We start from the raw sequence: 56810 nt of genomic DNA, 5'->3' as shown, positions 1-56810 counted from the left end.
AGCAGGACCGTCATCAGCACGATCAGCAGCACATCGAAAGGCGGGTAGGCATTCACGAAACTCAACTGTCCCGTTGCCGAGAGCAGCATGACGCCGATGGCATAGGCCAGCGATACAGACAGCACGGCGTAAGCGCTGCGCGGCGGCGATCTGCGGAACGCCGCCAGCATCACGCAGGCCACGAGCCCGGGGACGACGAAATAGGTATACGCGGCGATCTGTCGCCACAGCAGCGGCGTGAACGCGACCAGCTGGCTCAGTTCGTTCTCGGCGAACATCATCAAGGCCAGATCGAATGACAGCAGCGCCGTTGCCCACGCCATCAGGCGGTCGCGCTTGGCGAGGCCGAGGCACAGGCAGATGAGTCCGACGACGAACACGAACGCCGTGAACACGATACCCATGAAGCCGCGACCGTAGACCCATTGCTGCAGCAGGTCGGCGCGCTCGCCGAGCATGATCGTGCCGGCGAGTCCGATGTCTTCGTAATCGGAGAAGACGCGGAAATAGAGCGGCTGCCCCAGACTCTCGTGCGGCACGCGGATGAGATGCCAGGGCCAGCCGGCAAAGCGGCCGCGACCGGAAGCGTCGATGTCGCCGTATTGATAAAGGAGTCGTCCGCTGCCGTCGAACACCTGGGCATTGATGTCGATGCTGCTGACGAACAGGTGCGGATCGCGCCACTCGCCCTGCGGCAGCTCGAGCTTCAGCCAGAGGATTTCGTGACCCTGGTGGTCTCCCGGATCACCGGGCGAGGGTATTGCCTGCCAGTTCGCATCGTCGGGTTGCCAGACGCCGGAACCGGCGGCGCGCGGCGGATCGTCCCAGTGATAGGACCAGCGACCGTCGAGGGCGGTAGGTTCCTCGGCATGCGCTGCAGGAACGATCCATTCAAACAGCAGGAATAAGAAGAGAAGCGGCAGGGGCCGGAGCAATTTCGACGTGACCGTGTGTGCGCGGGGTGCGCCCGATTATTAGGGAGTCGCGCCACCGTGTCGAACTGTGAATCGCATCCCATTCCCGGCCCGGTTTCCGCCGCGGGTCCGATTTAAGGCCGCTGTCGCGGCCGTCGCCTTGTGTTGTCGAGGGCGCGAAATATCCAGACGGTGTCGCTCCCGCCATCAACCACAGGAGTTTCTTGAAATGCTCAGTCTTCACACCAATGCCGCGGCACTGTCCTCGCAGAACGCCGTCGGCAGCACGCAGAAAGCCCTCACGACCTCGCTGACCCGCCTGGGCACCGGCTATCGCGTCAACTCGGCGATGGACGATGCCGCCGGTCTGCAGATCGCGGTTCGCCTGAATGCGCAGACGCGCGGCATGGCCGTGGCGCAGAAGAACACCCAGAACGGCATCTCCATGATGCAGACGGCCGAAGGCGCGTTCACGGAACTGACCAACGTGCTGCTGCGCATGAAGGATCTCGCCACCGAAGCCTTCAACGCCTCCACCACGGCCGACGACAAGACGGCGCTGCAGGCGGAATTCGACGCGCTGGGCCAGGAACTCAACAACATCATGCGCACGACGTCGTTCGGCGGCCAGAACCTGTTCAGCGACGGCACGGAGACCGACGGCACCGGCGGTCTGCTGTCCACCGCGCTCACGTTCCAGATCGGCGCCAGCGCCGCCGAGACGATGGAAATCGACACGGAGACCAGCCTCGGCGATCTGGCAACGGCCCTGGATGCGGTCGGTGCGCAGTACGGCACGCCGGACAACGCGACCCCGGGCGACGAACTGACGGCGGCTGCGGCCACGAACGCCGTCATCACGGACATCAACGACGCCATTACCGCCGTCGGCACGGTGCGCGCGCAGCTCGGTGCGGCCTCCAACCGTCTCGAACACGTGTACAACAACCTCGGCAACATGATCACGAACACGACCGCTTCGCGCGGCCGCATCCTGGACGTGGACTACGCTGCCGAAACGTCGAACTCGACTGCCAAGCAGTTGCTGATGCAGGCCGGCACCTCGGCCCTGAAGCAGAGCAGCAGCCTGTCGCAGCTCGTGATCTCGCTGATGCAGTAAGGCCCGCTGTGGAGTCGCCGTGGCATGACGGGCGACGATTCTGCAACGACTTCCGGAGCCGGCCGCGTCGAGCGGCTGGCTCTTTTCATTTGTGCGCCGTGAGTTCATGAAGCTCGAACGCATCTCCGCCCTCGTGCAGGCGCGGCCGCTCCAGGGCCGACATGACCGGTTGCCGGCGCCGGGCGAGTCGCTGCTGCTGACGTACGGCGAGGCGGCGGGCGACGGTCATCTGGCGACGCTCAGCAACGGCATGACGCTGCGGGTTCCCGTGCCGGCGCAGTGGCAGCGCAGCCTGCAAGCCGGCGATGCGTTGCGCGTGCGTGTGCTGGCGAACGAACCGGTACTGGAACTCGAAGTGGAAGCGGGCCCGATCCGCAGCGGCGCGTCCGCGGCCCGCGTTCAGGAGGAGGGCGCCGCCGCCGTGACGCGACAGGCGGCCATGCGTCTGGACCAGGCGGCGCTGCGCCAGATGGCGTGGCAGGCGCCGGATGCGGCCGCGCTGGCGCAGTCGTGGCGCGACCTCGCGCTGGCTCGCTGGGGCGCACGCCTGTCGGTGCAGTCGGCGGTCACGATGATGGGCCCGGCGCCGTTTCGCGAGCCGGCCGCCGTAGCGCCGCCGGCGTCGCCGCTCAACTACTGGCTGTTTCCCGTCTATGCCTGGGGCGGCGTGCAGGTGCTGCTCGGACTGGTGCGGACCGAAGAGCATGCGCGCCGGCAGCGCCAGCGCGGATTGCGCGGACCGGTGTTGTGCGTGGAGTTCGCGCCGCAGGCGCTCGGGCCGGTGGTGGTGCGGGTGCAATGGCTGCCCGGCGGCATCGATCTGGAGATCGCGCTGGCGCGTTCGCACGCCGCGCAGCCGGTGCGCAACGCCTTGTCGCGCATCGTGCAGGCGCTGGAGCGCGCCGGCGTGCGGCTCACGCAGTTGCGGCTCGTGTGCGGTGAAACGCAGATCGCGCGGCTCGGCGATCCGCTCGACCAGGGGCCGCAGTCGCACCGCACGGCGCCGCGTTCGTCGCGCGCGCTGTTCCGGACGCTGTCGGAGGCGACCGTGGTGCTGCTGCAGGTGGTGCCGGCGATCGGGCAGTGATGCGCGCGTCAGCCCAGCGAGCCGATGATGCTGACCTCGCGCTGTTCCGGGATCTCGTTGTACGACAGCACGGCCAGGCCCGGCGCGAACAGGCGCGCATAGCGCGACAGCAGCGGCCGGATTTGCGGCATCACGAGCAGCAGCGGCGCGGCGCCCTGCTGCTTCATCTGTTCGCGCGCCACCGGCATGTTGGTCTGCAGCTGCGACAGCAGGTTCGGATCGACGGGATAGTTGTCGAGCGCGATCCTGTTCCCCTGCTGGCCGGCCTGGTTGAGCGAACCGAGCAGCATGTTCTCCAGTTCGCCGCTCAGGTTGAACGCCTTCATCTGGTTCGACGCCCCGATGAGCGAGGCCACGATCTGCCGGCGCAACGCGCAGCGCACTTCGGCGGCCAGCAGGATCGGATCCTTGGTGGTCTCGGCGCTTTCCAGCAGCGTCGTGGCGATCGGCACGATGTCCTTCAGCGAGACGTGTTCCGTGAGCAGCAGGCGGAACACCTTCAGCAGCTGGCTATGCGTGAGCGCCTTCTCCAGCGCCGCCGCGAGTTTCGGCGACAGCGCAGTGAGCCGTTCGATCAGCGCCGACACGTCTTCGTGGCGCAGCAGTTCCGGAAGATGGTCGCGCACCAGTTTCGCGACGTGGGTCGCGATCACGCTGGCGGCGTCGACGACCTGGTAGCCCAGCCCCAGCGCATTGGCGCGATCTTCCGTGGCGATCCACCACACCGGCATGCCATAGGCGGGCTCGGTGCCGGGAATGCCGTCGAGTTCGCCGTAGACCTGCGCCGAGGCGATGGCCATGAGCCGATCGGGGAACACCTCGGCCTGGGCGATGCTCGTGCCGTGCAGCAGCACGCTGTAGTGCGAGGGCTTCAGCGCAAGATCGTCGCGCGCCGCGATCGGCGGCAACAGGATGCCCATGGATTCGCTGAGGGTCTGGCGCACGCCGCGCAGGCGTTTGCCGAGCGCCGCGCCCTGCGACGGGTCCAGCAGCGCGGCGAGCTTGTAGCCCACCGCAACCGACATCGGTTCCACGAACGGCAGGCTGCGCCAGTCGAGTTCCGGCGCCGGCTGTGTCAGCAGGGCCGCTTCCGCGGCCACTTCGGCCGCAGGTTGCGCGGGTTTGCGATCCATGCGCCATGCCGCGAAGGCGAGCACGGCGGCAAAGGCCAGGAAGGTCAGCCACGGCATGCCGGGAATCAGCCCCAGCACCAGCATCATGCCGGCCGCGCCGTACAGCACGCCGGGCGATGCCAGCATCTGCGCGCTGACCTGCTGCTCGAAATCGCCCGAATCGCTGACGCGCGTGACGACGATGGCGGCGGCGGCGGCCAGCAGCAGCGCCGGGATCTGCGCCACCAGGCCGTCGCCGATCGTCAGCAGCGCGTACAGGCGGAAGGCGTCGCCGAACGACAGATCGTGCATCACCGCGCCGATCGCCACGCCGCCGATCAAATTGATCACCAGGACCAGGATGCCGGCGATGGCGTCGCCGCGCACGAACTTGGAGGCGCCGTCCATCGCGCCGTAGAAGTCGGCTTCCGAGGCCACTTCGCGCCGTCGCGCCTGCGCCTTCTCCTGATTGATCAAGCCGGCGTTGAGATCGGCGTCGATTGCCATCTGCTTGCCGGGCAGTGCATCGAGCGTGAAGCGCGCGGACACTTCGGAGATGCGCTCGGCGCCTTTCGTCACCACCACGAAGTTGATGATCATCAGGATGACGAACACCACCAGGCCGACGACGAAGTTGCCGCCGATCACGACATTGCCGAACGCCTCGATGACGTCGCCCGCGGCATGCGTGCCTTCATGACCGTGCAGCAGCACCACGCGCGTCGAGGCCACGTTCAGCGTCAGGCGCATCAGCGTGGCGGCCAGGATCACCGTCGGGAACACGGCGAAGTCCAGCGGCCGGCGGCTGGTCACGGCGACCAGCACGACGATCAGCGCCAGCACGATGTTGAACGTGAACAGCACGTCCAGCACCAGCGGCGGCAGCGGCAGGATGATCATGCCGACGAGGGCGAGCAGGAACAGCGGCGCCGCTGCGCGGTGACGGCGCAGTTCGGTGATCGCGCGGGTGAATGCGTTCATGGTGAGGTCACGTCAGGTGATCGGGAACGGCCAGGTCCGACGGCAGGTCCGGCTGCGAGCGGCGGCGTCCGTTGCGGAACGCCTTGATCTGCAGCACGTAGCCGAGCACGCGCGCCACTGCCTGATAGAGCGCGGCCGGAATCTGCTGGTTGACCTGGCTGGTGTTGTAGATGGCGCGCGCCAGCGGCGGCAGCGGCACGATCTCGACGCCGTGGCCCGTCGCGATCTGGCGGATGTAGAGCGCCATCTCGTCGATGCCCTTGGCGATGACGAATGGCGCGGCGGCGCGCTTCTCGTCGTACTTGAGCGCCACGGCGTAGTGTTCCGGATTGACGATGACGACGTCCGCGGTGGGGATCGTCTTGCGCATGCCGCGCCGGGCCATCTGCGTCTGCAACTGGCGGATGCGCTGACGCACCTCGGGGCGGCCTTCGTTGCTCTTGTGCTCTTCCTTCACTTCGCGCTTGCTCATGCGCTGGTCGCGCAGGAAGACGAACGACTGCACCGGCAGATCGATGAGGGCGAAACCGATGAACACCGCGCACAACGCCATCACGCCATCGAGCATGAGCTGCGCCGCGGCGTACAGCGCCTGGTCCAGCGGCAGCGACTGCAGCCGCAGGTAGTCATCGACGCTGCCGCGGGCCATGTAGTAGAGCACCGCCAGCAGCGCCGCCGCCTTGAGCGCGGCGGTGACTGTCTCCACGACGTGCTTCATCTTGAAGATGCGCTTGAAGTACGACATCGGACTGACGCGCTCCAGTTTCGGCGCGAGCGGCGCTGCGCTCATGATCCAGCCGCCCGGATACATCGAGGCGATGCCGACGATCACCGGCACCGCAAACAGCGGCAGCACCATTTTCACGATGAGCATCATGGTGGTGGCGAACAATGCCGAGTTGGCCGTCTCCAGATCGCCCGGGGCGCCGAGCAGCGGCGCGAAGCTGCGGGCGAACAGCAGGCGCAGATCCTCCAGATAGCCGGGTGTCAGCATCACGATCAACTGCAGGCACACGAAGATGCCGACCGCGGTGGCCCAGTCGCGCGAGCGGGCGACCTGGCCCTTCTCGCGGCCCTTGCGCAGTTTCTGCGCCGAGGCTTTTTCGCTCTTGTCGTCGTTCGACTGTTCCGACATGAGGCGCCGCCTAGTGCATTCCCTGCCGCAGCATTTCCAGCACCTGCCGGGTCATGCGGACGTAGTGTTCCGGCACCGAGCGCACGATGTGGCCGAGCATGTACAGCCCGAACACGGTCACGGCGGAGAAGCCGAGCGCATACAGATTGAGCGCCGGCGCGACGCGGTTGAGGAAGCCGAAGCCCAGCTGCACCACCAGCGCGGAGAAGATCACCGGAATGGCCAGCAGCAGCGCGGCGGAGAATACCCAGGCGACGTTGTAGGCGACGCTCTGCAGCGTGACGAAGTCCACGCCGCCGCCGACCGGCCAGGCGCGGAAGCTCGCGCCGACGACGCCGGCCAGCACCAGGTGGCCGTCGATGGAAAAGAACACGAAGATGCACAGGACGTACAGCAGCGCCGACACCACGTCCGAGGAAGTGCCGCTCATCGGATCGTTCATCACGGCCATCGACAGTCCCATCTGCGAGGAGACCATGAAGCCCAGCACCATGATGATGGCCACGGTCAGATGGAACGCCAGCCCGATGCCGAAGCCGATCAGCGCCTGTTCCGCCGTGAGCAGCAGCGCATGCATGGACAACGGCTCGACCGCGACGGGCGCCACCGTCGGCATCAGCACGACGGCCAGCGCCAGCGACAGCAGCACGCGCACGCTGACCGGCACCATGTTCTCGCCGATGATCGGCGCCGCGCTGAACATGCCCAGCACGCGGCAGAACGGCCACCACAGCATCGTGAGCAGGGAAGGCAGCTGCTGTAGCGCAAGTTCCATGTCGTGCATCCGTCCCGCCGGTCAGCCGACCAGGGTGGGCGCCTGCCGGAAGACCTGCACGCAGAAGTCCATCAGCAGGCCGGCGAGCCAGTGGCCCGCCAGCGCAATCGCCAGCAGCGTCATCATCAGGCGCGGCAGGAAGCTCAGCGTCTGTTCGTTGATCTGCGTCGCGGCCTGGAACAGGCCGACCAGCAGGCCGACGATCATGCCCGGCACGACCAGCACGGCCACCATCACCATGACCAGGCGCATGCAGTGACTGATGAGATCGACGGCGATGTCCGACGTGAGCATGAGTGGATTTCCGCGCGCGCGTGCGTCGCTAATAGACCTGGATGCTGGTGACCAGCGTATGCACCGTGAGCGTCCAGCCATCCACCAGCACGAACAGCAGCAGCTTCAGCGGCAGCGAGATGACCAGCGGCGAGAGCATCATCATGCCCATCGCCATCAGCACCGATGACACCACCAGGTCGATGACCAGGAAGGGAATGAACAGCATGCAGCCGATCTGGAAGGCGGTCTTCAGTTCGCTCAGCACGAAGGCCGCGAGCTTGACCAGGAAGGCGTGATCGGCGGGATCGGCGACCGGGCCTTCGCCGGCCAGTTGTGAAATCTGCGCCAGCGCGCCCTTGTGCGTCTGGGCGAGCATGAAGCGCGACAGCGGCGCTTCGGCCAGCTTCAGCGCCTCCTGCAAGCCGATCTGTTCCTGATCGTAGGGCACCAGCGCCTGCGTCCAGATCTGCTCGCCGACCGGGCGCATGACCAGCAGCGTCAGGATCAGCGCCACGCCGGTGACGATGCGGTTCGGCAGGCCCTGCTGCAGGCCGAGCGCCTGGCGCAGCAGCGCCAGGATGATCACGAAACGCGTGAAGCTGGTCATCATCAGCATCATCATGGGCAGCAGCCCGAGCAGCGTCATGATGACCAGCACCTGCATCTTGACGGTGAACTCGGTGGTCGTGCCGTCGCTGGTGGCGCCGACGATGCTGATCGGCGCCGCGATGCCGGCCTCCGGCCACAGCAGCACGCCGAGCGCGGCCGCCACCGCGACCAGGCAGGTCACGATGCGGCAGCTGCGGACGTTGCGCAGGCCGCAGATCGTCACGTGAGCGAACCCAAGTCCAGATCGCTCAGTTCAAGCACCTTGAGGCCGTAGTTCTCGCCGCTCACCACCACCTCGGCGCGGCCGATGGGCGTGCCGTTCACCTTGATGATCAGCGGCTGGCCGGCGAGCGTGTCGAGTTCGATCACGCTGTTGGGTTCGATGGCGGCGAGTTCCTGCAGCGAGAGGCGTGTGGAACCGACCTCGAGCGTCAGCGTCACCGGAATCCTGCGCATCATCTGCGCGAAATCGCGGCGCGGCGGCGCGACGGGCGGTGCCGGCGGCGCGACGACCGCTTCGTCCAGCGGGTCCGGCAGATCGGTCAGCAGATTGTCGGGCAGGTTGTCCGGCCGGTTGTCGGGCAGGGGGGCATCGGTCAGGTTCACGGGCTTACTCCACGTCTTCGAAACAGGTGAGACACAGCTTCCCCTTGTTCTCGGCGACGCTCGCCGTGAACAGGCGCGAGTCGCCGATCAGCACGTCGCTCGTGCCGAGCGTGATGGGGATGACGTCGCCGATGCGCAGATCCAGCAACGTCCCGAGCGGCATCTGCTTCTCGAGCACCCGTGCATCGAGCGTCAGCTGCAGTCGTGCGGGCAGGGGTTGTGCCGGCGTGCCGGCGGCGGTGCGCGACTTGCCGCGTTCGCGGTCGGGCGCGAGTCCGCGCAGCAGGCGGGCGATCCAGTGTTCGTCGAGCCGGAACCAGAGCGTGCCGTCGATGCGATGCACGCGCTCGCTCACGCGGACGCGCAGGGTCCAGGCGTCGTCCGGCAACGCCGCGGCGCTCGGCGAGAATTCGTGTCGCGGCGCGTTCGCGCCGGCAGCGGCGTCCGGCTGCAGCGCTTCGATCGCGGCGGCAGCGGCGCTGGTCAACTGATGACCCAGGCGCGATGCCAGGCGTTCTTCGGTCGCCGTTTCCGGTTCGTTCGCATCGTCGCTCGCATCGCTGCCGGCGGGCAGCGCCGTCGGTTGCACGCCGTAGCGATACGCGAGGATGCACAGCAGCACGCTGCGATCGGCGGCGAACGACATGCGGCCGGCGTGGGCGCCGAAGCTCAGCCAGCGCGGCGTCGCGGGTGCCTTCGTGGTCTCGACCGTGACTTCGCCGATCTCGAACTGCGAGCGATAGCGGCGGTTGAACCACTGCTGGAACAGCCCGCTCAGGTCCTTGCGGAAACGATCGGTGTATCTGCCGAGCAGATGCACCGGCCGGCCCATGGTGCGCGGATCGAGCACCTGGTAGGGCCGCGCAGCCGTGCGTGTGATCGTGTCCATGGTGATGAAGCGGCTCGCGTGAATGTGTCGACGTTCCCGTGTATCGGGGGCGACGCGAAAATCTTTATCGCCGGAGAAAAATTTGTAGCGCGAATTTTTTTTCGCTGCGGCGACGTCGATGAAATTTCTTAGGCGGCTCTGCGTGAAGCTACGTAGTGGCGCGCGTGAAAGATGAGGAAGATGCGCGCAGCAGTTTCAGGGGGAACCCTGCATCGTCGTTTGCGCAAGCCGGGTGATGCAGGCAATCGTCGTGAAGGGATTGCATTAAAAACCGGCGTGCGGGAGCACTGCCTATCAGATTCGAATTGCGTGCCTCAATGCCGGTGTCTCCATGTCGATACGCTCCCTCGGGTCAGGCTGACCGTGCTGCTCGCACTCTGCGAGTCGCCGCCATGCCGCGCCGTACCAACTGTCGAAGCGAGGCCGATATGGGAAATGGAATGGAAGCGTCGATCGCCGCACTGCAGACGCGCATCGACGGCGATGCGCGCTCCCTGTCACTGCCGCAGATCCAGCCCGGCCTTGCAGGCGAACGGTTTCAGGACGGCGCCGGCAGCGATTTCGCTGCGGGCCTGCGCCAGATCATCGACGGCGTGAACGAACAGGACCGGGCCGCCGGCGAAAAGATGGCGGCCGTCGACAGCGGCCGCAGCGATGACCTGGTCGGCGCGATGCTGGCCAGTCAGCAGGCGAGCCTCTCCTTCACGATGCTCATGCAGGCGCGCAACAAGATCGTTGGCGCGATGGAAGACCTGATCAAGCTGCAGCTCTAGGCCGCGACTGGAGTCACGCACTTGTCTGCGATGTTCAAATCATTGCTGGCGCGGCTGCGCCCCGCCGATGCGGCGGTGCTGCCCGTCGCCCCGGGCCCCGGCATTCTGCGCAGCCTGCTGCCCATCGCGCTGCTGGCGGTGGGCATCACCGTGCTGGTGCTGATGTTCATGTGGCGCGAACAGGCGTCGTACAAGCCGCTGTTCGGCGCGCGCGAGCGCGTGTCGGCGTCGGACATGATGGCGGTGCTCGACGGCGCCGGCATCGGCTACCGGGTGCATCCGGACAGCGGGCAGGTGCTCGTGCCGGAAAGCCGGCTCGGCGAAGTGCGCATGCTGCTCGCCGCGAAAGGCGTGGTCGCGAAACTTCCCGCCGGCCTGGAACTGATGGACGGCAACGATCCGCTCGGCGTCAGCCAGTTCGTGCAGGACGTGCGTTTCCGGCGCGGTCTCGAAGGCGAACTCGCGCAGAGCATCATGTCGCTGGAAGCGGTCGACACGGCGCGCGTGCACGTCTCCGTGGCGCGCACTTCGTCGTTCGTCGTCACGGGCGGCGAGAAGAGTTCCGCCTCGGTGGTGCTCACGCTCAAGCCCGGACGGCGGCTCGAAGACGAACAGATCGCCGCCATCGTGAACATGGTGGCGGGCAGCACCGCGGGCCTCGATCCGACGCGGGTGACCCTGGTCGACCAGGCGGGACACCTGCTCTCGGCGCGCGTCGATCTGAGCGAGGGTTACGAAGCCGGGCAGGGCAACGACGCCGCCCGTCATTTCGAAGAAGCCACGCGCCGCAACGTTCGCGATCTGCTGGCGCCGGTGCTCGGCGAGGAGAACCTGCGCGTCAGCATCACCGCGGACGTCGACAACGACCGCGTCAGGGAAACGCACGAACGCTACGGCGACGCGCCGAAGGTCACCAGCGAAGCGCTGCGCGAGGAACTGGACCGCGATCCGCTGGCGCTGGGCGTGCCCGGCTCGCTGAGCAACCGCCCGGTGGCGGTGGCCGCGGCGCAGGCCGCGGAGAACGGCGATGCGGCCAGCAGCGCACAGAAGAATGCCTCGACGCGGCAGTACGCCTACGACCGCAGCATCATGCAGATCCAGCGCAGCCGCAGCCGCCTGCGCAAATTGAACGTGGCCGTCGTGCTGAACAGCGCGGCGGCGCCCGGCGGCGCGGCCTCGTGGAGCGCGGCGCAGCTCGCGGACGTGGAACGCATCCTGCGCAGCGGACTGGGCATCGATGCCGCGCGCGGCGACACGCTCGTCGTCTCCACGCTGGCCTTCCCCACGCCGCCGCAACTGCAGCCGTGGTGGCAGCAGCGCGACAACGTCGTCGATTTCAGCCGCTGGATTCTGTATGCGCTGACGGCGCTGCTGGCGTTCTTCTTGGTGCTGCGTCCGATGATGAAGCTGGCGCAGCAGCGCCTGGCGCTGCCGGCGCCGCAACCCACGCCCGTGGAAGCCACCGTCATGGAACCGGCCGTGGCCGCGGCCGCCCTGCCGGGCGGCGCGGCGCCGGAGGCGGCGCAGCTCGCACAGTCGCGCCAGCCGATGCCCGTCGGCCCGCTGCTCGAAGACTACGACCTGCCGCCGCCCGGATCGCCGGTCGACGTCATGGTCGATCACCTGAAGGTGCTCGCGGAGAAGGAACCGGAACGCGTGGCCGAAGTGGTCAAGCAATGGGTGCAGAAGAATGTCCGATCCGAATAACGCCGTCGTCCCCGCCGGTTTCGCCTCGCCGCTGGAGCGGGCCGCGATCGTCCTGCTGAGCATGGGCGAAGCGCCCGCGGCGGCGGTGCTGCGCTGCCTGTCGCGCGAGGAACTGCTGGAAGTGACGCAGGTGATGTCGCGCATCAGCGGCATCAAGGTGGAATCGGTCAAGCATTCGCTGCAGAACTTCTTCGATGACTATCGCGAACAGAGCGGCGTGCACGGCGCGTCGCGTTCGTACCTGAAGCGCTCGCTGGATCTCGCGCTCGGCAGCGACATCGCCAACAGCGTGCTGAACAACATCTACGGCGATGCGATCCGGCCGAAGATGGCGCGGCTGCAGTGGGCGTCGGCGAAATGGCTCGCCGAGCGCATCGGCCACGAACACGTGCGGATGCAGACCGTGTTCCTCGCGTTCCTGCCGCCGGCGCTGGCCGGCGACGTCGTCGCGGCGCTGCCGGTCGAGGGCCGCGAGGTGGTGCTGCTGAACATGGCGCGGCTGAGCGAGATCGATCGCGAGCTGCTGCAGGAACTGGACGAACTGGTCGACCGCTGCCTGGAAAGCCTCGGGCTGCAGAGCGCCAGCGTCGAGGGCATGCGCCAGGTGGCCGAGATCCTCAACCGCGTGCCGCGCGACCGCGCGCGGATGGTCGAGACGCTGCGCGCCCAGGATGCCGCGGTCATGGATGAGATCGAACGGCGCATGTACGACTTCTTCATCCTGTCGCGCCAGACCGAGGCGACGCTGCTGCGGATCATCGAGTCCGTCGCGCTCGATCAATGGGCGGTCGCGCTCAAGGGCGCCGAGCCGCAGTTGCGCGAGGTCATTCTGCGGACCATGCCGCGCCGGCAGGCGCAGGCGTTCGAGGACATGATCCGCCGCGCCGGCCCGGTGCCGCGCAGCCGCATCGAACAGACGCGGCAGGAAATCATGGCGCAGGTGAAGGCGCTCGCCGACAGCGGCGAGATCGAAGTACAGCTCTTTGACGAGGCGGTGATCGAATGAAGTCCTGGCGCACACACCGGTTCATGCCGCTCGCCGAGCTGGTCGGCACCGCCGCCTGGCGCCAGGGCGTGCCGCTGCACCTGTCGCCGCGCGTGCACGCCTCGCTGGCCGATGGATTCCAGCAGGGCGTGGAACGCGGCTATCGCGAAGGACACGAGAGCGGCCTGCGCGAGGGCCGCGCGGAAGGCGCGACGCTCGGCATCGAGGAAGGCCGTCGCGAAGGCGTCGATGCGGGCCGCCGCGAAGTGCGGGCGCACTTCGACACGCTGGCCGCGCCGATCGATTCGCTGTTCTCGAACCTGGAGCGGCTGCAGGCCGACTACCAGACCGCGCTGCGCCGCGAAGTGGTGGACCTGGTCGCGAAGGTCGCGCGCCAGGTGATCCGCTGCGAACTGGCGCTGCAGCCGGCGCAGCTGCTCGCGCTGGTCGACGAAACGCTGGCCACCATGCCGGTCGCGCCGGACAGCGTCATCGAGGTGTATCTCAACGAAGCCGATCTGCAGCGCATCCAGGAGATCGATCACTCGCGCGCCGCGCGCTGGAACCTGCTGGCCGATGCGCGCCTGGAGCCGGGCGAGTGCCGTGTCCGGTCGGGCAGCCACGAAGCCGATGCGGGCTGCCGCCAGCGGCTTGGCGCCTGCATGGAACAGATCACGGCGCAGCTGCTGCCCGAAGAAGGCGAAGCCGGCGTCGCCGCTGCGCCGATGGAGAACGCGGCGTGATCAGCGATCTGCTGCGCCGCCTGGAGATCGATTCGGTGCCGGTCGCCACGCCGACCGGCCGGCTGGTCGGCGCGTCCGGCCTGTTGCTGGAAAGCGTGGGCTGCACGCTGCGCACCGGCCAGCGCTGCAGTGTCGAGACCGGTCACGGCGAGTGGATCGACGCGCAGGTCGTGGGCTTTCGCGGCGACGTCTCCTATCTGATGCCGTTCAAGAAACCCGAAGGCCTCGCCACGGGCGCGCGCGTGCTGCCGCAGCAGGAACGCGAGGCACTGCGCATCGGCCCGTCGTGGCTCGGGCGCATCGTCAATGGACTGGGCGAGGCGGTCGATGGCCGCGGCCGGCTCGGCGGCGAGCACGTGCTCGATCCGCAGCCGCCCCGCGTCAACCCGCTGAAGAAGCGGCCGGTGCACGAGCCGCTCGACGTCGGCGTGCGCGCCATCAACGGCATGCTCACGCTCGGCAAGGGACAGCGCGTCGGACTGATGGCCGGCAGCGGCGTCGGCAAGAGCGTGCTGCTGGGACTGATCACGCGCCAGACGATCGCCGATGTCGTCGTGGTCGGGCTGATCGGCGAACGCAGCCGCGAGGTGCGCGAGTTCATCGACATGTCGCTCGGCGAGGCCGGCTTGCAGCGCGCCGTGGTCGTGATCGCGCCGGCGGACGAATCGCCCCTGATGCGCCTGCGCGCGACCGAGCTGTGTCATTCGATCGCCGTGCATTTCCGCGACCAGGGCCGGGACGTGCTGCTGCTGCTGGATTCGCTGACCCGCTACGCGATGGCGCGGCGCGAGGTCGCGCTGGCGCTCGGCGAACCGCCGGCGACCCGCGGTTATCCGCCGTCGGTGTTCAGCCTGATGCCGCAGCTGGTCGAAACGGCCGGCAATGGCGAACACCCGCACGGCAGCATGAGCGCGATCTACACCGTGCTGGCCGAGGGCGACGATCAGCAGGATCCCGTCGTCGACACGGCGCGCGCCATCCTCGATGGCCACATCGTGCTGACGCGCGAGCTGGCCGAGCGCGGCCACTATCCGGCGATCGACATCGCGCAGTCCATCAGCCGCTGCATGGCGCTGGTGACGAGTCCGGCACACCAGCGGGCCGCGCGCAAACTGAAGGCGCTGGCCGCACGCCACGAGCAGGTGCGCGAGCTGCTGCCGCTGGGCGCCTATGTGGCCGGCGCCGATCCGGCGACGGACCGCGCCGTCGAACTGTTTCCGCGCATCGAAGCCTTCCTCCACCAGGGCACGCGCGAGGCCGCGCCGCTCGACGCCACGGTGACGGCGCTCGAGGAGCTGATGGCATGAGCGGGCATCGCAAGCTGCAACGCCTGGGCCGGCTGGTCGATCTGCGCGAGCGCGAGGTCGAGCGCCTGAGCGCCGAGATGGCGGACAAACGCATCGTGCGCCAGCGCTATCTCGACAATCTCGCGCGGCTGGAACAGTTGTGCGAGAGCAGTGGCCAGAGCGGCGCGCAGGCGCTGTCGCCGACGCTGTCGCTGAACGTCGGCGGCTACAAGCAGGCCGTGATGAAGATGGCCGACGCGCATCGTCTCGATCTGTCGCTGCATGAAGCGCAGATGCAGACCACGCAGCGGCTCATGACGGTCGCGGCGCAACGCCACGAGGCGCTGGACCAGGTGCTGGTGCGCCAGCGTCGCGGCGTGCAGCGCTTCCAGAACGCACGCGAGCAGAAGCGGCAGGACGAACTGGCCGCGCAGGTCTGGTTGAGGGGGCGCAAGTGAACGCGCGCCTGTCATCCACCGATCGATTTCAGCCGGCCGCGATTCCGGTCGCCCTTACAGAGGCAGATCTCTCTTTGCCTCGAACAGGAGGGCGCCATGCCTGATTTCGACCCCGTAACGATCGCCTCGCAGCTGGCGACGGCTTATGTACAGTCTTCGCAGGACCAGATCGCCGCGAGCAAGGCGGCGGCACAGCGCACGGCCACGGGTCTGACAACCCTGCGATCGGCGCTGTCGGCCTTCGACTCGGCCGTTTCCGGCCTCACCTCCGGCAGCAGCGGCATGCGGCAGTTCGGCGCGCAGTTCAGCGCCAGCGGCATCGGCACGGCGACGGCGTCGTCCGGCGCGCAGGCCGGCACGTATTCATTCCACGTCGAGCAGCTCGCGCAGGCGCATCAGGTCGTGTTCGAGGATCTGCCGGCGGTGCCGGTGGCGCTCGGCGGACCGATCACCGTGCAGCTCGGCGACGGCTCCAGCTTCAGCGTCAATCTGGTCGCGGCGGATTCGGACGGCGATGGCTCGATCTCGCAGGCCGAGATCGCGCGCGCCATCAATCAGGCCGAAGACAACGGCGGCAAGGTCACGGCCTCGCTCATGACGGTGGGCGGCGAAACCAGGCTGCTGCTGTCGGCCGCCAGCACCGGCGCCGGCAGCGAGATCACGCTCGATACCAGCGCGCTGCCGGCCGGCGCATTGAAGGATGCGTTCGACGGCGGCCAGGAACTGGTCGCCGCGCGGGACGCCGTCGTGTGGCTCGGCGGGCAGGGCGGCATCCGGCTGCAGCAGGCGTCGAACACGTTCACGGCCATCGAAGGCGTCAGCGTCACCTTCACGCGCGCCATGCAGCCGGCCGAGTCGCCGGTCACGCTGGCGGTCACGGCCGACAGCACGGCCACCGCGGCCAACGTCCAGAAATTCATCGACGCGTACAACACGCTGAAGACCTCGCTCGACAATCTCACCAAGGTGAGCAAGGACGGCGCCACGGCCGCAGGCGCGTTCGCCACCGACGCCGGCGTGCGTGCGCTGCGCTCGCGTCTCAACAGCATCATCCGCCAGGAATTCGGCGGACTGACGCTGGCGGAACTGGGCGTCACGGCGACGCGCACGGGCAGCCTGAGCCTGGACAAGACCCGGCTCGACAAGACGCTGGCCGCCAATCCGACGGCGCTCGAAGACCTGTTCGGCAAGGCGAGCCTGACGCAGCCCACCGGCCTCATCGGCACGCTCGACCGGTACTTCGATGCCTGGCTGAAGAGCGGCTCGGGGCAGATCGCCGGCCGCCAGTCGTCGGTGGAAATCATCCAGAAGCGCCTGACCGAACGTCAGACGCGCCTGGATGCGCAGTACGACAACGTCTACGAGCGCTATCTCAAACAGTTCACGCAGTTGCAGGCCCTGCAGTCGCAGATGGGCCAGACCGCGGGACTGTTCTCGACCATGAGTACTTCAAGTTGATCGAAGCGGGAAGGCCGTGAATCAGGAAGCGTATCTCAGCTATCACTCCGTGAGCCTCGGCTCGCAGGCCGCGCAGGCCTCACCGGTGCAACTGGTGCTGATCCTCACCGATGGCCTGCTCGAAGAGCTGGCCCGCGCACGCGCGCACATCGTCGGCAGACGCTTCGAACTCAAGGCGCGCAGCCTCGATCGCTGCGTCGACATGCTCAACGGCCTGTCCAGCGCGCTCGATTTCGATGCGGGCGGCGAACTGGTGGCGAACCTGGCGCGGCTCTACGAGTACTGCGCGCACCGGCTGCAGGAAGCGGGCTTTCGCATGGACCCGGCGCTGATCGACGAGGTCACGGGCCTGCTGACGACGCTGCGCAGCGGCTGGCAGGGCATGCAGCAGCGGCATGGATAGGCAGCAGCAACTGTCGAGACTGGCGCAGCGGCTGGCGCGCGCGACCGCCGACGGCGACTGGCGCGCCGTGGCCGCGCTCGATCGCGAAGCGGCGGAGCTGCTGCGCGCCGCTTCGCAGCGACCGTGGCTGCTGCAGGAACACGCGGCGCTCGACGCATTGCGCCGGGCGCACGCCGCCGCGCGCGAGCAGTGCGAGCGCGAAGCGGCGCGGCTGGACGGATTGCTGGCGCAGATGCGCTCGCGCAGGGACGGCTGGATGGCGTACGCCATGAGTGACGAACTGGACGAGGTGCCGACATGACGAATCCACTGCTGAACATCACGCCGCCGGCCGGCGGCCGCGCCTTGTTCGCAGCGGGTCCTGCTGCGGCGCCCGCCATCGCCGTTGACACGGCAATGGACGTCGCGCCGGTTGCTGGATTCGGCGCCCTGCTGCGCGGCGCGGAACTGGCGCCCGAACTGCCGGCGGTCGCGACGGACGCAGCGCCGTTCGCCTCCGGAGCGCCTGCGACGGGCGCGCCCGTGTCTTCATGGGCGGGCGACGAACCTGTCGGGCAGCCGGTGGAGGAAGCGTCGGCGGACCTGGCGATCGTCCTGCCGCCGATGCCGCTGGCCGCACCGCTCGTGCGATTCGACGGCGCCGCGGCGATGACGATCGACGCGATGACGATGAAAGAGCATGCGCGGCCCGTGGCCGGTGCCGGACTGCCGGCGGTATCGATGAGCGCACCGGGCAGCGCAGCGCCGGGCGCGGCGATCCCGCTGGCCGCGCTGCAGCCGATGACGACGACCGGTCGCGGCGACACCGCGCAGGACAGCGTTCTGCTGCAGCTCGCATCGCACTCGTACGCGGGCGCGGCGGCGACGCTGGCCGTGTTTGCCGGCGACGCGGCGGGCGCGACCGAAGCGGCCGCTCCCGTCGTGCGCCAGCCGCTCGCGGCGCTGCTGGGCGAGCGCCTGCAGGTGCAGATCGGCCAGCGCAGCGAACACGCCGTCGTGCGCCTCGATCCGCCATCGATGGGCACGATCGAAATCATCATCCGCCAGGAGGCCGGCAGCCTGCACGTGCAGATGCGGGCCAGCAACAGCGACGTGGCGCGCCAGCTGCACGCCATCGGCGAGACGCTGCGCCAGGATCTGGTGCAGCGCCAGCAGGGCGATGTCTCGGTGCAGGTGTCCGATGCCTCGCGCGATGCGGACGGACGGCAGCGGCAGCGTGCGCACACGCCGTGGCGCGACGAGGCGCCGGGGCGGGCATTGAACGAATCGGGCGGTGCGGAGCGCGGCTCCGCCTTCGCCCTGAATGCGGACGTTTCCGCCGGGTAATCTCATGAAGACATCCAGACTCATCATCGTCGTGGCCCTGGTCGGGCTGTTCAGCGTCAGCGCCGGCGGCGCCACCACCTGGTGGATGCTGAAGAACCGGGGCGCGCCGCCCGCGGGCGCGCCGCCGGAAGCCGCGCCGAAGACGGTCACCGATACGCGCGCCTTCAAGTACGTCAGCCTCGAAAAAGTGATCGTGATGCTGCGTAACAAGGCCGGCGAACCGGTCTCGCACTACCTGGCGCTCGACCTGGTGTTCATGACGCCGACCGAATCGGAGCGCGTCACGCGCGATCACCTGCCGCTGCTGCGCAGCGTGACCGTGAAGGAGCTGTCGCAGCTGACGATGGAGACGGCGAGCCACCTGAGCGTCGAGGAGCTGACCGGCAGGATCAACCAGGCGTACCAGCAGACGTATGCGGACGATCCGGCGGGCATGCCGTTTGCGGAAGCGATGATCGGCAAGCTCATCATCGAGTGATCATGAGCGCGGTGTACGCCGAAGCGGACTACGCGGCCTGCGTGCCGCACAACGTCGCCGAGGAGCAGCGCTACCTGCTGGCGTACGTGCCGCTGGTGAAGCGCGTGGTCCGGCAGCTGCTGTCGCAGGCGGGCGGCGCCATGGACCGCGACGACATGCAGCAGGTCGGGCTGGTCGGCCTGCTCGATGCGTTGCGGCGCTACTGGCCGCCCGACGAGAAGTTCGGCTCGTATGCGGCGTTGCGCGTGCGCGGCGCGATCCTGGACGAACTGCGGCGCCAGGACTGGCGGCCGCGCGCGGTGCGCCAGGAAAGCCATCGCACGCGCGATGGCATTCGCGATCTCACGCGCCGGCTGGGCCGCGAGCCCAGCGTTGCGGAGATCCAGCAGGCGCTGGGCCTTTCCGCCGCGGCGTATCGCGACTACGAACTGGCGCAGAACGCGGAGTCGCTGGCGAACTTCGACGAACTGCTGCACGAGATGGACGGCCGCAGCGACGGCGGCGGTTCGCCGGAGACGCAGCTGCTGACCCGGCGCAGCATCGAACAGGCGCTGCAGCGGCTGGACGCACGCGAACAGCGCGTCGTGCAGCTGTACTACGAGTTCGACCTGAGCCTGAAGGAGATCGCGGCCGTGCTGGAGCTGACCGAAGCCCGCGTGTGCCAGATCAACAAGGCGGCGCTGAGGAAGATGCGCGAGACGATGGCCGACGACGGCGGCAAGTGGATGGCGAGTGGCGGATAGCGGCTGAAGCGAGAGCGACAAGGTCATGCAGTCAGTACTGGGTTTCGCAATCATTTTCGGATGCGTGTTCGGCGGCTTCGCGCTGCACGGCGGCGAGCTGGCCGTCATCTGGCAGCCGGTCGAACTCATCATCATCATCGGCGCCGGCGTCGGCGCGATCGTGCTCGGCAATCCGCGCCACGTGCTGGCCGAGATGTGGCTGCAGATCCGCGGCGTCATGCGGCGCAAGACCGCCACGCAGGAATTCCAGCGCCAGCTGCTGCTGCTCATGTACGAACTGCTGCAGCTGGCTGCCGGCGGCCTGAAGGCGCTCGACGCGCACGTGGAGGCGCCGCACGAGAGCGAACTGTTCAAGCGCTATCCGCTGATCCTCGAAGAACCGAAGCTGCTGCACTTCATCGTCGACAACTTCCGTCTCATGGCCATGGGCAAGATCAGCGCGCACGAACTCGAAGGCGTGCTGGAGCAGGAGATCGAATCGGTGTTCGAGGAACTGTCGCAGCCGGCGCGCTCGCTCGCCAAGGTCGGCGAGGCCATGCCGGGCTTCGGCATCCTGGCGGCCGTGCTCGGCATCGTCATGGCGATGCGCACGGTGGCCGATGGCGCCGATTCCGGCGACGTCGCGGTGGCGGTGGCGGCCGCGATGGTCGGCACCTTCATCGGCATCTTCTTCTGCTACGGCATCCTCGATCCGCTCAGCAACATGATGCGGCAGCTGGTGGACGAGGAGCGCAAGACGCTCGAGTCGGTCAAGGTGGTGCTGGTGTCGCAGGTGGCCGGCAAGCCGGCGCTGCTCGCCATCGACACCGGCCGGCGCCTGGTGCAGCTCAACATCCGGCCGAGCTTCGCGCGCCTGGAAGGCTGGATCAACGAACTGGAGAACGCCGACGCGGCGCCGGAAACGCCGCAGCGTCGTGCGACGGACCGGCCGCAGCAGCGGCGCTCGGGAGATCTGCGTGCCCAGCGCGCCTGACAAAGCTGGCCGGCCGGACAAGGCCGGCGAAATCGTGATCCGACGCGTGGTGCGCAAGCACGGCGCCGACGGTCATGGCGGCAGCGCCTGGAAAGTCGCGTTCGCCGACTTCTGCCTGGCGCTGCTCGCGCTGTTCCTGGTGCTGTGGCTGCTCGCGACCCGCGAACAGGAACGCCTGCAGGAATTGCTCAAGACGCCGGGGAGTCTCATCGACGAGGGCCGCGGCCGCCTGATGGACAGCATGGGCGGACCGCGCGGCAGCCTGATTTCGCGCGAGCCCATGCCCAGCCGCGGCGATCAGGTCGCGCGCCGCAGTCTCGCCAGCGGCGACAGCGACCCGGCGGGACCGGGGCAGGGAATCCGCCTGTCGAAGACGCTCTACGAAACGCGCGCCGACATGATGGAACTGGTCGACGTGCTCGATCGCATCAGCGAAAGCGCGGGCCTGAGCGCCAACGTGCATTCATTGATCACGCCCTACGGCCTGCGCGTGCTGCTGCACGACACGGACCGGCGCGGCATGTTCCGGCGCGGCAGCGCCGTGCCGTCCGACGCCTTCGTCAGCCTGCTGCACAGGCTCGGGCCGCTGTTCGATCAGATCGAGAACCAGATGGTGATTTCCGGCCACACCGATTCGCTGCAGTACGCGGAGCGCGGACCCGACGGCATGTCGAACTGGCAGTTGTCCAGCGCGCGCGCCATGGCGGCGCGCACGCACCTGCTCGCCGGCGGCATGCCGTCGCGCAGCGTGCTGCAGGTGGTGGGACTCGCCGACAGCGCGCCGCTCAACCGCGGGGACACGGCGGCGCACGAGAATCGTCGCATCGAACTGCTGATCCTGACGCGCGGCCAGGCGCGCAGCATCAGCGCGATGTTCGGCGCGCCGGGCGAGACGCAGCCGCTGATCGACGGCGCCGACACCAGCCTGCCGGACTACGAAGCGCTGGATGCGCTGCGCAGCCAGGTGACGCCCGGCGGGCGGTGACGTCATGCAAACCAGATCGCGAGGCACCCGTATGAGAATCGTTCCAGGCATCGCCGGCGCTGAAGTCGCCGCACCGGCCGCGGTGGCTGAAGTCACCCGCGCCGACACCCCGGCCGCAGGCGCGACGGCATCCGCCGCCGGCGGCGAAGCGCTGCAGTCCGCCGTGCTGCAGCCGGCGATCGCCGCGCTCGACGAACTGCCGGACATCGATCATGCCCGGGTGGCGGCATTGCGCGACGCGCTGGCGAAGGGCGAACTGCCGTTCGATGCGCGCCGGCTGGCCGTGCTGATCGAGTCGTATCACCGCAGCGGTGGCCAGTGAAGCAGCGCGAGGCATTCAGCCGGATCTTCGCGGGCATGCGCGCCGACCTGCACGACTACCGGGATCTGCGCGAGTTGCTGGAGGCGCAGTTCCTCGCGGCGCTGGAGCATCGCAGCGCGGACATCTGCGACATCGGCGCGCGCATCACCGCGCTCGCCGCGACGCTCGAGCAGCGCCGCGCCGAACGTGCGGCGCTGGCCGCGCTGCTCGTGCCGCGCGGCGGCCGCATCGCGATGCGCACGGTCGCGCAGCGGCTGCAGGGCGCGTCGCGCTCCGCCTTCGATACGTGCTGGAGCGCGCTGGAGACCGCGGTCAGGGACTGCAAGGATCTCAACCTGCGCAACTGCCGGCTGCTCATGGATCAGCACGACATCATGCAGCGGGTGCTGCATGCGGAGCCGGACACCTATGCTCCGGCCTGATTTCGCTGCCGCGCGCGTCGCCGCGACGCTCGCGCAGGAAACCGCGCGGATCGCGCTGCCGCTGGGCGATGCGGCGGCCGGCGGTGCGCGCAGCTTCCAGGCGTTCTTCAACGACGTCCGCCGCGACGTGACCGGCTTCATCGCCGGCGGGTCGGGCGTGTCCGGTGCGCTCTCGCTGAGCGCCGAAGGCCATGCGCACCGCACGCAATTGCAGAGCGGCAGCGCGCCCGCGGCCGATCGTGCGCAGCAGGAGGAATTCATCGCCGCCATCGCGCCGTGGGCGCGGCAGGCGGCCGAGCGGCTGGGCGTGGATGCGGAACTGGTGACGGCGCATGCGGCGCTCGAATCGGGCTGGGGCCAGCGTCTGCTGCGCGCCGGCGACGGCAGTCTCACGCACAACCTGTTCGGCCTGAAGGCGGGCGCCCGCTGGCAGGGCGACGTCGCCAGCGTCCTGACGACGGAAGTGGAAGAGGGCGTTGCCGTCCGCCGCAACGAAAACTTCCGCCGCTACGCCGACCGCAGCGATGCCTTCGACGACTATGCGCAGCTGCTGCTGCGCACGCCGGGGTATGGCGCCGTGCTGAACGCCGGCGGCGATGCCGGCGCCTTCGCCCGCGGGCTGGCGCAGGGCGGCTATGCCACCGATCCGCAGTACGCGCAGAAGATCGAACGCGTCGCGCGGCAGGTGCGCGAGATCGGCCTGCCCTCAGCGGGAGGGCGGTGACGTGGGCGCATCCACCGGTTCGACCGTGTTGTCGCCGATGACCCGTGCGCGCAGGGTGTTGCCGTTGGTCTTGTTGCGCACCGTCACGACGTCGTCGCGCCGGCCGTTGCCGAGCGCTTCGCCGGCCACGTGCACTTCGACGCCGGTATTGCGCGCCACGATGTTCACGTCAGCGCCGCGCTTCACCAGCATGGGCTCGATCAGCCAGCGCCGGCTCACCACCTGCCCGCGCCGCAATGCGCGCCGGCTGGACTTGCCCTCGATGGCGGCGGGATCGGAGAGCGCGTCGGCGACGTTCGCCAGTTCGCGCCGTTCGATGGCGAGCGCGGCGGCGTCGATGATGCTGCCGGCGCGCACGTCCGCGGCGGCGACGACGACGTCGGCCGTCACGGAGCCGCGCACGATGAACTCCGCGCTCCATGCAGCGCCGGCATCGTCGCAGGTCGCGGTGAAACGCATGCGTGTGACAGAACGTGTGTCGAGTGCGTCGATCCTCGCATTCTGCGTACAGGGTTCCACTGTATTGCGAGGCAACGCCGCAACTTCGACTGAAGGTTTGCGCAGGCCTGCCGTTGCAGCGAGGTCGACGAGGTGCATTCGCGCGGCCCGCTCCACGGCGTCGCGCAGGGCGGCAGGTGATTCGGCCTGCGCGGCGCACGCACACGCCAGCAGTGCGACGAGCGGCAGGTAATTCGGTTTTCCGGACGAAGGTAGACGCATGGCCATCCAGTTCGACAAGGCATTGGGACTTCACGCCGAGGCGCTCAGGTTACGCGCCGAACGCACCCGGGTGCTCGCCGCCAATCTTGCCAATGAAAGCACGCCCGGCTACCAGGCGCGCGACATCGACTTCGCCGCGAGTCTGCAGCAGGCGCTGGAGGAAACGGAAGCAGGACCGTCGTTCGGCGCCGGTTCCGCCGATCCGCTGTATCGCGTGCCCAATCACCGCTCGCAGGACGGCAACACCGTCGAGCTGGGCGTGGAGCAGGCGGCGTTCTCGCAGAACGCCTCGGATTTCCAGGCCAGCCTGACCTTCATCAACATGAAGCTGCGCGGCCTGAAGCAGGCCATCGAGGGATAACCACCCATGTCGTTCAGAAACATTGCCGACATCGCCGGCTCCGCGATGAATGCACAGAGCGTGCGGCTCAACACCGTGGCGAGCAACCTGGCCAACGCCAATACCGCCGCGGGCAGCGAGGCCGACGTGTATCGCGCCCGCAAGCCGGTGTTCGCCGCCGTCGCCGATCGCCACGGGCTGAGCGGCGAACAGATCGCCGGCGCGTCGGTCCGCGTGCTGGACGTGGTGCAGAGCACCGAGCCGGTGCGCAAGGCGTTCGAGCCCGACAACCCGCTGGCCAACGAGGAAGGCGTGGTGTTCTACCCGAACGTCAATCCGGTGGCCGAGATGACCGACATGATGGCGGCCTCGCGCGCATTCGAGACCAGCGTCGAGGTCATGAGCCGCGTCAGATCGATGCAGCAGTCGCTGCTGCGCATGGGAGAGGAGTAAGCACATGGCCATCCCCGGTACACAGAACACGCAGAACAATCCTGCGGGCGCGGGCGCGGGCGCGAGCGCCGGCGTCAGCAGCAACGGCGAAGTGTCGCAGCTGTTCACGACGCTGCTCGTGGCGCAGATCAAATACCAGAATCCGCTGGAGCCGCAGGACCCGAGCCAGTTCGTCAGCCAGATGACGCAGCTGAGCCAGATGGAGGCGCTGCAGGCGCTGACGGCGCAGGGCAGCGCCGGCAACGCCATGCTCGAAAGCATGCAGGTGATCGCCCTCGGCGGCCAGGTCGGTTCGCAGGTCGCCGTGGCCACCGGCGAGATCGTCGTCGGCGCCGAGCCGATCGAAGGGCGTTTCACGCTGGCCGACGGCAGCGCCGACGTGGCGCTGGTCATCAGCAGTCCGACGGGCCGGCAGCAGCGCATCGCCTTCGGCACGCGCGCCGCGGGCGACGTCGCGTTCAGCATCGATCCGCAGGCGCTCGGCCTCGCGCCGGGAACCTACTCGGTGCGCGTCGAGGCGGCGAGCGGCGAGGAATCCGTGGTCGAAGTCACCGGCACGCTGCGCAACGTGCGCATGTCGGCGGCCGACGGGCTGGTGCTCGACGTGGCCAACGTCGGCCAGGTCCCGCCCGCCGCGATCACGGCCTTCAACGGCCGCGCCAACTGACACCCGCAGTCATCAGACACTTTTCAAGGACCCCTCCATGAGCTTCAACATCGCCCTGTCCGGCATCAACGCGATCAACACCGAGCTGAACACCATCAGCAACAACATCGCGAACTCGGGTACCTACGGCTTCAAGTCGAGCCGCGCCAATTTCGCTTCGATGTATGCGGGCACCCAGCCCACCGGCACCGAGGTGTCCTCGCTCACGCAGAGCATCGAGATCGGCGGCGGCGTGCTGACCACCGGTCGCGGCATGGACGCATCGATCCAGGGCCGCGGCTTCTTCGTGACGCGCGACACCACCGGCGCCGAGGTCTACACGCGCGTCGGCATCTTCTCCACCGATGCGAACGGCTACGTGGTCGACAGCTTCGGCCGGCGCGTGCAGGGCTATGCCGCCGTGCCCGGCGCCACCACGCTCGGCGCCATGGGCGACCTGCAGGTCGCGACCGGGCAGATTCCGGCACAGGCCAGCACGACGCTGAACTACGTCGGCAATCTGTCCGCCGACTGGACGGCGCCGACGGTGACGCCGTTCGACCGCACCGATCCGCTGTCCTTCAACGGCTCGCTGGTCTCCGTGGTGTACGACTCGCTGGGCGTGCAGCACAGCGTGACGCAGTACTTCGTCAAGAGCGGCGTCAACCAGGCGACGGTGCACTACACCTTCGACGGCGTCGATCAGCCGGCCACGACGGTGCTGGACTTCGACACCAGCGGCCAGCTCGTCGCGCCGGCCGGCGCCGTGCCGATCGCGTTCGGCACGCCGCCGGGCGCAGCGCCGCTGACGGTCGCCATCAGCTACGCCGGCACCACGCAGACGGCCGGTGAAGCCACGACCAGCACCAACGCGGCGAACGGCTACGCCTCCGGCACGTTCCTCGGCGTGCAGCTTTCATCCGACGGTTCGGTGCTGGCGCAGTACAGCAACGGCCAGAAGCAGAGCATCGGCACCATCGCGCTGGCGACGTTCCCGGCCGAAGGCCAGCTCGTTCCGATCAGCGATACCGCGTGGACCACCTCGACGGAATCCGGCGCGGCGCTGTACTCGGCGCCCGGCAGCGGCATGGCGGGCCGGCTCACGCCGGGAGCGCTGGAGCAGTCGAACGTCGACATGACGGCGCAGCTCGTCAATCTCATGTCCGCGCAGCGCAACTACCAGGCGAACACCAAGGTCATCTCCGCCGAGAACGAGATGATGCAGACCCTGATGCAGGCGGTGTGAGCGGGCCGCCATGGATGCATTGATCTACACATTGATGAGCGGCGCCGAGCGCTCCCTGCGCGCCCAGCAGCTGCACGCCAACAATCTCGCCAACATCGAGACCAACGGCTTTCGCGCCGACCTGGAACTGGCGACCAGCGAAGCCGTGACCGCCGGTTACGGCTACGACACGCGGCACATGAGCCGCCTGGAAGCGAATGCCGTCGCCGCGCGCGAAGGCGCGGTGCGCCAGACGGGCCGCGAACTCGACGTGGCCATCGCCGGGCAGGGCTACTTCGCCGTGCAGTGGGGCGATGGCGAGGCGTACACGCGCGCCGGCAATTTCACCGTCGATCGCGATGGCGCGCTGACGCTCAACGGCCGGCCGGTGCTGGGCGACGGCGGTCCGATCGTGCTGCCGGAACACTCGGCCATCGGGATCGGCGCCGACGGCACGATCTCGGTGCTGCCCGCCGGCCAGACGCAGATGCAGGCGCTCGACCGGCTGAAGCTGGTCAGACCCGCTGCCGATGCGGTCACGAAGAATTCCGCCGGTCTCATCGTGGCCCGTTCCGGCGAGACGCTGGCCGCGGACGACACCGTGCAGGTGCGCAGCGGCCACCTGGAAGGCAGCAACGTGTCGGCGATCGAGGAAATGGTCGCCACCATGAATCTGAATCGCGAGTTCGAGATCCAGATGAAGCTCTATCGCGCAGCGGACGCCATGGCGGATGCCGGCAACCGGCTGATCCGCGAATGATCCGCACCGCCGCCGCCACCGCACGACATCAGTACATCAGGAGACGACCATGAATCCCGCCCTGTGGATCAGCAAGACCGGCGTTCAGGCCCAGGACGCGAAGCTCCAGGCGATCGCCAACAACCTGGCCAACGTCAACACCGTCGGCTTCAAGCGCGACCGCGCCGTGTTCGAAGACCTGTTCTACCAGGTCGAGCGCCAGCCGGGCGCGCAGAACGACGACAACACCGTGTCGCCCTCCGGCGTGCAGCTCGGCAACGGCACGCGGCTCGTCGGCACCCAGAAGGTCTTCACGAACGGCAGCCTGCAGACCACGGGACAGTCGCTCGACGTCGCCATCGTCGGCCAAGGCTTCCTGCAGGTCGAACTGAGCAATGGCGAAACCGCGTACACGCGCGCCGGCCAGCTGCAATTGAATGCCGACGGCCGCATCGTCAATGCACAGGGATTGCCGCTGACGCCGGACGTGACGATTCCGGCGGAAGCCACCGCGGTGACCATCGGCGAGAACGGCATCGTTTCGGCGACCGTGCCCGGCTCGCAGGCGCCGGTGCAGGTCGGACAGATCACGCTGGCGAACTTCGTCAATCCATCCGGCCTGCTGGCGCTGGGCGACAACCTCTACCAGGAAACGGTGGCCAGCGGTGTGCCGACCGAAGGCGTGCCTGGCGAGGATGCCTTCGGCAAGCTCAAGCAGGGCGCGCTCGAAGCATCGAACGTGCAGGTGGTCGAGGAGATGGTCGACATGATCGCGGCCCAGCGCACCTACGAGATGAACACCAAGGTGCTGTCCGCGGCCGACAACATGATGCAGTACCTGGCGCAAGCCGTCCGCTGATGAACACCGGTTGCCAACGCGCGGGCGTTTTCGTGGCGGCGCTGCTGCTGTCGGGCTGCATCATGCGCCCGCCGCGGCCGCCGTCGGACGAACCGCCGCCGCCACCACCCGTGGCCGCCATGCCGAAGGGCGAGGCGGGCGGTGTGTTCACGACGCAGATGCCGTGGACGCTCGTCACCGACAGTCGCGCATTCCGGCCGGGCGACGTGCTCACCGTGGTGTTGCAGGAGACGACGCAGGCGCGCAAGAGCGCCGACACCAGCATCGGCAAGCAGAGCAGCATCGCCATCGACCCGGTGGTGGTGGGCGGCGACGCGCTCGATTCCGACTTCAGCGTCTCGGGACAGCGCAAGTTCGCCGGCACGACGACCAGCACGCAACAGAACGCCCTGCAGGGAGCGATCACCGTGATCGTGCAGGAAGTGCTGCCGAACGGGCTGCTGCGGGTGCACGGCGAGAAGAGCCTGTATCTCAATCAGGGCGAGGAGTTCGTGCGCGTGGCCGGCTACGTGCGCGCGCAGGACATCGACAGCGCCAACCGCGTGTCCTCGCAGCGCATCGCCAATGCGCGCATCGCCTATTCCGGCCGCGGTCCGCTCAACGACGCCAACTCGCCCGGCTGGCTGACGCGCTTCTTCACCAGTCCCTGGATGCCTTTCTGATTCCGATGGCCATGAACACACGCCACATCGCGACTGCGCTGCTGACGGTCCTGGGCTTCGCCGCGATCCCGGCGTACGCGGTGCCCGACAGCGGCCGCAGCGCCAGGCCGCTGCGCTCGCTCGTCAGCGTCGAAGGCGTGCGCGAAAACCAGTTGATCGGCTATGGACTCGTCGTCGGCCTGCAGGGCACGGGCGATGGCACGCAGGTGAAGTTCGCCGGCCAGTCGGTCGCCAACATGCTCAAGCAGTTCGGCGTGAAGATTCCCGAGGACGACAATCCGCGGCTCAAGAACGTCGCCACCGTGATGGTCGGCGCGGTGTTTCCGCCCGGCTATCGCAAGGGACAGCGGATCGACATCACGGTGTCGTCGATGGGCGATGCCAAGAGCCTGCGCGGCGGTCTGCTGCTGCTGACGCCGCTGCGCGCGGCCGACGGCGAGATCTACGCGCTGGCGCAGGGCAACCTGGTCGTCGGCGGCGTCTCCGCACAGGGCGCCAGCGGTTCGAGCGTCACCGTCAACTCGCCGACCTCGGGCCGCATTCCCAACGGCGCCACCATCGAGCGCGAGATCGACAGCGACTTCGACACGCGCCCGACCGTGCTGCTGAGCCTGAAGCTGCCCAGCTTCCAGACCGCCACCAACATCGTGCAGGCCATCAACAGCCGCTACGGCGAAGTGGCGAGCACGCGCAACGCCACCAGCGTCGAAGTGCAGGCGCCCGCCAATCCGACCCAGCGCGTCGCCTTCGTGGCGAGCCTGGAGGCGATCACGGTGGACGTCGGCGATGCCTTGCCGCGCGTCATCTTCAATTCGCGCACCGGCACCGTGGTGATCGCGGAAGGCGTGCGGGTGCGTCCCGCCGCCATCTCGCACGGCGCGCTGAAGGTCGTGATTTCGGAATCGCCGCGGGTGAGCCAGCCGGCGCCGTTCGGGCGCGGCGAAACCACGGTCGTGCCGCAGTCCGACGTCAGCGTCGAACAGGATGCCGGCCGCATGTTCGCGTGGCCCGCGGGCGTGGAGCTGCAGGCCATCATCGACACCGTCAACAGCACGGGCGCGACGCCGGACGACCTGATGGCCATCCTGCAGGCGCTCGACCAGGTCGGCGCCATCGAAGGCGAACTGATCGTGATCTGATGCCATGACCCGCACGAACCTCGACATCGCTTTGTCCAGCGCCCCGCCCTCGCCGGCGCAGCCGCAGATCCGCGCGGCGGCCGACGACATCGCCTCCGCCGATTACGTGGCCAGGGTCCAGGCGGCCGCGGAGAAGTTCGAAGGCTTCTTCATTGCCCAGATGCTGCGCCAGATGCGCCAGAGTTCGCGCGAGATGGCGGGCGAGGACAGCGTCTTCAACAGCCGCAACGGCCAGGAAATGCTCGACATGGCGGACGTCGCGCTGGCGGATTCGCTGGCCGGCCGGCGCGCCTTCGGCATTGCCGATGCGATCGTGCGGCAGCTGCTGCCGCCGCCGCCGCCTGCCGCGGCAGGACTTAAGACATCGACTGCGCCGGTCGCCTCTTCCGACTGATGATCCCTTGCAACGGCGACAGGTCCTGACATGACGCTCATCCACAACGCACTTTCCGGCGCGCTCGCCGCGCAGGCCGCCCTGTCGGCCACCAGCCAGAACGTCGCCAACGTGATGACGCCGGGCTATACGCGCCAGGGCATCCTGCTGGCGTCGGTGCAGCCGCTGCAGAGCGGGGCGCTCAGCGCCGGCAGCGGCGTCACGGTGCCGTCGCTGCTGCGCTTCAGCGACAACTACAAGAGCCTGCAGTTGTGGTCGGCCGCCGCCGAACTGGGGCAGCGGACCACGGCGCAGCCCTATCTCACGCAGCTCGAACAGGTGCTGGGCGAGGACGAGTCCGGCATCAACAGCGGCCTCGACGCGTTCTTCGCCGCGCTCAACGCCGCCAGCGTCGAACCGACGTCGAGTCCGCTGCGCCAACAGGTCATCGGCACGGCCGATGCGCTGGCGCAGCGTTTCAACAGTCTCAACCAGGTGCTGTCGAACCAGCGCGCGTCGGTCGCGCAGCAGCGCCTGACCGCCGTGTCGCAGGTCAACACGCTGTCGGCGCAGATCGCCAAGCTCAACTCGGAGATCGCGCGCACCCAGGGCACGGGCGTCAATCCGTCGGGTCTCATCGACGAGCGCGACAGCAAGATCGACGAACTCGCCAGCCTGGTCTCGGTGCAGGTGGTGGAGCAGGCCGACGGCACGCGCAACGTGTCGTTGCGCGGCGGGCAGCCGCTGGTGGTCGGCGCGCGCGCCGCGACCATGCTGGCCGTCACCCATCCGGACGGCTCGCAGACGCTCACCGTGAAGTTCGCCAGCGAAACGTTCTCGCTGCAGTACACGCGCCTGGGTGGCCAGATGGGCGGCCTGGACGATTTCGAGAACAACTCGCTGGTGCCGCTGATGCAATCGATCACCGACATGGCGCAGCAGCTGGCCGACAACGTGAACGGCCAGCTGGCCGCAGGCTATGCGCTCGACGGTTCGCCGGGACAGCCGCTGTTCCAGTTCGACTCGACCGGCGTCACCGGCGTATTGCAGGTGCGCGCCGGCGTGATCGCCGCGGATCTCGCCTTCTCGTCGGATCCCGCGGCGCAGGGCAACAGCGACAACCTGCAGCGGCTGATTGCGATCCAGAAACAGCCGGTGATCCTGCCGGCGCTCGGCTCGGTGTCGCTCGCGGACGCCGTGACGCAGCTGGTGGCGCAACTCGGCATGGACAGCCAGCAGAACACGGCGGCGCTGGCGACAGCGCAGACGGTGCGCAACCAGGCCGAGGAGAGCTGGAAATCGACCAGCGGCGTCAACCTGGACGAGGAGGCCGCCAATCTCATGCAGTACCAGCAGATGTATCAGGCGAACATGAAAGTGATCGCCGTCGCCAACGAGCTGTTCGCCAGCACGCTCGCGGCGCTGGGCTAGGCTACCCCGGAGAATTCAGGCCATGAGAATCGCCAGCACCCAGTACCACACGACGATGAACACGGCGCTGCAGACCGCCTCGTCGCGGCTGCAGAGCATCCTGCAGAAGATGGCGAGCGGCGAACGCTACTCGCTGCCGTCCGAGAATCCCATCGCCAATGTGCGGCTGTCGCGCCTGACGCGCGAAGAAGCGCTGCTGGATCAGTACCTGGACAACATCTCGACGCTGCAGGGCGCGATGTCGCGCAACGAGGCGGTGCTGGCGGGCATGTCGGCCGACATGCTCAGCGCCCGCGATCTGCTGGTGTGGGCTGCCGACGGCAGCAATACCTCGGACGACATCATCGCGGTGTCGGGTTCGCTGCGGCCGCTGCTGGAGAGCATGTTCTACAACACCAACACGCTCGACGCCGAAGGCCGCTACGTGTTCTCGGGCACGGTGACCGATGCGCCGACGCTGACCTACGATCCGCTCGCGGCGGTGGGAGCGCGTTACACGGCGACGGGCAACACCGCCGAACAGCTGGTCGTCGTCGGCAACGGCATCACGCAGCCGGCCAATGTGACCCTGCCGGAAATGGCGGTCATCATGAATGAGCTGGAGTCGATCCTCACGACGCTGCAGACGCCGGGCATCAACGTCAACGATCCGGCCGTGCGCGCGCAGATCGGCGCGGCCATGAACGCGCTGGACGAGGCCATCGAAACCAACAGCGGCAAGATCGCGCGGCTCGGCGGCTCGCAGAACATCCTGGCGACGCTGCAGAGCAATCACGGCAACGTCAGCCTGTCGAACAAGCAGGCCGCGCTGGTCATCGGGCAGCTCGACTACGGCGATGCGGCCGTGAAGATGAACGGCTACACCGCGGCGATCCAGGCGACCCAGAAGGCCTATTCCCAGGTCAGCCGGCTGTCGCTGTTCGAAGTGCTGTAGACACGATCGCACAGCGCCGCGCCATGCAACTTGCACTGATCGATTCCGGACGCCCGGTCGCCCCACGTACCACGCCCGAGCGGGTGGCGACCACGGCGCGTTCCGAGCCGGCGCCGCCGGTGACCCCGGTCGAGGCGGTGCGCGCACCGGATTCTCCGCTCCAGTCGACGCGGCAGGCCGCCTCTCTTCGCGGCGGCCTGACAGGCGTCGATACGCAGCTCAACCAGCGTGTCGCCACTGCCCAGCGCACGGTCGAGTTTCTCGATCGCGCGGCGGGACAGCTGCAGGGTCTGAGGAGCGCGTTGACATCGCAACTGACGCCTGCGGGCGAACCCTCGACGGCGGATCTTGCGAGACAGATGCGCCGCTTCGAGGCGCTGTGGCGCGAGCGGCCGGCGGCGACGGGTGGAACGCTCGACGGCCGGCTGGCACAGGTTGCGCCCGGCGACGCGCGCCAGACATTCACGGTGCGCGGGCTTTCCCTCGCCGCGCTGCGGACCGCTGACGCGGAGACGCTGTACCTCGCGGTCGGCGGACGCACGCAGCATGCCGCGGCCGTGACGATCGAGCCCGGCCTGTCCGATGAAGCCATCGTGCAGCGCTTCGACCGGGCGCTCGCACCGAACGGCATCCGCGCAGCGCGGGACGCGAACGGAGAACTCGGCTTCAGCGTGCCCGAGACGGCGTGGTCGACGACCCGCGATGCACTGGCCATCAAGGGCGAAGGCCGACGCTTTCCCACCGGCCAGTTCGCGACGGCGCGCATCGTCGCGGAAGAACCCGTCATCCGCCCCGATCGGTGGAGCGCGGACAACCCGCCCGCCCGGCGCGACACCTTGCAGAAGGTCGTCGATGCGCTGGAGGCGATTCGCAACGCGCAGCGATCGGCGGCGCAGGCGCTCATGACCGGGATGGAGTCGCTGCAACCGCCATCGCAGGCCGATGCGACCTGGAGTACGGAATTCGTCCGGACGTTCGAAGCCACGGCCGCGCGCGGCGATTATCAGTCCCTGTCCGCGCTGTCGCCTGCGCTGCTCGGCATCCATCGCGAGCGCGTGGTGGCGCTGCTGCGCGCTGCGGCGGGGTGAGATCGCCCGTTTCGGGATGAAGTCGATCAATGCGTCCCTTCCTCCGCGCAGCGGGGGAAGGACAGGATGGGGGTGTCAAGTTAGGCAGCGCAGCGTGCGCTGGAAGGCTCCTTCCCGCGCTCGTGGCCGAGTTGTGAGGGAGTGATTTGACCAGAGGTGCCAAGTACGGCCCATCGGTCTTGACTCATCAGCAGCCGCGTTGCATCTTCCCGGCCCAGGACGACGGGCAGCAAACAACGACGACACGCCCGCGAGCGATGACCAGGGATGGTTGCTCTGATATCTCCCTGCAGCGCCTGTGTACCGCATCGATGCCATGGCATTGATGTTCGTGCTGCCGTCGTGCACCGCGGATCGGGTGTGCGAGCGATGGACTCGCGTGGGAGGAGCGACGGATGGCGAAGATCTACCGTGTACTGGCGGTGATATGGATGTGCGCGCTGTGCGCGCTGGATGCGTCCGCGAGTGCTGACTGGTTGCTCAGCCAACAGCAGGCCGACGGATCGGTCGCGAGCGCAACCGATGTGGCTATTCCATTTCAGAGTTCTGCCGAGGCGGTACGCACGCTGCGTGTGCTGGGACGCGAAGCGAGTGTCGGGCCCGCACAGGCCTATCTTGGTGTCGAGACGTACCGCGGTACCGAGCATCTTTCCCGGCAGATCATCGCTGCAGCCGATGCCGGCAGTCCCACCGGCCCACAGATTTCGGAACTGCTCACCCATCAAAACAGTGACGGTGGTTTCGGCGAACTGCCGGGCTACCAGAGCAGTCCGCTCGATACGGCGTTCGCGCTTGAGGCCCTGGCGGCAAGCGGCAACCTGGCTCATGCCGCTACCGGCTACGCGGTCGGGTTTCTTCTGCAGAACCAGCGCAGCGAGGGAGGATGGAGCCTCGGCGAGGCGGCTTCCGATCTCTATGTGACCTCGATCGTCGCCCGTGCGCTGCATGCCTATCGCGCGAGATTCACTGCCGTGTCGTCCGCGGTCGGCAATGCCACGGGTTTCTTGCTGTCGCGGCGCGTTGCGGATGCGCTGTGGGGTGAGGATGCGCTCAGTGCACAGTCGCTGCTGACGCTGGCGACGGTGGTGGCCGATGTTGGTGCGCTGCAGGCGAGCGGCACGGCGCTGCGCGCGCGACGCTCTGCCAACACGAGTTGGTCGAACGATGTCTATACCACGGCGCTTGCGCTGCGCGCGCTGTATGTCTTTGATGCGCGCGTCGGCGGTGTCACGACGCCGGAGTCGGGCGGGGTCGTGACGGGTCACGTGTTGCGCTCCGGTACGTCGGCGCCGATCGAAGGGGCGGTCGTGACGAGCGCGGCGGGTGGGCAGGTGCTGACCAATGCCGAAGGCCATTTCGCGCTGTCGGGAATTGCGGCGGGCGAGACGACGCTCACGATCGGCAAGGCGGGCTACGCCTCGGTGTCGCGCGCCGTGTCGGTCCGCAACGGTCAATTCACGAATGCGGGCACGGTGCTGCTGGCGCAGTTGCCCCAACTGGCCCTCGTTCGCGGACGGATTGTGGATGCGCATGATGGCAGCGTACTGGGCGGCGTGAATGTATCGCTGTCGGGTCCGGGTGTTGCGAGCGCAAGCAGCAATGCCCTGGGCGAATTCGAGATTGCCAACCTGCCGCCCGGCAGCTACAGCGTGCGCTTCGAGCGCACGGGTTATCGCTTGGCCAATGGCATGCTCGATGCACCTGCCGGGTCGGTCACGGCCATCCAGCAAGGACTCACGCGCGACGGTGCCTTCCTGGATGAGTCGCCGATCGATGTCGCAGGTCGCATCGTTGATGGCATCTCGCGGCTGCCACTTGCCGGTGCGCAGCTCACGCTCGATGGCGTGGCCAGCGGCGCGTCGGGCAACGATGGCTCGTTCGAACTGGCGGCACTGGCCCGTGGCAATCACCGCCTGGAAATCGGCGCCGCCGGGTATGCGGGCGCAAGCTATTCCTTCCTGCTGCCGGCGGGTGCGGTCGCACCGCTCGGGGATCTCGCGCTTTATGCGGCAACGCCCGAGGTGGCCGCGACCACGCTGACGCTCACGGGTGTGGTGGTGGATGGTCTCGACAACCGGCCGCTGCCGAACGCCACCATCAGTATTGCTGCCTCGGGAGCAACGCTCACGTCGGATGCCCAGGGTCGCTTCGTCGCGTCGGGACTGACCGAGCTGTCGTTCGATGTGCTGGTTGCCGCAGAGGGCCATGAGACACGTTCGTTTGCGCTGACGGCGTCCGGGTTCGGTGAGGTCAACGGCACGTTTGCGTTGCCGCCGGTCGGCGGTGATCCGCAAGCCACGGCCTCGACGTTGCGCGGTTTTGCGCGCGACTCGGTGTCGGCGGAGCCGCTCGGCAACGTGAGCCTGCGCATCGCTGGGACGAATGCCGCCGCCGTCTCCGCGGCGGATGGTTCTTTCGAGATCGCCGGCGTCGACGTGCACGAGTTCTCGCTCAGTGCATCGCTGTCAGGCTATTCGGAGAGCCGCTACGAGATTGAACTCGCCCAGCATGGGACCTACGCCATCGATGTGTCGCTGGTGCGCGAGCCGGGTGCGGTGGCGGACCTGTTCGATGTGGTCTCGGTGGTCGCGACGGCGACTGGGACCGGCGCGAATACGCAGCAACGTTTCGTCGCACGGGTAACGAACCTCAGCGATGGGGATCGCTCGGCGCTGGTGATTGCCGATGTGTTCGATGCTTCGGATGCACAGGTGGCGAGCGTGACGCCGTTTGCCGTCGGTACCGAGACGCCGGCGACGTTGTTCGGGTTCGCGGCAGGTGAGTCGCTGGATCTGGAGATGGCCTGGAACACGGCGCAGTTCGCGCCGGGTCAGTACCGGATGCGCGTGCGCGTTGTCGAGCCGGGCACGGTGACGCGCGAACTGCCGAGCGGTGTGGTGCTCGCCCTGGGAGAGGGTGGCGGCACGGTGACCCAGACGTTGGCGATCACGGGCGGTCTGGCGCTGACTCCGCCGTTGGCGCAGTCCGGTTCGACCCAGCCGGTGCAGTTGTCCGCGCTCGTCATGAACCAGGGCAATCTGCCCCTGACGGGAGAGAGCTTCACGCTCAGCGTATTGGATCCGCAGTCCGGTGACCTGCTGCATTCGGCGCAGGCCACCGCGGCCCTGCTGGAAGTCGGCGACAGCGAGATGCTCGAATTCGGCAGCTGGGTGCCGACGCGGGCAGGTGACCTGCCGGTGATGGTGGTCGCGCAGTCCGCGGCCACAACCGGTTCGGTGAATGGCGTGCTGTATGTCGGCGACAAGGCGACCGGCACGTTCACGGTGGATCGCTCGGTCGTGCCGATGGGCACGCAGACGGTGCGCGCCAGCATTTCGATGCGCGGTGTGGACGTGCGCACCGGCACCAGTACCGATCCGCTGTTCCTCGCGGTGAAAGAGGCGGTGCGCAAGGGCGGACTCTTTGTTGCTCAACAGGCGCCGCTGTGGAATGAGACGAATCGCTGTCTGGGATGCCATACCCAGACGCAGAGCATCATGGGTCTGGCCGCAAGCCTGGACAAGACGGACATCGACCGCGATGCGTTGCAGTACCTGTACAACGACATCGTCGGATCGCAGCAGGCGAACGGCGCCCTGCATGCCAGCCACCTGCAGCACGCCTCGGTGCAGACGGCGCTGGCAACGTGGTCGCTCAGCGCCTGGCCGGATACGCAGCAGGTATTTCGCAGCATGTACAAGGCGGCGAGCTACCAGCTCACGCGTCTGAGTACCTCGGGCACGCAGTCGTGGTGGAGCAACGATCACTGTGGCGCATGGTGGTGCAACACCGAAGGTCCGACCATGGCCGCGACCAAGGGCATCGCCGCGACGCTGCGCATGGCGCAGGAGCTGCAGGGGCAGTCGGTGCCGGACTACGGACTTGAGGCGGCGTACGAACTCGGCAGTCCCAATGTCATGGACGTTGAGCAGGCTGCCGACGGCACCCTGTGGTACCTCGAGTACAACAACGCGCTGTATGTTCGCAATCTGCAGACCGGAGAACGACGCACGGTCGCCACCGGCATCACCAATGCCTACGGCCTGGCGGTTGCGGCGGACAGTACGGCGTATGTGACGAGTGGCACCTCGATCCTGCGTTTCGCTGTCGACGGTACGCGCACCATCCTCGCGACGATCGGCGGTACCAACCTGCTCGATATCGTGCTGGGACCGGATGGGTTCCTGTATGTGTCGGACTATCAGGGCCATCGCATATTCAAGGTATCGCAGGCGGGTACGGTCACGACGTTCCTCAGTGGCGGGCTGCTGGCTCAGCCGGTCGGCCTTGTCTTCGACGAGGAGGGCAGCCTCTACGTTGCAAACTATGGACGCTTCAACATTCTGAAGGTCTCGCCGGCAGGCGTTGCCGCGCCGTTCGCACGCGGACTCGCGTATCAGCCGGTCTGGCTGCGCCGTACAGCCGACGGCACGCTCTACGCCAACTCGGCGGGCTACAGCAACAGCGGTTTCACACCGTCCGGGGTCTGGCGCATTGCGGCCGATGGCTATGTCGAGCGCATGGTCACCATGGACTCGATGAACTCCTACAACTACGGTGCGCTCGCCCTGATCGATGGCAATGTCTATGCGAGCCACGAGGCGAGTCGCCGTCTGTATCGCTTGGTCACCCAGCCGCTGGCGACGCCGCAGCTGACGAACATGCAGTCGGCGCTGGAGCGTGTGGTGCGCTATACGCTGGCGCGCTACACCGACAACAGTCAGTGGAACGATCTGCATGCCATGCGACTGATCACGCTGGCAGAGGCACGTCCCTACGTCAGCGATCTAGGCCTGCAGGCGCAGATCGACACGGCGATCACCTACATTGCAAATCTGCTGCGTCAGCGCCAGCGCGCGGACGGCGGCTGGGCCTACATCGTCAGTCGCACCGTGAGCGATCCGTACGCCACGGCGTTTGTGGGACTGGCGCTCGAGTACACGCATCCGTCGGTGAACGATCCGGCGATCCGCAACTCGATTACCTACCTGTTGAACCAGCAGCAGGCGGACTTCAGCTGGAACTACACCACCGGCGTATTCCCGACCAAGCTGGGGCCGACGAGCTTTGTGATGGCGTACCTGCCGCTCGCGCTGGAGCGACTCGGCGGTATCGATACCGATCTCACGGTCGTGATGCCGGCGGACGTGCTGCTCTCCAATCCGAGCCAGGCGCCGGCCTCACAGGTGGCCGTGACGGAGGGGACGCAATACAAATGGTCGCTGCAGGGCGTGACCAACAATGCCCGCACGATCAGCTTCGATGCGACGCTCGCCGATCTGGGATACCAGGAGGAACGCGCGGTTGCAGCGCAGGCGTACTTGGAGTTCAAGAACTCCTTTACCGAGGAGACGCTGCGCAGCGATCTGGTCATTCCGGTGGTGCGGGCGGCGAGTGACTTGGTGTTGGCGCTGAGCACCGATGAGCCGGCCTATGCCGCTAATGCGAACGTCGGCATCAGCAGCAACGTGACCAATGCGGGGCCGCCGATCACCTCGGGCGAGTTGCGGCTGGTCATCCGGGCGGCGGACGGTGCGCTCGTGGCCGATCTGGGTTCGGTGGCCGTGGGTGCGCTGGAAACGGGCGCGGCCGTTGTCGTCCCGTCGACCTGGAACACCGGCACCGTCCTGGCAGGTGGCTATGCCGTGCATGGCGAGTTGTACAACCAGGCCTCCGTTCTGGTGAGTGAGTCGCAGGCGTCGTTCCAGGTCGTGCATGTGGGCGCTGCCGCCGGGGCCAGCATTGCGACCGACAAGCCGGTCTATGCGGCCTGGGATGCGGTGCAGCTCAATGGTCGTATCCGCAACTTGAGCGAGAACGCCATTCAGGCGCCGACGACCGCGGAACTCACGGTTCGAACACCGTCGGGCCAGGTGATCTTCACGCGTACGTTCTCGTTGACCGAGCTGGGCCCGCAGGCACTGCGTGACGTGACTGCCACGCTGAACCTGTCGGATGCGGTCACTGGTGACTATTCCGTGGAGCTGGTGGTTCGCGATGGGTTCTCGCATGCAGTGGTAGCCACGGCGAGCGGCCAGTTTGCGGTGGAGCGCGATGAACTCCAGGCATTGCGCGGGCGTGTGTCCGTGCAGAGCACGCGGATCGAGCGCGGCGCAGCGAACGTCTGTATCGACACGGCGAGCAATGTGGCTGCTACTGCATATGCCGGCGTGGTGCTGACGCAGTCGCTCGTGAGTCTTGAGGACGGCAGCGTCGTGCAGACGGGTGAGGTGTCGCGTGACTTCGCTGCAAGGCAGGAACACGTGCTGACGCGCAGTGTGGCGACGACGGCGTTGCCGCTGGGCGGCTATGCCTGCGTGCTGAATGCGACGTACCAAGGCCGTACGGTGCAGATCGGTTCGGCCGGCTTCGAGGTCATCGCACCTTCGATCCAGCTGGAAGCGGTACTGAGGAGCGAGGGGGCAGGCCGGTTGCTGGTGTTGCTGGATGAGTCGAACGCCTGGCCGTGCACGTCGGTGAAGGACGTGGAGCTGTGGGCGCCGTTCCGGACGCGATTGCCGACGGATGCACGCATCGAGGTGGAACTGCTGGATGAGCAGGGTCGGCGGGGGGATGTCGAGTCGGGGGCGCTGGCGCAGTACCGCGGCGCGGTGAACCAGCGGAAGGGGGGCTCGGCGGACCTGAGCATCACGGGCGTCTCGGCAGAGGTGCTGACGGTGAAGATCGCGAGCAACAGCGCTCTGGGGTCGGGCTACCGGATGGTGGCGACGGCGACGGCGGAGTCGCTGCCGCCGCTGGTGGTGGAGAGCAACGTGATGGGCGAGAGCTGCGGCTGGAAGGCCGGTCACGGGGCGCGCTTCGGCGACTTCCATTGCTCGGGGGGCCGCACGCGCAGTGGCGGCAGCCTGCCGCCGCCGTTGCTGGGCTTGCCGACGCTCGCGCAACAGCGTGCGTTCCTGGAGCAGGAACTCGATGCGGCCGGTGAGTCCTACACGATCGTCACGGAGGATGAGGCGTTCGAGCGGCAGCTGCGTACCGGGGTGTACTCGCGCTATGCGCTCTTCGCCGAGCACGAGAAGCTGGATGAGCAGGTGCAGAAGGAACTGCGCGAGGCGGTGTATCGCGGCGAAGGGCTGCTCGATGCGGGCCAGCACGATCATCGTCATCACGGGTTCGATGCGGCGCTGGGGATCACCCCGCTCGGGCGGCAGGTGCACGTGAGTGCGGTGACGCTGGCGGCGCCATGGAGCGAGGCGGGCACGGCCTCTCTGAGCCTGGCGAGCGAGGCGCTGCGCATCCGGTTGAACGGGGCGCAGTCGATCGCCCGCTTCAAGAACGTGTCGAGCTACGACACCGCCGCGACCTCCTATAGCTATGGTCGGGGCAAGAGCGTGTATGTGGGCTATGACCTGCTGGCGGAGGCGACGCTGGCAGGCAGCACGAGTCTGCATGCGGCGTTGCTGCGCAATGCGCTGGTGCAGATCGCACCGAGCGATACGACTCGATATGCCGGACAGGTCGTGCCGCTGCGGCTCACGGTCACGAACCGTTCAACCGCCACGCCGGGTCGGGCGGTGCTGCCGCTGCCGGCGGGAGTGACGCTGATCGATCCGGTGGAGGCGGAGGTCGTCAACAACGCACTGGTGTGGACGTTCGATCTGGCGGCGAATGCGCAGCAGACGTTCACGGCGTGGGTGCGGCTGCCGGATCAGGCCGGGGCGGTGAACTTCGATGCGCAGGTGCAGTCGGGCGGCGGTGGCAGCTATCTGGATCAGGCGCATGCGCTCTTGAGCCTGCAGGCGCAGCCGCGCGCGACGCTGGCACAGGCGATCACGTTGTCGAAGACCAGCATCCGCTTCCTGGGAGCGTGGTTCTGGCTGGAGAAGACGCAGTGGTGGCTGGATCGCGGCTGTGAGGAGTTCGCGCTGGCGAGCCTGGTGCAGGCGAGTTCGGAGGCGATGCAGGCCTCGCATGCGCAGTCCGCGCAGCTGCGCCTCATGATCGATGGGGCGATCTGGGAACTGAGCAGGCGGGTTCAATGAACCAATCATTCTTGGTAAGAAGAAGAGACGGTATGGATATGAATATCGGCAGAGCCGAGAGCTCGAATGGATTCATGCGGACGATAGCGGGCATTGTGCTGGTCAGCTTCACAACAGTGACGGTATCGCCCTGCGTTCACGCGATGCAGCAGTACTCGGATCAGCAAGAGTTGCGTCGTCAGTGGGTCGCTCAGGAGCGAGAGAACGTCGGAAGGACGTTGGGGCGGGCGAAGGCGCGGCTGCAAGCGCTCATCGACAGAACAGGTCGTGGGTCGGGTCCAGGCTCTGCCTCGATTCAGTCGCTGCGGGCCGATCTCTCATCGTGGAGGCAGGACTACCGTCAATTGACCTCGGAAGTGAAGGCCGAACTTGATGGGACCACGGCTCTTCTCACCAGCAGGAATGTTCCCAAGGTCATTCTCGATCGACAGGCAGCAATGGTGCAGACATTTGCATCGCAGGCCCTAGCGGTGGAAGCCGACATCGATGTGATCCTCGAAACGCCTGATGATGCGCTCGCGCAGAAGAAGTCCAAAGACTTGCTGGACCGGTTGAATGCAACCCCGCTCGATCGATCGCACCAAAGCTTCGACTCAAGAAGGCTACCCAATGACTTGCTTAAGGCCGACCCGCAACGCAAGCCCAAGCTAACTGTGGATGCCTTCCAGGCGGCCTTGCTGACCGAGAACGAGGCAGCAGCGCGATACGCGCAGGCGACGCCGTTCGATCTCAGCCAACTTCCCGGAGCCAGCACCCCCACCTATCTTGAGCCAACGGCAGAAGTGTCGATTGATTCGGCAATCCGGGCCAAAGCGGAGGAACTCAACCGAGATCCTGTCGCGATATACAACTGGGTACGCAACAGCATCTATTTTCAGCCCACCTGGGGTGCAATTCAGGATGCTTCGCTGACACTGTCTTCTCGCCAAGGAAATGCGTTCGATATCGCCAGTCTCACGATCGCATTGCTTCGCGCTTCCGGCGTCCCTTCCAGGTACGTCTACGGAACAATCGAACTTCCTGAGGCGAAGTTCAGAAACTGGACCGGCGGCTTCGAATCCGTCCTCGGGGCAATCGATTTCAGCTCAGCTGGCGGCGTTCCGCTCGTAGCAGTGACGGCGGGCGGACGAATTACCAAAGTTCGCATGGAACATGTGTGGGTTGAGGCGGCTATCGACTTCGTGCCTTCCAGGGGTGCGCGCAACCGTGCAGCGGATACATGGGTTTCGCTCGACACAAGCTATAAACAATTCGAGTACCACACGGGTATTGATGCGCGCGAGGCAGCAGGAGTGAATCCGACCGCGCTTGCGCAGTCGCTGATTTCCTCGGCAACAATCAATGAGAGTGCAGGCTGGATTGACGGTTTAAACGGCAGCCTGCTGCAGAGATCGCAGCTGCAGGCGCGAGCAACCCTGGAGGCGCATGTTGGAAGCACTCTTGGGCAGTCTTCGGTTGGTGAAGTGTTGGGTGGCCGACGCATCGTTACCTTGACCTCTCCGACGCTACCGTCCGGATTGGCTAACCGGGTGCTGGTTGCGGGTGCCCGTTTTGCGGCTGTACCCGCCTCGCTTCAACAGCAGATCTCATTTGCTTTCGGCCGTGACATCGAAGGCGAGCCGGTCGACCCGCAAATATTTGCATTTGCGGTCACCAACGGAAGGCGGATAACGCTTTCCTTCCAACCCGCGACTCAAGCGGACAGGGATGCATTGTCTGCATTGCTTCCTTCGGGCGATGTCACAGATTTCAGTCAGCTCATAAGGCCCATTCCCGGCTATCTGGTTCGCGTAGTCCCGCAGATCAAGATTGATGACAACGTCGTGATGAGCGGCGCCTCGGTGAGTCTCGGGCATGAGATCGATTTTGTATTCACACCGAAATTCGTGAGTAGTGGTCCCAAGACCTTCTCCTACCGGCTACCCGCTGGTTCATACCTTGCAGTGGCATCGCTTGCAGGGTCCGTTTCCGATAGTCGACTAAGTCAGCAGCGGGCCGAACTCAGCCGAGTAGGAAATGCGGTCGAGATTCCAGGCAATCCGGATGCCGCACAGCTCACTCGCGATGATCTGCTAGGCGACCCCTACTATGCGGGCTTGCTCGCCTACTATGGCCAATATCAGGCGAATGCTCTGATGCTTGCCCGCAATGGAGGTGGTCATTTCGCATTGGGTGCGGGCGTGGGCACCTTTGGCTATGAGCCCGAAGTGGACTATTTCTTCGGAGTGCCACGCAGCATCAAGGCAGGTTCGTCTGTCTTCAACGTGCCGATGGTCAATATCGTTGGCAGTTCAACAGGAGATTCCAGCGTCTCGCGCTCGTTGACTTTGCAGATTGGAATAATGTCTTCGGCATTGGAACACGCCATTCCCGAGCAGATGGATCCAAATACGCGTGCCATCTCCGCAGCACGCGCCTTTGAGATCGCAGTGTCTCAGGGGCGGCGTATTGTCGGAGCAGATCAGTCAAATCTCGCGAGCGCCTTGGCGCAAGTAAGCTTGGCCCCCGAGGCGGCTCAAGAAGTGAGTGCAGCGGTTGCGGCAGGGCGGTTGGCGATCCTGCACACAGGGACAGTAAGCGTCCCCGGATGGACCGGAAGTGGCTACTTGCTCATCGATCCATCCACGGGAGCCGGAGCCTACAAGATCTCCGGCGGGATGAATGGTGGCTTTCAACAGGCTTCGGATGCCATCACGATCGCAGCTGCGGGTGCGTCCGGATTTCTGGAAGGTAGAACCGCCAACTATGTCGGCCGGGACTTTTGGTACTCCGAGCGCATGAAGTACCTTGCAAGAGTAGGCAATGCGACACAGGCGCTGGGATACGTGGGTTTTGCGCTCAATGCGATGACTATTTGGTCGGATGACACACTCTCAACCTCAGAGAAGATCCTGCGGGTATGCACTGAAATGCTCTTCTTTGGTATTACAAACTACCTCACTGGAGCCGTTGCAGCCGCGATAGCGGCTCCGATAGGAACTGTTGCGATCCCGCTGGTCGTCGGAGTGGCAATAGCGGCAGCTGTTTCTGTTGCCATGGCAGCTGCACTCCTAACTATCAAACTGATGTACTTCACCGCGCTTCGATTTCGAGGAGATCTCAGATGGGTGTAGTGCTGTGGATGATAGTGGCCGTGTTCAGCATCCTCGTGGCGTGGCTGTTGGTGCACCTATTCTCCATTGCATTCAAGCGTTGGCTGCCATTTGAGTTGGCGGTGGTTGATGGAGTGACGCTCGGCGATTCGCGTGTGCCGAAGGCCCAACAGGTGTTCTTGACGGTGCGTTACCACACGAAGGAAGGTGAGGGTGCGGTGCGCCTGTTGTTCTGTCGCAGTAATAGAGCGGCTGTCGAAAGGTCCAGGCGGTTTCACCGCCTCAAGGATTTCTATCAACCAGGGACCCAGTTTCGACTCTACCGTCCTCTGATTGGCGGGCGATCGGATTTCATTCCTGAATGTCCGGTGCTGCGGGTTGAAACGCTGCTCTTGTTGCTTGCTGTTTGGTGTTGCGGCGGCGTACTGGTCGGTGCGCTGATTGCCGTTCTAAGGAATTGAACTAACCCGGATTTCTCGTGCGCCGTGCCTTTTCACGGCGCACGAGAAATGCGGGCTAGGGGCGATGTCTTCATTCCTGGAACACGCAGTGCCTGAGCAGTTGCTTGGGGGCGCAGGCAGCAATCCGGTGAATGCGATCTCGGCCGTGAAGGCGATGAGTCTCGCTAGCGCAGCGGGCCAGCGTGTGTATCACATCACGCCGGAGAACCAAGGAGTGACATTGTCACGAATACACCATGATCCGGGTACGATGGCAGAGAGCTCTTCTGCTCTCGCAAGCGGTAGGCACGTGATAACGCACACGGACGCCGTAAGTGTGCCCGGCTGGTCTGGCGCTGGATACATCTTGGTCGATCCAGAAACGGGAGCCGCGGCATGGAAGATCGGTGGCGGTGCAAACGGCGCATGGATCTTCGCAGCGATTGCGAGCTTCTTCGTCGTCGCTGTCGGCGCGCTCTTTGTGGGCATAGGTCTAGTCCCACTGCTCATACTGGGGGCTTCACTTATTCTATGGTCTGAATAGCTATGTGGATCGAGTCGACCAGATAATGAACGCAGATGAGTTGACTCCAGAACAGCGCGAGGGAGCAGTCATAACCTTGTCGGTCATGGTGATTGTTCTGAATCTATTGGCGCGCTACAACCTGACCCCCAAGGGGGAAGCGAACTCGAATATCGGACCTGTGCTCCTCTCCTTGATCGGAGCCGTTCTTTCGAATTCCTTTTACTGGGTGACACAGCTGTTTATCAGCTTGCCGCACATGATGGATCGACCACGCGTTCCTTCTGAAGTCTAGCGAACCGAGCAATCAAGATGCCGTCTGAGCCCTCGCGGTTAGTGCTTCAACTGGGGATCGTTCTAGTCGCCGCGTTGCCGGCCATGCTGGCCATCGGTTTGATTCTGTCGTTAGCCGGACGGCGACCATACGGCCCCGTCTGTCGCGCTGTGGTTATTCTATGGGCCGTCGTCATTGCCGCGTTCAGTGCGGGCATCGCTGCTGCGGTGCTGTTTGCGAACGATTTCTCACGCCGATTGATAGTGTTCTTGTTGGTGTTCCTTGGCGTACTGGTGCCATTTGTAATCCGCTCAACGACCTTCAAGGCGCTCAAATGAAAGCACGAATAGCAAGTGCTCGATTGCTACAGTACGGCGAATCCCTTTGTACGGAGAGCGATTACCACGCATGACTTGGTCGAGGGGCCTCCATCGGCAGCCATCGCTCGTCAGTGCAAGCGATCGTTTCACTATGTCGTGGCCGACCAGGGGCAACCATTGCAGTGATTGCACTGGGGCTGGAGGCGTTCGCCCAATTCGAGTCGCTCTGGTACTCAGACGAAACGAGCGCAGTGCTAGTCGGTGCGGGTCTGCTTGCAATCGGCGGAATAGTGCTATCGCTCGTGTTCGCGCCAACGTTCGTTGCTGGATTGGCTCTTTCGCTTCTTATCATGTTCCTCATGGCCGCTCTGGCAACCTTCGTACGACCGCCTCCGTCACCTCCTGTGGAGCCGGAATGAAGAAGCCTTCGTTGCTGATACTGGCGACGGTGATCTTTGGCCCTGTCGTTCTGGCGGCCATTTTGCAACCTGTTGTCATCCAGGTGGATGCTGACTCCGCTCGATCAATGGTCGGTTGGTGCGTTGTTTTGTCGCTTACGCTGCTTGGAATCGCGGGACTCATGATAGTGGCCGTGGGCATGCAGGCATTGATCGCAGGGCAATGGCCAATCGTTGATCCAATGGCCTATCCAATGAAACCCCGCGCGGAGAAGCGAGGCGTCGTCGCGAGGGTCATTGGGGTGCTGTATGTGGTGTTGGGTTTTGTCGTTGGCGGCTCGGCGCTGCTGCTGGCGGGCACCGTACTTAACGCATTTGCAATACCCGCGCGCGTGGCAGGGTGAAGGCGACACTCGCCCTCGTTATGACTATCGTCCTAATGGGGTCGCTGCTGTACTGGAATGATTCTCGCGAAAAGTGCGGCACTCGGATCGTACAGAGCGTGCCTTCACCCGACGGCAGGATGACTGCAGTTCTCAAGGTTGTCAGATGCAAGCGGTACAGCGATCCCGACGTTGAGCTTTGGCTGCTTGACTCGACACAGGTGAGTGCGGATCCAGAATATGTGCTCCGAAAAGCACGCTCGCCGGGCTCAATTGCATGGAAAGATGATCAGACACTTCTCTTCTCCCATCCTGACGGGCATGCAGAACGAGTGGATACAAGGCTCGGTGTAGCAATTGAGGTGGCCGGGCAACTTTGAGCGTCCGTCTGTCGTATTCCACACCCAAAGGGGTGTGGAGCTTCGTCGGAGAATTCAAACCAATATGAGCTGGTCGCCACGGCGGGCTGTCAGGAGACAATGTTTTGGACACGGCATTTGCGAATTCGCGTCGATCAGGAATGAGGAGTGCACGTCCTCTTGTCAGAGGGCAGCGACCATTGCGACATCTGCTGACGAGTTGGCTTGGTGCGCTTGCCCTGGGGTTCGGTGCCTTCACGTCCGCAGTCGCACAGGTAGATACCAACTAGTTGATGGAACAAAGCCAGCCAGATGGCAGCATCGTCTCGCTTGGCGACATTGCGCTACCCGTGCAATCAACCGCAGAAGCAGTTTCTGTCCTGCGTATGGCGGCACCAATGGCTGCCGAAGCGTTTGTGCTTGGTTATCCGTATCGCGGGACGGAAGTGGTCGCGCGACAGCTGAAGCTTACTTCTGAGCGTGGAAGTCCCACACAGGTACTTGTATCAGACCTTCTGCTCCGCCAGAGCAGTGATGGTGGTATGGGGGAACTGCCAGGATATGACAGTACGCCTCTCGATACCGCGCTCGCTCTGCGGGCGTTTGTACACGCAGGTCAGACCACGACGCCACAAAATCTTGCTGCGCTAAATTATTTCCAGAATGCGATGTGCTGGTCACTCCGCCTGGTGGGCAAGGTAAACGCTTCGATGCTATGTCTGCCGATGGAACCCTCTGGGAGTTCAAGACCGATCGATACAGTCGACACAACCCATTTACTAAGGGACGGATCATTGCTGATGACTTCACAGCCGCAGAGGTGGAAAGCAACATCGCGCGTCAATGCAAGCGAAGTTACAATTACGTCGTTGCAGACCGCGAACACTATGAAGAATTGCTGAGGAGAGGGTTCGATAGGCTTCCAACTCAGTTATTGATTGAAACGGGGTGTTTGTCGCCATGAGTTGCGACTATTGGTTCTTTCGCCCGACACGGGACTTGTGCAGTGCCGACGAGATAGATGCGAGCGCTATGCAATTTCTCGGGACATCGGAAGATGTCAGAGGCTTCCTCAGCACTGCATACCCTGCTACCCGGTGGAGTATTACGGCAGGTATTTTGTGGGGAAGCTTGATTCTGGACGGGGAGCGTCTCGAGATCATGTTGGGTGAGCCATCTGCGATCCAGACCGCGATCTCGGTCAGAGCTTCGCGAAGATCCATTGCAACGGAAGCGCTTCAGAAGCTTTCTAACTCGTTGCAGATGGCGTGCCTAGACAAGCAGACAATGTCATTGATTAAACCGAATTGCAGTGTTGTTCACGTATCACATGGCGGTGATTGAACTCGCGCTGTTGGCCGCGGAGGGTGGTGCCGCCGCCGAGTCGTTGTTTCCATTGCCCACTGCGTTGCCTAGCCCAACCCCGACGAAGAGGATTGCAACGAAAGCTGTGAGGACAATCCAAATCAGGAGAGTTGCGAGTGCAAGTATGAGCCGGTCTGCCCCTCATCTCGGCGGAGATCCCGTTCATAACACTTGCGCAGATTTCGTGTCGGACGTGTATCCAGAATGCGGTGTACTGGTGACGACACCATTCGGACAGAGCAAGCGATTCGATGGCATGTCTGCGGATGGTTCCTTGTGGGAGGTCAAGGCGAATCGATACAGTGTTCAGCCACCGTTCGTTCAGCAAGCGATCACAGCAGACGACTTTGCAGGGGGAGTCCCGTCAGCGGCTGTCGCTCGGCAATGCAAGCGTCCATTCAGATGCGTTGTTGCCGATCAGGGTCACTACGATGCCTTGGTGCGACTCGGATTCGGCAGCGTCCCTACGACGCTGGGAGCGGAACCTCGCTGTTTGCAGTAGCTCTTCAGTCAGAGAGACTCGATTCACATGAGTGCAAATCATTGGTGGTTGCATGCGGCTGTTACGCCTACGCAGGTGTTGCGCATGAGGCCGATGTTCGATCGAGCCATATCGACAGCGAGCACTGTGCAGTAAGGAAGTCTTTGAACGCTGGTCAGAAGTTGAAGACACGGCGGAGTCGGTAGTGCTTGATGAGTTCCAAAGGACTTTCAATCTGGAATCAGTGAGGGAATTTTGGCAGGGCATCACGCTTGGAGACGCGCCTGAGCTGGAACTCACAGCTGGGACGGTTATCAGCCTGACGAGTACGTCAAGGGTGACGCCTGTCTCAATCCTCTATTACGGCGTCGGTAAGGCGGTGGCCGGTAAATTGCCAGGTCATCTTGGCAATGTATTGCTCTCCCCAGGAGAGGTGCCGGAGTTTCTCGGTCAGCTTGAGAATGTGATTAGTGGAGAGAATCGCGACGCGATTGTAAGACGGGGTGCGCAGCTGTATCGCCTCGATCATTACCCTTGCGAGAGTGAAGTGGCGCAGATCCTCGACGCTTGGCCAACGGCGCTTCGGACAGCTGTCGAGCGCGACTGTGGATTACTGTCGGTTGGCCTTCGCGCGCCGTGACCCAGGAGCAGAATTTCCGCACCAAGGTTGAGTTACACGCACTCTCGAGACCGTGACCGCCGCATTGAGGGAGATTGGGCTTGAACGTAACAAGGATGGTGGCAGCAGTTGTTGCGATCTGCCTGCACGTATCGTTGTGTGTGACTGCGGTTGCCAGCCCCGACTGGCTCATTGCACAGCAACAGCCTGACGGTTCCATCGCTGTTGCAGATGGTTTGGTCTCCGATGTTCAGAGTACTTTCGCTCCTCGCAAGGACGCGGACAATACGCTCCTGGTATTCATTAAGAGAGCGAGCAATGAACGGAGCAAGCAACGACGACGAGATGCGAATGCCTGAGGTGAAGGAGGTGGATGCAAGCGTGTGTCGCAGGGCATCCGCGAGCGTCACGCGCAGATGGGTGGCGAAGTTACAGGCCGAGTAGACTGCGCTCGAGCAGGGCATCGACGCGCTGGTGGATGCCACCAGCGATGCCATTGCGACTCAGAATGCGCGGGTCGCCTTCGACTGTCTCGACAATGCGCGCCTCGGGTGAGTTCAGCAGGACTTCGATCCGGACAATCTGCCGAGCAGCCCCCCCTGCAAGCAGATCCGAGCGAAAATCCGGAACAGTTGCGCGAGGCATCAGTCGGCGGGCAATCACGCTTGGCAGTCCACGCATTGGATTTCGTGGGGCGGTAGCCTACTACGATGAAGGTGCGATCTTGCTCGGTGTTGTAATGCTCTCGCTCGGCTACCTGTGCGAGATACGCGCTGAAGTTCGTGAGTGGTCGCACGAGGCTCATTGCAGAGGCGGATATCTCAGTCGCGTATCTGATGGCCGGCCTGACAATGTTTCACCATCAGCTCCTATAGGGGGCGTCTCGACGTGAAGTACGCCGGCGGCACATGAAAAGCAGAAGCAAGAACCGGGAAAGACGCGTCGACAGGAATCATCCCGGACTGACGCTGGCGGGAAAGGGATTGATCATCGAAGGCATTCTGGTCTGCATACTGATACTTCTGGTGTATCTCTATCGGCGGTTCAGTTGAGTCCTTGGCTCGAGGAGGCAGGTCAATAGGAGGCAGGTCAATGAATTCGATGGATCCCATGCGAGAAAGTTTGCGCGAGGACTGCGTCCTGAATTTCTCGATCACTACGCAGCCAGAGCAATGGGCCTCAGGCCTCGATGGATTGTGCGCAGCGCTCGAGGTCGAGTTTCCGTCGCAGCAGCCATTGATCCATGGGCTGGTGGGCCGCAAAGTCGTACGACTGAAAGATCGACGATCACACCTAGATGCTGTCGCGAGGACGCCTTTCCGAGATCTGCTGATTCGAAATTCGCTCGATCGCAAGGCGTCGATATCGATTCGTGGAGTTCTTAATGATAGAGCGCGTCTAGCTTTCGATTTTCAAGTTTTTACGCCTGCGTCGTCTTGGGAGGAGCGTGCACGGCTGCTTCAAGTCTGCGGTGATGCGGCGGGCGTGTACGCCGGTGGTTTCACTCCCTTATTCAGTGCTAACGCACTCTACGCATACGCAAATCTGGCGCGATCTGGAGTGGCGAACATAAGCGCGGCACCTGTGATTGCTGCTCTCGAACAGACTGGCGAAGTCCTGCCCTCACTACGCCCGGTCGCGACCGGCGGCGCGCGGTTCGACTCCGCTCAGCCGGACCAGTTGCACTGGGTCAACTACTGGTCTGCAGCGACGTGCAAATTCCTGGACTTTCCAGATGCTGAGCGTGACGGCGAGTGGTTGCGTCTGGCGGAGCAAACACCAGCAGATGCGTGGGTGGTTCGTCTGACGGATGAACCGTTTGACGTCCGATCGAGCACCCACATCGGTGTGCTCGCGCGCGCATATCGCCGGTTTGCTGGAGTAGGTATTCGCTCGGCGGGCTGAACAAGGCGCTCACGTGTCTCCGCGACGGGATGCACGTTCACAACTCGATGATCCCGCGCCTGACCGCGATGGTTACCGCGTGAGTACGATCGTCGGCGCGCAGCTTGGCGAGAATGTTCTTCACATGCGTCTTGACGGTTTCCTCGGCGAGGTCGAGGAAGCGGGCGATCTGCTTGTTCGAGCGGCCGTCGGCGATCTGTCGCAGCACGTCCGTCTCGCGTTCCGTCAGGGCATGTTCGCCGGCGTACTGGGTGATCCCCACGGCGATCTCGGGAGGAATCCGGCGACGGCGGACGTCGCGGCGCATCTGGATCTGAAGGACGCAATCCACATCGGCCATTCGACCGGCGGCGGCGAGGTGGCCCGGTATGTTGCCCGGTACGGCGCCGGCGGCCGCGTGGCGAAGGCCGTGCTGATCGGTGCGGTGCCGCCGGTGATGGCGAAGTCGGAGAAGAATCCGGGCGGCCTGCCGCTGGAGGTCTTCGACGGTTTTCGCGCGGCGCTGATCGCCAATCGCGCGCAGTTCTATCGCGACGTTCCTGCCGGTCCCTTCTACGGCTTCAATCGTCCGGGCGCGAAGATGCTCGACGGCGTGATCGACAACTGGTGGCGGCAGGGAATGATGGGCGGCATCAAGCCGCAGTACGACTGCATCAAGGCGTTTTCGGAAACGGACTTCACCAACGATTTGCAGCAGATCGACGTGCCGACACTGGTCATGCACGGCGACGACGATCAGATCGTGCCGATCGCAGACTCCGCACCGCTATCGGCAAAGCTGCTGAGAAAAGGGACGCTCAAGATCTATCCGGGTCTCGGCCACGGCCTGTGCACGATCAATGCGGAACGGGTGAACGGGGATCTGCTGGGGTTCATATGCAGCTGAGCGCGCTGGACGCGTGTATGTCGGCGATACGCTTGAGGCATCCCTTGATGTCGCTCGCGATGCGTCTTGAAGCGCCTTCAAGGCAGCAAGCGACTCCGCCAACTTGACACCCCCGTCCTTCTCCAAGGTCGTCGAAGCATCCACTCATCTGGACACTAAGAACCAACGGAGGCCGGGCGCAGCCGCAGTTCCTTCACCTGGTTCGCGCTGACCGTGGCGGCGCTATTGCCGAAGCTGCGAGTCAGATAGTTGCCCAATGTGGCGATCTGCCGGTCGGACAGTTCGCCGGCGAAGCCTGGCATGCGGAGCTCGTCGCCTTTCGACACACGGTGGATGCCATCGAGTATCACCAGCACTCATGACCCAGGCTCGGGTTCGCTGACCTCGCCGATCTTCGGCGGCAGAGGAATGAATTCGTCGTGGTCGAGGTCGGGCAGCTTCATGCGTCCGGCCTGCCAGTCATCGCGCGCCTGATCGATGCGTTCCTTCGACGACGACACGAAGTTCCAGTCGATGTAGCGCGGCCCCACCGGTTCGCCGCCGAGCGCCATGACCACGGCGTCACCGAGTGCAGAGATCGTGGCGGCCTTGCCGGGCGTGAGCACCGCCATGGCGCCGGGCTCGATGCGCTGGCCTTCCAGTTCCACCTCGCCGCCGGCGACGTAGACCGCGCGCTCGGAATACTCCGCCGGCAGCGATACGCGCGCACCGGCACGCAGTTTCCAGTGCACGTAGAACTGCGGCGAGTCGATCTGCACCGGCGACGTCACGCCGGCCAGCCGTCCCGCGATCAGGCGCCCGGCCGCGCCATCGCTGTCGAACACCGGCAGCGATTCGCTCGCGTAGTGCCAGAAGCCCGGATCGATCTCCTCGCGTTCGTCGGGCAATGCCACCCACGCCTGCACGCCGTCGAGCGGTCCGCCTTCTTTGCGCAGGCGCTCGAAGCGTTCGGAGTGGGTGATGCCGCGGCCGGCGGTCATCCAGTTGACCTCGCCCGGATGAATCGCCTGCGCCGAGCCGACGCTGTCGCGATGCATGATCTCGCCGTCGAACAGATAGGTGATGGTCGACAGTCCGATGTGCGGATGCGGTCGAATGTCCGCCTCCCGCGGCAGGCCCGGTGCGAAATCCTTCGGGCCCATGCGGTCGAAGAAGATGTAGGGCCCGACCATGCGGCGTTTCGCGAACGGCAGTACGCGGCCCACCTCGAAGCTGCCGAGATCGCGGCGACGCTGCTGGATGACGAGTTCGATCACGTCGTTCCCCCATTGGTGCTCATGACGTCGCTCCCGGTTCGCCAGTCGGCTCCGGCGGGTCTGCCTCGGATGCTGGCGCTGCGTCCGGCTGAGTGGCGCCATACTGTGGCGGCGCGGTACTTCTCCCGTTCGCGGATTCACCGTCTGTTGATGCTGAACCTCCCGGGCCCCAGCAGCGCCACGGCAACGGCCGTGAACAGGAACATGCCTTGCAGTTCGAGAGCCCATCCGCCGCTGCCGTTCAACGTAAACAGCTCCGGCACGTGCACCAGGGCGATGGCGAACACCATATTGATCGCAATGACTGCCGCCGCAATGCGGGAGTACCAGCCGGCGATCAGGAGTACCGGTGCGACGACTTCACCGACGTAGACGCCATAGGCGACGAACGAGGGCAGCCCGGCCTTCGCCACGACATCGGCAATGAAGCCGATCCCACCCGTCAATTTGGCGACGCCGTGAAAGAGAATCAGCCCGCCCAATGCGAGTCGCAGTATCAGTTTCCCGTAGTCTTCGGTTCGTTCGGCAGCGATGAGACTTGGCTCGTATGACATGACTGTGTGCTCCCAGGTCAGTAGCCGGTGGTGAATCGAACTCGAAGGGCTCGGCATCGTCCAGTTCAATGCCTGCTCTCATGCAGAAGAGCAAGCGAGTCATGTACGCCTTCCGCGGTGGCTTTCCATGCGGGTGGAAATTGCGACCGGCGTATGCGCAACTCGTCAGGTGTTGGTCTGGTCGGGCGGCACGTCGCCCGGAAGGTCGGCAACGCCCTCGGTTTCGCCCGGCAGGTCGAGGTCCGCACCCACGTTGTAGCAGGTCATCGAGAGCGAGCCGAGCGAATAGCTGCGGAGCAACGACTGGCAGCGTCCCTCGACCGCGGCCAGGCCAGCCGTATAGAGCAGTGGAATGAAATGCTCGGGAGTCGGTACGGCTCTTGCGAAGTCCGGATGTTCGCCGAGCTTGGCGATCGCGGCGGGCTCGTCGTGCATTTGCGCCACGGCGGCTTCATCGAACCGATGCGCCCAGTCCGCGCCTTCGGTCGGCCGTTTCCAATCGATGAGACGAAGGTTGTGGACGACGTTGCCGCTGGAGAGCACCAGGATGCCTCGATCACGCAGCGCCGACAGGCGCGTACCGAGATCGAAGTGATAGTCGAACGGCTTCGACGCATTGATCGAAAGCTGGATCACCGGAACGTCCGCCCTGGGGAACAGGTGTGCCAGGACACTCCAGGTTCCATGATCCAGGCCCCATTCACCGTGGTCCGCTCCCACCCAGCCTGGTTTTACCGCATCGACGATTTCCTGTGCGATCTCGGGTGAGCCAGGCGCCGGGTACTCGAAATCGAACAGCGGCTTGGGAAAGCCGTAGAAGTCATGAATCGTGCGCGGTTTTGCCATCGCCGTCACGGCGGTGGCGCCGATGTACCAATGCGCTGACACCGCGAGAATGGCTCGCGGCCTTGGCAACGTTGCCCCAAGCGCGCGCCAGGCGCGCGTGAAGCCGTTCAACTCGAGAGTGTTCATCGGGCTGCCATGGCCGATGAACAGGGCAGGCATACGGGACATGTTTATCTCCAGAACGCCGGTGATCGTGTAACCGGATGCTTTGTGGGTCAGGTTGGTTCCGCAGGTGTTCGGTGTCGCCGGCAGCAAGAATAGCCGCGGCAACAGGTGCCGGTTGTTACGGGTGCGTTGCGCGTGGTGTCGCCTCCGTATTCTTGCAAGTGATCCGCACCGACATTCCGGCGAGTCGATCGGACAAACGCGCGTCGGCGAGGATCGGCCACCAATCGTAGAGAAAGATCTCCAGGGGTCGCCACATCGCGACCCAGCCGCCGACGACGAGGCTTTCCTTGACGATGCCCGAGAATCCGCCGAACGGGCCGAAGTCCTCGAGCAGCCTGCTCAGGCCGAACGCCACGGCAAGGCATCCCAACCCGATGACCAGCGCAATCCGCCCGTGAGCGAACAAGCGTCGCAGCCGCAGCCGGGTGGCAATGCTTCTTCCCCGGAAGAAGTGACGTATCGATTCGCCGATGATTGCCGGATCGCTCGATTCCTCGTCCGAACGATCCACGTGAATGTGCAGGCAGAGCGCGGCATTCCGCGGCAGCTCGCGGCACCAGCCGACGATGTATTCCTCTGTCCTGGGATTCAGGTCGCGTTCCCGCAGCGGAGACGGATCCATTTCATTGAACAACTGCCGGAGTGTCGCGACGCGCAAATCGATGATGCTGGCGTCGATCGGGTCTTCGTTCATCGGTGTCTGAGCCTCGATTGCGATGGGGTCAGATTGCGACCGCCGGCGGGCCAGTATGGTTGTAAGAGTCGTTGAGTCGTAATATCCAGCGAGAGTATCGGAACGATCCTCGACATCGCGTGCGACCGCCGACAAGATGCGTCATCTGAAGGGCACGCTGCCGTGACCGACCGAAGAGATCGAATGGCCGCGCGGCTCATTCAGCTTCGAACGCCTGCGCGTGAACTGCATGGTTTCTCCCGCGCGGCGCACACGGATGACCACGCCGCCTGGCTGCTGGTGCAGGAGCGGATGCTGCCGACGTGGTATGCCGAGATTGCGCGACGCGCGACCGACCAGCTCAGG

The 56810-nt window shown here is 65.4% G+C and carries 56 protein-coding genes and 2 pseudogenes (1 of these 58 cut by a window edge); 42 read left to right on the top strand and 16 right to left on the bottom strand.

The features are described 5' to 3' along the window. Positions 1 to 935, bottom strand: partial view of a GGDEF domain-containing protein gene (locus V7D81_RS01210; protein ID WP_324313943.1) — the 5' portion only. 877 nt of this gene lie to the left of the window's left edge; the window shows 935 of its 1812 coding nt (coding positions 1–935); its start codon is at positions 933 to 935; the stop codon falls past the left edge of the window. 208 nt (positions 936 to 1143) lie between these two features. Here V7D81_RS01210 and V7D81_RS01205 point away from each other — a divergent pair, with 208 nt between their 5' ends. Further along, positions 1144 to 2034, top strand: coding sequence for a flagellin N-terminal helical domain-containing protein (locus V7D81_RS01205; protein ID WP_324313942.1), 891 nt, complete (start codon positions 1144 to 1146; stop codon positions 2032 to 2034). A 106-nt stretch (positions 2035 to 2140) separates the two neighbouring features. Beyond that, a complete protein-coding gene (locus tag V7D81_RS01200) occupies positions 2141 to 3121 on the top strand; it encodes a hypothetical protein (protein WP_324313940.1) in 981 nt (326 codons plus the stop codon). 8 nt (positions 3122 to 3129) lie between these two features. Here the strand turns inward: V7D81_RS01200 and V7D81_RS01195 are convergent, their stop codons facing one another. The 7 genes from V7D81_RS01195 to V7D81_RS01165 all read right to left on the bottom strand — a co-directional run bounded on the left by V7D81_RS01195 (position 3130) and on the right by V7D81_RS01165 (position 9504). Further along, entirely contained in the window at positions 3130 to 5214 is a 2085-nt protein-coding gene (locus tag V7D81_RS01195) for a flagellar biosynthesis protein FlhA (RefSeq protein ID WP_324313939.1), read from the bottom strand. Between the two features lie 7 nt (positions 5215 to 5221). Then, on the bottom strand, positions 5222 to 6349 hold the full coding sequence (gene flhB, locus V7D81_RS01190) for a flagellar type III secretion system protein FlhB (protein WP_324313938.1): 1128 nt from the start codon (positions 6347 to 6349) through the stop codon (positions 5222 to 5224). A gap of 10 nt (positions 6350 to 6359) precedes the next feature. Beyond that, a complete protein-coding gene (gene fliR, locus V7D81_RS01185) occupies positions 6360 to 7124 on the bottom strand; it encodes a flagellar biosynthetic protein FliR (protein WP_324313937.1) in 765 nt (254 codons plus the stop codon). Between the two features lie 21 nt (positions 7125 to 7145). Further along, a complete protein-coding gene (fliQ, locus tag V7D81_RS01180) occupies positions 7146 to 7418 on the bottom strand; it encodes a flagellar biosynthesis protein FliQ (protein WP_324313936.1) in 273 nt (90 codons plus the stop codon). Positions 7419 to 7446: 28 nt separating this feature from the next. Next, positions 7447 to 8151 (bottom strand): flagellar type III secretion system pore protein FliP, encoded by a 705-nt coding sequence (gene fliP / locus V7D81_RS01175; protein ID WP_442958326.1) that lies wholly within the window; start codon positions 8149 to 8151, stop codon positions 7447 to 7449. Between the two features lie 77 nt (positions 8152 to 8228). Then, entirely contained in the window at positions 8229 to 8615 is a 387-nt protein-coding gene (locus tag V7D81_RS01170) for a FliM/FliN family flagellar motor switch protein (protein ID WP_324313934.1), read from the bottom strand. A 4-nt stretch (positions 8616 to 8619) separates the two neighbouring features. Next, entirely contained in the window at positions 8620 to 9504 is an 885-nt protein-coding gene (locus V7D81_RS01165) for a FliM/FliN family flagellar motor C-terminal domain-containing protein (RefSeq protein WP_324313933.1), read from the bottom strand. 440 nt (positions 9505 to 9944) lie between these two features. Here V7D81_RS01165 and V7D81_RS01160 point away from each other — a divergent pair, with 440 nt between their 5' ends. The 17 genes from V7D81_RS01160 (at position 9945) to V7D81_RS01080 (ending at position 23290) form a co-directional block, all read left to right on the top strand. After that, positions 9945 to 10277 carry a flagellar hook-basal body complex protein FliE gene (locus V7D81_RS01160; protein ID WP_324313932.1) on the top strand — a complete coding sequence of 111 codons (333 nt, stop codon included), beginning with the start codon at positions 9945 to 9947 and terminating at the stop codon, positions 10275 to 10277. 30 nt (positions 10278 to 10307) lie between these two features. Continuing rightward, entirely contained in the window at positions 10308 to 11984 is a 1677-nt protein-coding gene (fliF, locus tag V7D81_RS01155) for a flagellar basal-body MS-ring/collar protein FliF (protein ID WP_324314020.1), read from the top strand. Then, positions 11968 to 12990: a FliG C-terminal domain-containing protein gene (locus V7D81_RS01150; RefSeq protein ID WP_324313931.1), complete on the top strand. Its 1023-nt coding sequence runs from the start codon at positions 11968 to 11970 to the stop codon at positions 12988 to 12990. Before fliF ends, V7D81_RS01150 begins: the two co-directional genes overlap by 17 nt. Then, positions 12987 to 13712, top strand: coding sequence for a flagellar assembly protein FliH (fliH, locus tag V7D81_RS01145; protein WP_324313930.1), 726 nt, complete (start codon positions 12987 to 12989; stop codon positions 13710 to 13712). The genes V7D81_RS01150 and fliH overlap by 4 nt, the downstream gene beginning before the upstream one ends. Next, on the top strand, positions 13709 to 15019 hold the full coding sequence (gene fliI / locus V7D81_RS01140) for a flagellar protein export ATPase FliI (RefSeq protein ID WP_324313929.1): 1311 nt from the start codon (positions 13709 to 13711) through the stop codon (positions 15017 to 15019). The genes fliH and fliI overlap by 4 nt, the downstream gene beginning before the upstream one ends. Continuing rightward, the gene (locus tag V7D81_RS01135) at positions 15016 to 15456 is read left to right on the top strand and encodes a flagellar FliJ family protein (protein ID WP_324313927.1); all 441 of its coding nucleotides are present in this window, start codon (positions 15016 to 15018) and stop codon (positions 15454 to 15456) included. The genes fliI and V7D81_RS01135 overlap by 4 nt, the downstream gene beginning before the upstream one ends. Before the next feature lie 96 nt (positions 15457 to 15552). Continuing rightward, a complete protein-coding gene (gene fliD / locus V7D81_RS01130; protein WP_324313926.1) occupies positions 15553 to 16914 on the top strand; it encodes a flagellar filament capping protein FliD in 1362 nt (453 codons plus the stop codon). A 16-nt stretch (positions 16915 to 16930) separates the two neighbouring features. Then, entirely contained in the window at positions 16931 to 17317 is a 387-nt protein-coding gene (gene fliS / locus V7D81_RS01125) for a flagellar export chaperone FliS (protein ID WP_324313923.1), read from the top strand. Further along, positions 17310 to 17618 carry a hypothetical protein gene (locus V7D81_RS01120; RefSeq protein ID WP_324313921.1) on the top strand — a complete coding sequence of 103 codons (309 nt, stop codon included), beginning with the start codon at positions 17310 to 17312 and terminating at the stop codon, positions 17616 to 17618. Before fliS ends, V7D81_RS01120 begins: the two co-directional genes overlap by 8 nt. After that, positions 17615 to 18643 (top strand): flagellar hook-length control protein FliK, encoded by a 1029-nt coding sequence (locus V7D81_RS01115; RefSeq protein ID WP_324313919.1) that lies wholly within the window; start codon positions 17615 to 17617, stop codon positions 18641 to 18643. Before V7D81_RS01120 ends, V7D81_RS01115 begins: the two co-directional genes overlap by 4 nt. Before the next feature lie 4 nt (positions 18644 to 18647). Further along, positions 18648 to 19121, top strand: a complete 474-nt coding sequence (locus V7D81_RS01110) for a flagellar basal body-associated FliL family protein (RefSeq protein ID WP_324313918.1) — start codon at positions 18648 to 18650, stop codon at positions 19119 to 19121. A gap of 2 nt (positions 19122 to 19123) precedes the next feature. Further along, positions 19124 to 19864: a FliA/WhiG family RNA polymerase sigma factor gene (locus V7D81_RS01105; RefSeq protein ID WP_324313917.1), complete on the top strand. Its 741-nt coding sequence runs from the start codon at positions 19124 to 19126 to the stop codon at positions 19862 to 19864. 25 nt (positions 19865 to 19889) lie between these two features. Next, a complete protein-coding gene (gene motA, locus V7D81_RS01100; RefSeq protein WP_324313915.1) occupies positions 19890 to 20837 on the top strand; it encodes a flagellar motor stator protein MotA in 948 nt (315 codons plus the stop codon). Continuing rightward, on the top strand, positions 20821 to 21822 hold the full coding sequence (locus V7D81_RS01095; RefSeq protein ID WP_324313914.1) for a flagellar motor protein MotB: 1002 nt from the start codon (positions 20821 to 20823) through the stop codon (positions 21820 to 21822). The genes motA and V7D81_RS01095 overlap by 17 nt, the downstream gene beginning before the upstream one ends. 31 nt (positions 21823 to 21853) lie before the next feature. Next, positions 21854 to 22144, top strand: coding sequence for a flagellar biosynthesis anti-sigma factor FlgM (flgM, locus tag V7D81_RS01090; protein WP_324313913.1), 291 nt, complete (start codon positions 21854 to 21856; stop codon positions 22142 to 22144). Next, positions 22141 to 22566, top strand: a complete 426-nt coding sequence (gene flgN / locus V7D81_RS01085; protein WP_324313912.1) for a flagellar export chaperone FlgN — start codon at positions 22141 to 22143, stop codon at positions 22564 to 22566. Before flgM ends, flgN begins: the two co-directional genes overlap by 4 nt. After that, positions 22553 to 23290, top strand: a complete 738-nt coding sequence (locus V7D81_RS01080) for a glucosaminidase domain-containing protein (RefSeq protein ID WP_324313911.1) — start codon at positions 22553 to 22555, stop codon at positions 23288 to 23290. The genes flgN and V7D81_RS01080 overlap by 14 nt, the downstream gene beginning before the upstream one ends. On the opposite strand, the gene flgA is transcribed toward V7D81_RS01080, so the two are convergent. Then, positions 23273 to 24010: a flagellar basal body P-ring formation chaperone FlgA gene (flgA, locus tag V7D81_RS01075; protein ID WP_324313910.1), complete on the bottom strand. Its 738-nt coding sequence runs from the start codon at positions 24008 to 24010 to the stop codon at positions 23273 to 23275. The genes V7D81_RS01080 and flgA overlap by 18 nt on opposite strands. On the opposite strand from flgA, the gene flgB reads away from it, so the two are divergent. The 21 genes and pseudogenes from flgB (at position 24009) to V7D81_RS00975 (ending at position 50177) form a co-directional block, all read left to right on the top strand. Further along, positions 24009 to 24371 (top strand): flagellar basal body rod protein FlgB, encoded by a 363-nt coding sequence (gene flgB, locus V7D81_RS01070; RefSeq protein ID WP_324313909.1) that lies wholly within the window; start codon positions 24009 to 24011, stop codon positions 24369 to 24371. The two genes, flgA and flgB, sit on opposite strands and share 2 nt — an antisense overlap. A gap of 6 nt (positions 24372 to 24377) precedes the next feature. Continuing rightward, entirely contained in the window at positions 24378 to 24803 is a 426-nt protein-coding gene (gene flgC, locus V7D81_RS01065; RefSeq protein WP_324313907.1) for a flagellar basal body rod protein FlgC, read from the top strand. A gap of 4 nt (positions 24804 to 24807) precedes the next feature. Further along, entirely contained in the window at positions 24808 to 25470 is a 663-nt protein-coding gene (locus V7D81_RS01060) for a flagellar hook capping FlgD N-terminal domain-containing protein (RefSeq protein WP_324313905.1), read from the top strand. 37 nt (positions 25471 to 25507) lie between these two features. Then, positions 25508 to 26695, top strand: a complete 1188-nt coding sequence (locus tag V7D81_RS01055) for a flagellar hook protein FlgE (RefSeq protein ID WP_324313903.1) — start codon at positions 25508 to 25510, stop codon at positions 26693 to 26695. A gap of 10 nt (positions 26696 to 26705) precedes the next feature. Next, positions 26706 to 27434: a flagellar basal body rod protein FlgF gene (locus V7D81_RS01050; RefSeq protein ID WP_324313901.1), complete on the top strand. Its 729-nt coding sequence runs from the start codon at positions 26706 to 26708 to the stop codon at positions 27432 to 27434. A gap of 49 nt (positions 27435 to 27483) precedes the next feature. Continuing rightward, entirely contained in the window at positions 27484 to 28272 is a 789-nt protein-coding gene (gene flgG / locus V7D81_RS01045; RefSeq protein ID WP_324313900.1) for a flagellar basal-body rod protein FlgG, read from the top strand. After that, the gene (gene flgH, locus V7D81_RS01040; RefSeq protein ID WP_324313899.1) at positions 28272 to 28934 is read left to right on the top strand and encodes a flagellar basal body L-ring protein FlgH; all 663 of its coding nucleotides are present in this window, start codon (positions 28272 to 28274) and stop codon (positions 28932 to 28934) included. Before flgG ends, flgH begins: the two co-directional genes overlap by 1 nt. A gap of 11 nt (positions 28935 to 28945) precedes the next feature. Then, positions 28946 to 30073, top strand: a complete 1128-nt coding sequence (locus V7D81_RS01035) for a flagellar basal body P-ring protein FlgI (RefSeq protein ID WP_324313898.1) — start codon at positions 28946 to 28948, stop codon at positions 30071 to 30073. 4 nt (positions 30074 to 30077) lie between these two features. Continuing rightward, on the top strand, positions 30078 to 30467 hold the full coding sequence (locus V7D81_RS01030) for a rod-binding protein (RefSeq protein ID WP_324313897.1): 390 nt from the start codon (positions 30078 to 30080) through the stop codon (positions 30465 to 30467). A gap of 30 nt (positions 30468 to 30497) precedes the next feature. Next, on the top strand, positions 30498 to 31877 hold the full coding sequence (gene flgK, locus V7D81_RS01025) for a flagellar hook-associated protein FlgK (protein ID WP_324313896.1): 1380 nt from the start codon (positions 30498 to 30500) through the stop codon (positions 31875 to 31877). Between the two features lie 22 nt (positions 31878 to 31899). Next, positions 31900 to 32811, top strand: coding sequence for a flagellin N-terminal helical domain-containing protein (locus tag V7D81_RS01020; RefSeq protein ID WP_324313895.1), 912 nt, complete (start codon positions 31900 to 31902; stop codon positions 32809 to 32811). Positions 32812 to 32834: 23 nt separating this feature from the next. Further along, the gene (locus V7D81_RS01015; protein WP_324313894.1) at positions 32835 to 33899 is read left to right on the top strand and encodes a hypothetical protein; all 1065 of its coding nucleotides are present in this window, start codon (positions 32835 to 32837) and stop codon (positions 33897 to 33899) included. Between the two features lie 395 nt (positions 33900 to 34294). Next, entirely contained in the window at positions 34295 to 41902 is a 7608-nt protein-coding gene (locus V7D81_RS01010) for a carboxypeptidase regulatory-like domain-containing protein (RefSeq protein ID WP_324313893.1), read from the top strand. A 32-nt stretch (positions 41903 to 41934) separates the two neighbouring features. Continuing rightward, on the top strand, positions 41935 to 45015 hold the full coding sequence (locus V7D81_RS01005; protein WP_324313892.1) for a transglutaminase-like domain-containing protein: 3081 nt from the start codon (positions 41935 to 41937) through the stop codon (positions 45013 to 45015). Next, positions 45006 to 45455, top strand: a complete 450-nt coding sequence (locus V7D81_RS01000) for a hypothetical protein (RefSeq protein ID WP_324313891.1) — start codon at positions 45006 to 45008, stop codon at positions 45453 to 45455. The genes V7D81_RS01005 and V7D81_RS01000 overlap by 10 nt, the downstream gene beginning before the upstream one ends. 527 nt (positions 45456 to 45982) lie before the next feature. Then, entirely contained in the window at positions 45983 to 46252 is a 270-nt protein-coding gene (locus V7D81_RS00995) for a hypothetical protein (protein WP_324313890.1), read from the top strand. Positions 46253 to 46269: 17 nt separating this feature from the next. Then, positions 46270 to 46569 (top strand): hypothetical protein, encoded by a 300-nt coding sequence (locus V7D81_RS00990; RefSeq protein WP_324313889.1) that lies wholly within the window; start codon positions 46270 to 46272, stop codon positions 46567 to 46569. Between the two features lie 397 nt (positions 46570 to 46966). Beyond that, positions 46967 to 47353 (top strand): hypothetical protein, encoded by a 387-nt coding sequence (locus V7D81_RS00985; protein ID WP_324313888.1) that lies wholly within the window; start codon positions 46967 to 46969, stop codon positions 47351 to 47353. A 1005-nt stretch (positions 47354 to 48358) separates the two neighbouring features. Further along, a pseudogene (locus V7D81_RS23170) lies at positions 48359 to 48655 on the top strand (DUF6310 domain-containing protein); the annotation flags it as partial. Between the two features lie 366 nt (positions 48656 to 49021). After that, positions 49022 to 49558 carry a DUF6310 domain-containing protein gene (locus V7D81_RS23165; protein ID WP_442958325.1) on the top strand — a complete coding sequence of 179 codons (537 nt, stop codon included), beginning with the start codon at positions 49022 to 49024 and terminating at the stop codon, positions 49556 to 49558. Positions 49559 to 49742: 184 nt separating this feature from the next. Continuing rightward, the gene (locus V7D81_RS00975) at positions 49743 to 50177 is read left to right on the top strand and encodes a hypothetical protein (protein WP_324313886.1); all 435 of its coding nucleotides are present in this window, start codon (positions 49743 to 49745) and stop codon (positions 50175 to 50177) included. Between the two features lie 408 nt (positions 50178 to 50585). On the opposite strand, the gene V7D81_RS00970 is transcribed toward V7D81_RS00975, so the two are convergent. Continuing rightward, positions 50586 to 50819 carry a hypothetical protein gene (locus tag V7D81_RS00970; protein ID WP_324313885.1) on the bottom strand — a complete coding sequence of 78 codons (234 nt, stop codon included), beginning with the start codon at positions 50817 to 50819 and terminating at the stop codon, positions 50586 to 50588. Positions 50820 to 51248: 429 nt separating this feature from the next. Here V7D81_RS00970 and V7D81_RS00965 point away from each other — a divergent pair, with 429 nt between their 5' ends. After that, positions 51249 to 52061, top strand: a complete 813-nt coding sequence (locus V7D81_RS00965) for a DUF5953 family protein (protein WP_324313884.1) — start codon at positions 51249 to 51251, stop codon at positions 52059 to 52061. Positions 52062 to 52098: 37 nt separating this feature from the next. Here V7D81_RS00965 and V7D81_RS00960 read toward each other — a convergent pair whose 3' ends face one another. Then, positions 52099 to 52323: a response regulator transcription factor gene (locus V7D81_RS00960; RefSeq protein ID WP_324313882.1), complete on the bottom strand. Its 225-nt coding sequence runs from the start codon at positions 52321 to 52323 to the stop codon at positions 52099 to 52101. 27 nt (positions 52324 to 52350) lie between these two features. Between V7D81_RS00960 and V7D81_RS00955 the strand changes: the two are divergent. Continuing rightward, positions 52351 to 52947, top strand: a pseudogene (locus tag V7D81_RS00955) (alpha/beta fold hydrolase); the annotation flags it as partial. Positions 52948 to 53102: 155 nt separating this feature from the next. Here the strand turns inward: V7D81_RS00955 and V7D81_RS00950 are convergent. The 5 genes from V7D81_RS00950 to V7D81_RS00930 form a co-directional block, all read right to left on the bottom strand. Then, positions 53103 to 53303 carry a c-type cytochrome gene (locus tag V7D81_RS00950; protein ID WP_324313879.1) on the bottom strand — a complete coding sequence of 67 codons (201 nt, stop codon included), beginning with the start codon at positions 53301 to 53303 and terminating at the stop codon, positions 53103 to 53105. Continuing rightward, on the bottom strand, positions 53304 to 54203 hold the full coding sequence (locus V7D81_RS00945; RefSeq protein ID WP_324313878.1) for a pirin family protein: 900 nt from the start codon (positions 54201 to 54203) through the stop codon (positions 53304 to 53306). A gap of 137 nt (positions 54204 to 54340) precedes the next feature. Beyond that, positions 54341 to 54757, bottom strand: a complete 417-nt coding sequence (locus V7D81_RS00940; RefSeq protein WP_324313876.1) for a DoxX family protein — start codon at positions 54755 to 54757, stop codon at positions 54341 to 54343. A 165-nt stretch (positions 54758 to 54922) separates the two neighbouring features. After that, on the bottom strand, positions 54923 to 55762 hold the full coding sequence (gene ygiD / locus V7D81_RS00935) for a 4,5-DOPA dioxygenase extradiol (RefSeq protein ID WP_349257586.1): 840 nt from the start codon (positions 55760 to 55762) through the stop codon (positions 54923 to 54925). Positions 55763 to 55886: 124 nt separating this feature from the next. After that, on the bottom strand, positions 55887 to 56600 hold the full coding sequence (locus V7D81_RS00930; protein ID WP_324313872.1) for a hypothetical protein: 714 nt from the start codon (positions 56598 to 56600) through the stop codon (positions 55887 to 55889). Positions 56601 to 56810: the final 210 nt, after the last annotated feature.

Source organism: Povalibacter sp. (genome assembly GCF_036735925.1).
Lineage (GTDB): Bacteria > Pseudomonadota > Gammaproteobacteria > Steroidobacterales > Steroidobacteraceae > Steroidobacter.
This window is presented reverse-complemented; position numbering and strand designations above follow the sequence as displayed.

Bases quoted from the DNA above. Each gene is read 5' to 3' on its own strand.
- V7D81_RS01105 (WP_324313917.1), top strand. From the start codon at position 19,124: ATGAGCGCGGTGTACGCCGAAGCGGACTACGCGGCCTGCGTGCCGCAC.
- fliR (WP_324313937.1), bottom strand. From the start codon at position 7,124: ATGGAACTTGCGCTACAGCAGCTGCCTTCCCTGCTCACGATGCTGTGG.
- V7D81_RS01060 (WP_324313905.1), top strand. From the start codon at position 24,808: ATGGCCATCCCCGGTACACAGAACACGCAGAACAATCCTGCGGGCGCG.
- V7D81_RS01135 (WP_324313927.1), top strand. From the start codon at position 15,016: ATGAGCGGGCATCGCAAGCTGCAACGCCTGGGCCGGCTGGTCGATCTG.
- fliD (WP_324313926.1), top strand. From the start codon at position 15,553: ATGCCTGATTTCGACCCCGTAACGATCGCCTCGCAGCTGGCGACGGCT.
- V7D81_RS01050 (WP_324313901.1), top strand. From the start codon at position 26,706: ATGGATGCATTGATCTACACATTGATGAGCGGCGCCGAGCGCTCCCTG.
- V7D81_RS23165 (WP_442958325.1), top strand. From the start codon at position 49,022: ATGGCGGTGATTGAACTCGCGCTGTTGGCCGCGGAGGGTGGTGCCGCC.
- V7D81_RS01165 (WP_324313933.1), bottom strand. From the start codon at position 9,504: ATGGACACGATCACACGCACGGCTGCGCGGCCCTACCAGGTGCTCGAT.
- V7D81_RS00940 (WP_324313876.1), bottom strand. From the start codon at position 54,757: ATGTCATACGAGCCAAGTCTCATCGCTGCCGAACGAACCGAAGACTAC.
- V7D81_RS01010 (WP_324313893.1), top strand. From the start codon at position 34,295: ATGGCGAAGATCTACCGTGTACTGGCGGTGATATGGATGTGCGCGCTG.
- V7D81_RS01160 (WP_324313932.1), top strand. From the start codon at position 9,945: ATGGAAGCGTCGATCGCCGCACTGCAGACGCGCATCGACGGCGATGCG.
- V7D81_RS01035 (WP_324313898.1), top strand. From the start codon at position 28,946: ATGAACACACGCCACATCGCGACTGCGCTGCTGACGGTCCTGGGCTTC.
- V7D81_RS01055 (WP_324313903.1), top strand. From the start codon at position 25,508: ATGAGCTTCAACATCGCCCTGTCCGGCATCAACGCGATCAACACCGAG.
- fliF (WP_324314020.1), top strand. From the start codon at position 10,308: ATGTTCAAATCATTGCTGGCGCGGCTGCGCCCCGCCGATGCGGCGGTG.
- motA (WP_324313915.1), top strand. From the start codon at position 19,890: ATGCAGTCAGTACTGGGTTTCGCAATCATTTTCGGATGCGTGTTCGGC.
- V7D81_RS01200 (WP_324313940.1), top strand. From the start codon at position 2,141: ATGAAGCTCGAACGCATCTCCGCCCTCGTGCAGGCGCGGCCGCTCCAG.
- V7D81_RS01080 (WP_324313911.1), top strand. From the start codon at position 22,553: ATGCTCCGGCCTGATTTCGCTGCCGCGCGCGTCGCCGCGACGCTCGCG.
- V7D81_RS00965 (WP_324313884.1), top strand. From the start codon at position 51,249: ATGAATTCGATGGATCCCATGCGAGAAAGTTTGCGCGAGGACTGCGTC.
- flhB (WP_324313938.1), bottom strand. From the start codon at position 6,349: ATGTCGGAACAGTCGAACGACGACAAGAGCGAAAAAGCCTCGGCGCAG.
- flgA (WP_324313910.1), bottom strand. From the start codon at position 24,010: ATGCGTCTACCTTCGTCCGGAAAACCGAATTACCTGCCGCTCGTCGCA.
- flgM (WP_324313913.1), top strand. From the start codon at position 21,854: ATGAGAATCGTTCCAGGCATCGCCGGCGCTGAAGTCGCCGCACCGGCC.
- V7D81_RS01030 (WP_324313897.1), top strand. From the start codon at position 30,078: ATGACCCGCACGAACCTCGACATCGCTTTGTCCAGCGCCCCGCCCTCG.
- V7D81_RS00985 (WP_324313888.1), top strand. From the start codon at position 46,967: ATGAAGAAGCCTTCGTTGCTGATACTGGCGACGGTGATCTTTGGCCCT.
- flgB (WP_324313909.1), top strand. From the start codon at position 24,009: ATGGCCATCCAGTTCGACAAGGCATTGGGACTTCACGCCGAGGCGCTC.
- fliH (WP_324313930.1), top strand. From the start codon at position 12,987: ATGAAGTCCTGGCGCACACACCGGTTCATGCCGCTCGCCGAGCTGGTC.
- flgG (WP_324313900.1), top strand. From the start codon at position 27,484: ATGAATCCCGCCCTGTGGATCAGCAAGACCGGCGTTCAGGCCCAGGAC.
- V7D81_RS01015 (WP_324313894.1), top strand. From the start codon at position 32,835: ATGCAACTTGCACTGATCGATTCCGGACGCCCGGTCGCCCCACGTACC.
- flgC (WP_324313907.1), top strand. From the start codon at position 24,378: ATGTCGTTCAGAAACATTGCCGACATCGCCGGCTCCGCGATGAATGCA.
- ygiD (WP_349257586.1), bottom strand. From the start codon at position 55,762: ATGCCTGCCCTGTTCATCGGCCATGGCAGCCCGATGAACACTCTCGAG.
- flgH (WP_324313899.1), top strand. From the start codon at position 28,272: ATGAACACCGGTTGCCAACGCGCGGGCGTTTTCGTGGCGGCGCTGCTG.
- V7D81_RS01110 (WP_324313918.1), top strand. From the start codon at position 18,648: ATGAAGACATCCAGACTCATCATCGTCGTGGCCCTGGTCGGGCTGTTC.
- V7D81_RS01205 (WP_324313942.1), top strand. From the start codon at position 1,144: ATGCTCAGTCTTCACACCAATGCCGCGGCACTGTCCTCGCAGAACGCC.
- V7D81_RS01115 (WP_324313919.1), top strand. From the start codon at position 17,615: ATGACGAATCCACTGCTGAACATCACGCCGCCGGCCGGCGGCCGCGCC.
- V7D81_RS01120 (WP_324313921.1), top strand. From the start codon at position 17,310: ATGGATAGGCAGCAGCAACTGTCGAGACTGGCGCAGCGGCTGGCGCGC.
- V7D81_RS01195 (WP_324313939.1), bottom strand. From the start codon at position 5,214: ATGAACGCATTCACCCGCGCGATCACCGAACTGCGCCGTCACCGCGCA.
- V7D81_RS01020 (WP_324313895.1), top strand. From the start codon at position 31,900: ATGAGAATCGCCAGCACCCAGTACCACACGACGATGAACACGGCGCTG.
- V7D81_RS00990 (WP_324313889.1), top strand. From the start codon at position 46,270: ATGCCGTCTGAGCCCTCGCGGTTAGTGCTTCAACTGGGGATCGTTCTA.
- fliQ (WP_324313936.1), bottom strand. From the start codon at position 7,418: ATGCTCACGTCGGACATCGCCGTCGATCTCATCAGTCACTGCATGCGC.
- flgK (WP_324313896.1), top strand. From the start codon at position 30,498: ATGACGCTCATCCACAACGCACTTTCCGGCGCGCTCGCCGCGCAGGCC.
- V7D81_RS01000 (WP_324313891.1), top strand. From the start codon at position 45,006: ATGGGTGTAGTGCTGTGGATGATAGTGGCCGTGTTCAGCATCCTCGTG.
- V7D81_RS01150 (WP_324313931.1), top strand. From the start codon at position 11,968: ATGTCCGATCCGAATAACGCCGTCGTCCCCGCCGGTTTCGCCTCGCCG.
- V7D81_RS01005 (WP_324313892.1), top strand. From the start codon at position 41,935: ATGGATATGAATATCGGCAGAGCCGAGAGCTCGAATGGATTCATGCGG.